At 59.2% G+C, this 57,671-nt stretch carries 46 protein-coding genes and 1 pseudogene (1 of these 47 running past the window's edge); 14 read left to right on the top strand and 33 right to left on the bottom strand.

What is annotated here, in order from left to right:
* A protein-coding gene (locus tag ASB65_RS03745; RefSeq protein WP_060723064.1) for a bile acid:sodium symporter family protein crosses the window boundary here: on the bottom strand, positions 1-1,009 show its 5' portion. 11 nt of this gene lie to the left of the window's left edge; only the first 1,009 of its 1,020 coding nucleotides appear in the window; the start codon lies at positions 1,007-1,009; its stop codon lies off the left edge, out of view.
* 98 nt (positions 1,010-1,107) lie between these two features.
* Here ASB65_RS03745 and ASB65_RS03740 point away from each other — a divergent pair, with 98 nt between their 5' ends.
* Positions 1,108-1,968 (top strand): LysR family transcriptional regulator, encoded by an 861-nt coding sequence (locus ASB65_RS03740; RefSeq protein WP_060723063.1) that lies wholly within the window; start codon positions 1,108-1,110, stop codon positions 1,966-1,968.
* A gap of 55 nt (positions 1,969-2,023) precedes the next feature.
* Here ASB65_RS03740 and glpK read toward each other — a convergent pair whose 3' ends face one another.
* From glpK to ASB65_RS03640, 19 genes are all read right to left on the bottom strand, one after another.
* Positions 2,024-3,523, bottom strand: coding sequence for a glycerol kinase GlpK (gene glpK, locus ASB65_RS03735; RefSeq protein WP_020810335.1), 1,500 nt, complete (start codon positions 3,521-3,523; stop codon positions 2,024-2,026).
* A gap of 69 nt (positions 3,524-3,592) precedes the next feature.
* Positions 3,593-5,314 carry an extracellular solute-binding protein gene (locus ASB65_RS03730; RefSeq protein WP_003505894.1) on the bottom strand — a complete coding sequence of 574 codons (1,722 nt, stop codon included), beginning with the start codon at positions 5,312-5,314 and terminating at the stop codon, positions 3,593-3,595.
* A gap of 75 nt (positions 5,315-5,389) precedes the next feature.
* A complete protein-coding gene (locus tag ASB65_RS03725; protein ID WP_003505892.1) occupies positions 5,390-5,683 on the bottom strand; it encodes a DUF2160 domain-containing protein in 294 nt (97 codons plus the stop codon).
* Between the two features lie 2 nt (positions 5,684-5,685).
* Positions 5,686-6,609, bottom strand: coding sequence for a carbohydrate ABC transporter permease (locus tag ASB65_RS03720; RefSeq protein ID WP_003505890.1), 924 nt, complete (start codon positions 6,607-6,609; stop codon positions 5,686-5,688).
* A 3-nt stretch (positions 6,610-6,612) separates the two neighbouring features.
* Positions 6,613-7,479 carry a carbohydrate ABC transporter permease gene (locus ASB65_RS03715; protein ID WP_060723062.1) on the bottom strand — a complete coding sequence of 289 codons (867 nt, stop codon included), beginning with the start codon at positions 7,477-7,479 and terminating at the stop codon, positions 6,613-6,615.
* Between the two features lie 2 nt (positions 7,480-7,481).
* Positions 7,482-8,552 carry an ABC transporter ATP-binding protein gene (locus tag ASB65_RS03710; RefSeq protein ID WP_003505886.1) on the bottom strand — a complete coding sequence of 357 codons (1,071 nt, stop codon included), beginning with the start codon at positions 8,550-8,552 and terminating at the stop codon, positions 7,482-7,484.
* Between the two features lie 12 nt (positions 8,553-8,564).
* Positions 8,565-9,635 carry an ABC transporter ATP-binding protein gene (locus ASB65_RS03705; protein WP_060723061.1) on the bottom strand — a complete coding sequence of 357 codons (1,071 nt, stop codon included), beginning with the start codon at positions 9,633-9,635 and terminating at the stop codon, positions 8,565-8,567.
* Positions 9,636-9,672: 37 nt separating this feature from the next.
* The gene (locus ASB65_RS03700) at positions 9,673-11,196 is read right to left on the bottom strand and encodes a glycerol-3-phosphate dehydrogenase (RefSeq protein WP_003505883.1); all 1,524 of its coding nucleotides are present in this window, start codon (positions 11,194-11,196) and stop codon (positions 9,673-9,675) included.
* Positions 11,197-11,304: 108 nt separating this feature from the next.
* Positions 11,305-12,078 carry a DeoR/GlpR family DNA-binding transcription regulator gene (locus ASB65_RS03695; RefSeq protein WP_003505873.1) on the bottom strand — a complete coding sequence of 258 codons (774 nt, stop codon included), beginning with the start codon at positions 12,076-12,078 and terminating at the stop codon, positions 11,305-11,307.
* 119 nt (positions 12,079-12,197) lie between these two features.
* Positions 12,198-13,676 carry a siroheme synthase CysG gene (gene cysG, locus ASB65_RS03690; protein ID WP_060723060.1) on the bottom strand — a complete coding sequence of 493 codons (1,479 nt, stop codon included), beginning with the start codon at positions 13,674-13,676 and terminating at the stop codon, positions 12,198-12,200.
* Positions 13,648-16,296, bottom strand: a complete 2,649-nt coding sequence (locus tag ASB65_RS03685; protein ID WP_060723059.1) for a nitrate reductase — start codon at positions 16,294-16,296, stop codon at positions 13,648-13,650. The genes cysG and ASB65_RS03685 overlap by 29 nt, the downstream gene beginning before the upstream one ends.
* Positions 16,297-16,510: 214 nt before the next feature.
* Positions 16,511-16,846, bottom strand: a complete 336-nt coding sequence (gene nirD / locus ASB65_RS03675) for a nitrite reductase small subunit NirD (RefSeq protein WP_003505867.1) — start codon at positions 16,844-16,846, stop codon at positions 16,511-16,513.
* Positions 16,847-16,851: 5 nt separating this feature from the next.
* Entirely contained in the window at positions 16,852-19,299 is a 2,448-nt protein-coding gene (nirB, locus tag ASB65_RS03670; RefSeq protein WP_003505866.1) for a nitrite reductase large subunit NirB, read from the bottom strand.
* 5 nt (positions 19,300-19,304) lie between these two features.
* Positions 19,305-20,102 (bottom strand): ABC transporter ATP-binding protein, encoded by a 798-nt coding sequence (locus ASB65_RS03665; protein WP_035225183.1) that lies wholly within the window; start codon positions 20,100-20,102, stop codon positions 19,305-19,307.
* Between the two features lie 13 nt (positions 20,103-20,115).
* A complete protein-coding gene (ntrB, locus tag ASB65_RS03660) occupies positions 20,116-21,009 on the bottom strand; it encodes a nitrate ABC transporter permease (RefSeq protein WP_060723058.1) in 894 nt (297 codons plus the stop codon).
* Positions 21,010-21,122: 113 nt separating this feature from the next.
* The gene (locus ASB65_RS03655) at positions 21,123-22,415 is read right to left on the bottom strand and encodes a CmpA/NrtA family ABC transporter substrate-binding protein (RefSeq protein WP_060723057.1); all 1,293 of its coding nucleotides are present in this window, start codon (positions 22,413-22,415) and stop codon (positions 21,123-21,125) included.
* Positions 22,416-22,794: 379 nt separating this feature from the next.
* The gene (locus ASB65_RS03650) at positions 22,795-24,090 is read right to left on the bottom strand and encodes a CmpA/NrtA family ABC transporter substrate-binding protein (RefSeq protein ID WP_060723056.1); all 1,296 of its coding nucleotides are present in this window, start codon (positions 24,088-24,090) and stop codon (positions 22,795-22,797) included.
* 35 nt (positions 24,091-24,125) lie between these two features.
* Positions 24,126-24,713, bottom strand: coding sequence for an ANTAR domain-containing response regulator (locus ASB65_RS03645; RefSeq protein ID WP_034500932.1), 588 nt, complete (start codon positions 24,711-24,713; stop codon positions 24,126-24,128).
* Between the two features lie 101 nt (positions 24,714-24,814).
* Entirely contained in the window at positions 24,815-25,480 is a 666-nt protein-coding gene (locus tag ASB65_RS03640; RefSeq protein WP_020009214.1) for a GntR family transcriptional regulator, read from the bottom strand.
* A 266-nt stretch (positions 25,481-25,746) separates the two neighbouring features.
* On the opposite strand from ASB65_RS03640, the gene ASB65_RS03635 reads away from it, so the two are divergent.
* The 6 genes from ASB65_RS03635 (at position 25,747) to amyA (ending at position 33,547) form a co-directional block, all read left to right on the top strand.
* Positions 25,747-26,988, top strand: a complete 1,242-nt coding sequence (locus ASB65_RS03635; protein ID WP_060723055.1) for an NRAMP family divalent metal transporter — start codon at positions 25,747-25,749, stop codon at positions 26,986-26,988.
* Positions 26,989-27,007: 19 nt separating this feature from the next.
* Complete coding sequence (locus ASB65_RS03630; RefSeq protein ID WP_060723054.1) at positions 27,008-27,775, top strand: LamB/YcsF family protein; 768 nt, start codon at positions 27,008-27,010, stop codon at positions 27,773-27,775.
* 11 nt (positions 27,776-27,786) lie between these two features.
* The gene (locus ASB65_RS03625) at positions 27,787-28,596 is read left to right on the top strand and encodes a putative hydro-lyase (protein WP_020009217.1); all 810 of its coding nucleotides are present in this window, start codon (positions 27,787-27,789) and stop codon (positions 28,594-28,596) included.
* Positions 28,597-28,603: 7 nt separating this feature from the next.
* Entirely contained in the window at positions 28,604-30,217 is a 1,614-nt protein-coding gene (locus ASB65_RS03620) for a 5-oxoprolinase/urea amidolyase family protein (protein WP_060723053.1), read from the top strand.
* A complete protein-coding gene (locus tag ASB65_RS03615; RefSeq protein ID WP_003505838.1) occupies positions 30,214-31,947 on the top strand; it encodes an acetyl/propionyl/methylcrotonyl-CoA carboxylase subunit alpha in 1,734 nt (577 codons plus the stop codon). The genes ASB65_RS03620 and ASB65_RS03615 overlap by 4 nt, the downstream gene beginning before the upstream one ends.
* A 112-nt stretch (positions 31,948-32,059) precedes the next feature.
* Positions 32,060-33,547, top strand: coding sequence for an alpha-amylase (amyA, locus tag ASB65_RS03610; protein ID WP_060723052.1), 1,488 nt, complete (start codon positions 32,060-32,062; stop codon positions 33,545-33,547).
* A 30-nt stretch (positions 33,548-33,577) separates the two neighbouring features.
* Here the strand turns inward: amyA and soxR are convergent, their stop codons facing one another.
* Both soxR and ASB65_RS03600 read right to left on the bottom strand, forming a co-directional pair.
* Positions 33,578-34,033: a redox-sensitive transcriptional activator SoxR gene (gene soxR, locus ASB65_RS03605; protein ID WP_020009221.1), complete on the bottom strand. Its 456-nt coding sequence runs from the start codon at positions 34,031-34,033 to the stop codon at positions 33,578-33,580.
* A 158-nt stretch (positions 34,034-34,191) separates the two neighbouring features.
* On the bottom strand, positions 34,192-36,300 hold the full coding sequence (locus ASB65_RS03600) for a TonB-dependent receptor plug domain-containing protein (protein ID WP_060723051.1): 2,109 nt from the start codon (positions 36,298-36,300) through the stop codon (positions 34,192-34,194).
* A 147-nt stretch (positions 36,301-36,447) separates the two neighbouring features.
* Here ASB65_RS03600 and ASB65_RS03595 point away from each other — a divergent pair, with 147 nt between their 5' ends.
* Positions 36,448-37,917, top strand: coding sequence for a glycosyl transferase family protein (locus ASB65_RS03595; RefSeq protein ID WP_060723050.1), 1,470 nt, complete (start codon positions 36,448-36,450; stop codon positions 37,915-37,917).
* A 7-nt stretch (positions 37,918-37,924) separates the two neighbouring features.
* On the opposite strand, the gene ASB65_RS03590 is transcribed toward ASB65_RS03595, so the two are convergent.
* The 6 genes from ASB65_RS03590 to repA all read right to left on the bottom strand — a co-directional run bounded on the left by ASB65_RS03590 (position 37,925) and on the right by repA (position 43,879).
* The gene (locus ASB65_RS03590; protein WP_060723049.1) at positions 37,925-39,124 is read right to left on the bottom strand and encodes a low temperature requirement protein A; all 1,200 of its coding nucleotides are present in this window, start codon (positions 39,122-39,124) and stop codon (positions 37,925-37,927) included.
* A 51-nt stretch (positions 39,125-39,175) separates the two neighbouring features.
* Entirely contained in the window at positions 39,176-39,460 is a 285-nt protein-coding gene (locus tag ASB65_RS03585; RefSeq protein ID WP_060723048.1) for a hypothetical protein, read from the bottom strand.
* A gap of 65 nt (positions 39,461-39,525) precedes the next feature.
* Positions 39,526-39,738 (bottom strand): hypothetical protein, encoded by a 213-nt coding sequence (locus tag ASB65_RS03580; protein ID WP_026363407.1) that lies wholly within the window; start codon positions 39,736-39,738, stop codon positions 39,526-39,528.
* 453 nt (positions 39,739-40,191) lie between these two features.
* Positions 40,192-41,469, bottom strand: coding sequence for a plasmid replication protein RepC (gene repC / locus ASB65_RS03575; protein ID WP_080868610.1), 1,278 nt, complete (start codon positions 41,467-41,469; stop codon positions 40,192-40,194).
* A gap of 185 nt (positions 41,470-41,654) precedes the next feature.
* A complete protein-coding gene (repB, locus tag ASB65_RS03570; protein ID WP_003505821.1) occupies positions 41,655-42,668 on the bottom strand; it encodes a plasmid partitioning protein RepB in 1,014 nt (337 codons plus the stop codon).
* Positions 42,665-43,879 carry a plasmid partitioning protein RepA gene (repA, locus tag ASB65_RS03565; protein ID WP_026363408.1) on the bottom strand — a complete coding sequence of 405 codons (1,215 nt, stop codon included), beginning with the start codon at positions 43,877-43,879 and terminating at the stop codon, positions 42,665-42,667. Before repA ends, repB begins: the two co-directional genes overlap by 4 nt.
* 434 nt (positions 43,880-44,313) lie before the next feature.
* Here repA and ASB65_RS03560 point away from each other — a divergent pair, with 434 nt between their 5' ends.
* From ASB65_RS03560 to ASB65_RS03545, 4 genes are all read left to right on the top strand, one after another.
* Positions 44,314-45,699 (top strand): FAD/NAD(P)-binding protein, encoded by a 1,386-nt coding sequence (locus ASB65_RS03560; protein ID WP_035212939.1) that lies wholly within the window; start codon positions 44,314-44,316, stop codon positions 45,697-45,699.
* Positions 45,700-46,084: 385 nt separating this feature from the next.
* Positions 46,085-46,480 carry a RidA family protein gene (locus tag ASB65_RS03555; protein WP_020009231.1) on the top strand — a complete coding sequence of 132 codons (396 nt, stop codon included), beginning with the start codon at positions 46,085-46,087 and terminating at the stop codon, positions 46,478-46,480.
* Positions 46,481-46,511: 31 nt separating this feature from the next.
* Positions 46,512-47,600, top strand: coding sequence for a D-TA family PLP-dependent enzyme (locus ASB65_RS03550; protein WP_080868682.1), 1,089 nt, complete (start codon positions 46,512-46,514; stop codon positions 47,598-47,600).
* 71 nt (positions 47,601-47,671) lie between these two features.
* A complete protein-coding gene (locus ASB65_RS03545) occupies positions 47,672-49,150 on the top strand; it encodes a M81 family metallopeptidase (RefSeq protein WP_060723045.1) in 1,479 nt (492 codons plus the stop codon).
* Positions 49,151-49,208: 58 nt separating this feature from the next.
* Here the strand turns inward: ASB65_RS03545 and ASB65_RS03540 are convergent, their stop codons facing one another.
* From ASB65_RS03540 to hutI, 5 genes and pseudogenes are all read right to left on the bottom strand, one after another.
* A complete protein-coding gene (locus ASB65_RS03540; protein ID WP_060723044.1) occupies positions 49,209-49,778 on the bottom strand; it encodes a HutD family protein in 570 nt (189 codons plus the stop codon).
* A gap of 61 nt (positions 49,779-49,839) precedes the next feature.
* Positions 49,840-51,513: pseudogene (gene hutU, locus ASB65_RS03535) on the bottom strand (urocanate hydratase).
* An 11-nt stretch (positions 51,514-51,524) separates the two neighbouring features.
* Positions 51,525-52,325: an N-formylglutamate deformylase gene (gene hutG / locus ASB65_RS03530; RefSeq protein WP_060723043.1), complete on the bottom strand. Its 801-nt coding sequence runs from the start codon at positions 52,323-52,325 to the stop codon at positions 51,525-51,527.
* Position 52,326: 1 nt separating this feature from the next.
* On the bottom strand, positions 52,327-53,871 hold the full coding sequence (hutH, locus tag ASB65_RS03525; RefSeq protein WP_060723042.1) for a histidine ammonia-lyase: 1,545 nt from the start codon (positions 53,869-53,871) through the stop codon (positions 52,327-52,329).
* Positions 53,868-55,127 (bottom strand): imidazolonepropionase, encoded by a 1,260-nt coding sequence (gene hutI / locus ASB65_RS03520; protein WP_060723041.1) that lies wholly within the window; start codon positions 55,125-55,127, stop codon positions 53,868-53,870. Before hutI ends, hutH begins: the two co-directional genes overlap by 4 nt.
* A 114-nt stretch (positions 55,128-55,241) precedes the next feature.
* On the opposite strand from hutI, the gene ASB65_RS03515 reads away from it, so the two are divergent.
* Positions 55,242-56,588 (top strand): formimidoylglutamate deiminase, encoded by a 1,347-nt coding sequence (locus ASB65_RS03515; protein ID WP_060723040.1) that lies wholly within the window; start codon positions 55,242-55,244, stop codon positions 56,586-56,588.
* Positions 56,589-56,639: 51 nt separating this feature from the next.
* Positions 56,640-57,365 carry a histidine utilization repressor gene (gene hutC, locus ASB65_RS03510; RefSeq protein ID WP_035212964.1) on the top strand — a complete coding sequence of 242 codons (726 nt, stop codon included), beginning with the start codon at positions 56,640-56,642 and terminating at the stop codon, positions 57,363-57,365.
* Positions 57,366-57,671: the final 306 nt, after the last annotated feature.

Here is a 57,671-nt window from a genome sequence, read left to right as displayed (position 1 = left end):
ACGCCGCCGCACCCTCTGCGGCAGCCGTTTCCGCGATCGCTGCCTTTTCATGCGCCTTGCGGGCATAACGCTGAGCAAGAACCGCGCAGACCATCAGCTGTATCTGATGGAAGAGCATGATCGGCAGAACGATCGCGCCAATGCTCTGGCCGGCGAAAATCGCGCCCGCCATGGGAACACCGCTTGCGAGGCTCTTCTTCGATCCGCAGAAGGTGATGGTGATTTCATCGGCCTTTTCGAAACCGAGCAGACGGCTGCCGAACATGGTTACGCACAGAACAAACGCCAGAAGCACGATGTTGATAAGGATGACAACGCCGATATCCCTGAGCGAAAACGTGTGCCAGATGCCCTCGATGACAGCGTCAGAGAATGCGAGATAGACCACCATCAGGATCGAGCCGCGGTCGACCGGGGACAGCAGCTTCTTGCGCGCCCGGATCCAGTCGCCGATCCAGGGCTGCAGAGCCTGCCCGACGATGAACGGCAACAGAAGCTGCAGGAAGATTTGCAGGAACGCGTCCAGCGAAAAGCCGCCGCCATGGCCGCCCACCGTAAACAGCAGGCCAACCAGCAATGGCGTGAGGAACATGCCGAAGATATTCGAGGCCGAGGCCGAACAGATCGCCGCTGGCACGTTTCCGCCCGCCATGGAGGTGAAGGCGATGGAAGACTGCACGGTGGATGGCAGCACGCAGAGAAACAGCACACCCATATAAAGCGGTGCCGGCAGGATGCTTTCGGGAATGAAACCGATTGCCACGCCGAGAAGCGGGAAAAGGCCGAAGGTGACGAGCAGGATCGCCAGATGCAGGCGCCAGTGCAGGATGCCCGCAATCACCACATCCCGCGAAAGCCGCGCACCATGCAGAAAGAAGAGAAGCGCGATCGCCAGTTTCGTCGCAAGGCCGAAATACTCCGCCGGCTCGCCGCTAATCGGCAAGATGGAGGCCAAAATCACGGTGGCCACCAGCATCATGGTGAAACGATCGGGCAGGAAGCGGGTCATGGGAGGTCTTTCCGGCATCGGTTTTGCTTGAAACGGGCGTCACTATCGCTCATCATGATTTCGGATGCAAAGATTAACAGTTATCACGATTTGAGATAATGCTGAACCTTCAACATCTTGCCAGCTTCGTCATGCTTCAGCAAACCGGCAGTTTCACGCTTGCTGCCGAGCGGCTGGGTATTGGCCAATCCACCGTCAGCCAGCATATTCAAAGGCTTGAGGCAGCCCTTGGCCGCCGGCTGATCGCCCGTAGCACCCATCAGGTGAAACTGACTGGCGAGGGCGAGGCGCTGCTTGGTTATGCCCGCAACATGCTGGAGATCGACAGCAAGGTCTCATCGCTCTTCAGCGAAAACCGTCTGCGCGGGCGGCTGCGGCTCGGCGTCTCGGAGGATTTCGTCGCCAGCCGGCTGACGGCCATTCTGGAGGAATTCATCCGCCTTTATCCGTTGGTGGATCTCGAATTGACGGTCTCGCTGAGCGGCGTGCTTTACCAGATGCAGGATAATGGTGAGCTGGATGTGGTGCTCGCCAAACGCCGCCTCGGCGACAAACTGGGTCACTTCCTTTACCGCGAACCGCTGGTCTGGCTGGCGCGCGACCCGGAACGCATGCTGAACCAGCCGGACGCCCTGCCGCTGATCGCCTTCCCGCCGCCCAGCATCACCCGAAAGGCGGCGCAGGAAGCATTGGACCGGGCCGGCCTCTCCTGGCGGATCGTCTGCACCTGTGGCAGCCTTAGCGGACTTACCGCTGCTGCAAGAGCGGGCATGGGCATTCTGGTGCAGCCGCGCAGCATGGCGCCGGCAGGCCTCAAGGAGATTGCGGCGGGTGTGCTGCCGGCTCTGGAGGATGTGGAATTCGTGCTTCAGCCCAGCAAGGGCGCGGATACGAAGCTGGTGCGCGCCCTTTCCGATCTCGTGTCGAGCAAGAGCATCGCACCCGGCAGCTTCGTATAGATTTCCTGACGCATTTCCGAAAGCAAAGCCGCTTCACACCTTTGCTGGAAATACTCTAGTTTTCCCGTTTCGAGAGGCAGCGGCCGACGCTGTCGCGCCAGCCGGCAATGGCGTTTTTCCGCTCGCCCTCTTCCATATCCGGGCTGAAGCGGCGGTCACGCCGCCAATGGTCGGCAAAGGCCTTGCGGTCCGGCCAGATGCCAGCGCGTGATGCTGCGAGCCATGCGGCACCGAGAATGGTCGTTTCCAGGAAGACAGGACGATCGACAGGTGCTGCGAGAATATCCGCCAGTCGCTGCATCGTCCAATCGGAGGCGACCATGCCGCCATCGACCCTCAGCACCGTCTTGCCATTATCACCCGCCCAGTCCTTGCGCATGGCGTCCAGCAGATCGAAGGTCTGGTAGGCCACGCTTTCCAGCGCCGCGCGCGCAAATTCCGCCGGGCCGGTGCCGCGTGTCAGGCCAAAGATCGCACCCCGCGCCTCGGCGTCCCAGTAAGGCGCGCCAAGACCGGTAAAGGCCGGTACGAGATAAACACGCTGCCTGGGATCGGCCTTTTCGGCGAGCGCACTGACTTCTGATGCAACCGAGATGAAGCCAAGCTCGTCACGCAGCCATTGCACGGCAGCACCGGCGATGAAGATCGAGCCTTCGAGCGCATAGGTCGTGACGCCATCGAGACGGTAAGCGATCGTCGTCAGCAGGCGATTGGTGGAGGCGACGCGATCAGTGCCGGTGTTGAGAAGCGCAAAGCAGCCGGTGCCATAGGTGGATTTCATCATGCCCGGCTCGAAGCAGGCGTTGCCGATCACGGCCGCCTGCTGATCGCCGGCGACGCCAAGGATCGGGATTTCCGCACCCAGCAGCGACCTGTCCGTCACGCCGAAATCGGCGGCGCAATCCAGCACTTCCGGCAGCATGGCGCGCGGAATATCGAGGATCGACAGGAGTTCATCATCCCAGGCGTTGTCTTCGATATTGTAGATCAGCGTTCGCGAGGCATTGGTGGCGTCGGTCACATGGCGGCGGCCACCGGTGAGACGGTAGATCAGGAAACTGTCGACCGTGCCGAAGCAGATTTCCCCCTTCACGGCTTTTTCGCGAAGGCCGCTGACGCTGTCGAGAAGCCATTTCAACTTCGTGCCGGAAAAATAGGGATCGAGCAGCAGCCCGGTCTTTTTCGAAAAAAGCGGCTCGAGTCCCCGGCGTTTCAGATCCTCGCAGACAGGCGCGGCGCGCCGATCCTGCCAGACGACGGCGCGATGCACGGCCTCACCGGTATTACGGTCCCAAAGCACGGTCGTTTCGCGCTGGTTGGTGATGCCGATCGCCGCGATATCGGATGCGGCGATGCCGGCATCGGCAAGCGCCAACCGGATGGTTTCCAGCACACTTTTCCAGATATCCTCTGCATCGTGTTCGACCCAGCCGGAGGCCGGGAAATGTTGCGGAAATTCTCGCTGCCCGACACCGATGACCCGCATGTCGCGATCAAAGACCATCGACCTTGTCGATGTCGTTCCCTGATCGATCGCCAGAATATAACCGCCCATTATGCTACTCCCTTTCAGACGCAATGACGGGGCGGCAAAGCCGCCCCGGTTTAAGATTTCATGCAGAAATTACTTCTGCCAGCTTTTGACCAGTTCGTCGTAATTGACGGTGACCGGCTTTTCCTTTTCGTTGGCGATCTTCAACTGCGGCGCCAGATTGCCCTTCGAAACGGCATCCTTGTTCCAGTATTCGATATCGTGCTCTTCCGCCAGTTTCGGACCGATATCGCCCTGCACGCCGGCACGTTCCAGACGGCTCATGACTTTTTCCTGCTCGGCGCAGAGAGAGTCCATTGCCGCCTGAGCCGTCTTTGCGCCCGAAGACGCATCGCCGATCGCCTGCCACCACAGCTGTGCCAGCTTCGGATAGTCAGGAACGTTGGTGCCGGTTGGCGACCACTGCACGCGGGCCGGTGAACGATAGAACTCGATGAGACCACCGAGCTTGGTGGCCCGGTCCGTGAAGCTCTTGTGGTGGATGGTGGTGTCGCGAATGAAGGTCAGACCCACATGGCTCTTTTTCACATCCACGGTCTTGGAGGTCACGAACTGCGCGTAAAGCCAGGCGGCCTTGGCGCGGTCGTCGGGGGTGGATTTCATCAGCGTCCACGAACCCACATCCTGATAACCGAGTTTCATGCCGTCCTTCCAGTAGACGCCATGCGGCGAAGGTGCGACGCGCCATTTCGGCGAACCGTCCTCGTTCACCACAGGCAGGCCGGGCTTGGCCATATCTGCCGTGAAGGCCGTGTACCAGAAGATCTGCTGGGCGATGTTGCCCTGCGCCGGCACCGGGCCGGATTCGGAGAAGGTCATGCCCTGCGCTTCGGGCGGCGCATATTTCTTCAGCCATTCGAGATATTTCTCGATGGAATAGACGGAAGCCGGACCATTGGTATCGCCGCCGCGCGCCACGCAGGAACCGACCGGCTGCGACTTGTCATTGACCTTGATGCCCCATTCATCGACCGGCAGACCGTTTGGCAGGCCCTTGTCGCCGTTGCCGGCCATGGAAAGCCAGGCATCGGTGAAGCGCCAGCCGAGCGACGGGTCCTTCTTGCCATAGTCCATATGGCCAAAGACCTTCTTGCCATCGACATCGCGGCCGGTGAAGAATTCGGCAATATCCTCATAGGCCGACCAGTTGACGGGCACGCCGAGGTCATAACCATATTTGGCCTTGAAATCGGCCTTGTTCTTTTCGTTGTTGAACCAGTCATAACGGAACCAGTAGAGGTTCGCGAATTGCTGGTCGGGAAGCTGGTAGAGCTTCTTGTCCGGCGCCGTCGTAAAGGCGCTGCCGATGAAATCCTTGAGGTCGAGACCGGGATTGGTGACGTCCTTGCCTTCATTGGCCATGAAGTCGGTCAGGTTGCGCACCTGCTGGTAACGCCAATGGGTGCCGATGAGGTCACTGTCATTGACCCAGCCGTCATAGAGGTTCTGACCGGTCTGCATCTGGGTCTGGATCTTTTCGACCACATCACCTTCCTGGATCAGGTCGTGCGTGACCTTGATACCGGTAATGGCGGTGAAGGCCGGAGCCAGAACCTTGGATTCATACTCATGGGTCGTGAGCGATTCGGAAACGACCTTGATCTCCATGCCCGCGAAAGGTTTCGCGGCATCGACAAACCATTGCAGCTCCTTTTCCTGATCGCCACGCGAAAGCGACGAGAGATCGCCGATTTCCTTGTCCAGAAACTGCTTTGCTTCCTCCATTCCGGCGAAAGCGGAACCCGTCATTGCCAGCAGCATGGCCGCCGTCGTCGTCATCAGATGCCGTCGCATATCAGTCCTCCCAAGGGTTTGCGATTGCATGAAGTCTGCTGGTGCGGTTTTCCTCCGCCGCACCTTTTTCCTGCTCTAGACAAAACGGAAAACGCCGATGGCGTAGACCGCAGACAGAGCGAGAGCCCACCACAGGTTCGGGCCGACCAGCCCGAGCCATGCGAGATGAATGAAGGCGCTGCCGAGCAGCGAGATGAACAACCGGTCGCCGCGCGTGGTCTCGAAGCGCAAGATGCCGAAGCGGGGATTGCCGCCGGGCGAGAGATATTCCCAGAACCACATGCCGACGAGCAGCACGGCAATGGCGCCGAAAAACGCAGCCGTCTGCCAGGTCCAGGCCATCCAAGTAAAATCGGGCATCTTCGTCATGGTCAAACCCTCCCCAGCGCAAAGCCCTTGGCGATGTAATTACGCACGAACCAGATCACCAGCGCGCCGGGGATCAGTGTCAACACGCCGGCGGCGGCAAGCAGGCCCCAGTCCATGCCGGCGGCGGAAACGGTTCGCGTCATGGTCGCGGCAATCGGCTTGGCGTCCGTCGTCGTCAGCGTGCGGGCGATCAGAAGCTCGACCCACGAGAACATGAAGCTGAAGAAGCAGGCGACACCGATGCCGGAAGCGATGAGCGGCATGAAGATCTTCACGAAGAATTTCGGGAAGGAATAGCCGTCAATATAGGCGGTCTCGTCGATTTCCTTCGGCACACCGGACATGAAACCTTCGAGAATCCACACCGCCAGCGGCACGTTGAACAGGCAGTGCGCCAGCGCCACCGCGATATGTGTGTCGATCAGACCGAATGCCGAATAAAGCTGGAAGAAAGGCAGCGCGAAGACGGCGGGCGGCGCCATACGGTTTGTCAGCAGCCAGAAGAACAGGTGCTTGTCGCCCAGAAAACGGTAACGTGAGAAGGCATAAGCCGCTGGAAGCGCCGCCGCGACCGAAATCACCATATTCATCACGACGTAAGTAATCGAATTGATGTAACCCGAATACCAGGATGAATCCGTGAAGATCGTCCTGTAGTTCTGCAACGTTGGCTGGTGCGGATAAAGCGTCATGGACGACACGATTTCCGAATTCGTCTTGAAGCTCATATTGATGAGCCAGTAGATTGGCACGAGCAACAGCACGATATAGATCGTCGGCACCAGCCAGGAAAACCTGGACGGCCCATGGTGACGGCGTGACCTTGCCGTTGCGGCAAAACCAGGCCGTACCGAGGCAGCAACTGCCGCAGAACCAGTACCCATGCCATTACGTTCCACACCGGTCGTGACGTTCGAAGCACTCATGTCTCAAGTCTCCGCGTCGTGGCTGGTCATGACGGTGTAGAACACCCAGGACAGCAGCAGGATGATGAGGAAGTAGATCAGCGACATGGCTGCCGCAGGCCCGAGGTCAAACTGGCCGAGCGCGACCTTCACGAGATCGATGGACAGGAAGGTCGTGGAATTGCCGGGGCCGCCGCCGGTGACGACGAAAGGCTCGGTATACATCATGAAACTGTCCATGAAGCGTAGCAGGAAGGCGATCAGCAGCACCCGCTTCATCTTCGGCAGCTGGATGTACCGGAACACCGCAAAACGTGACGCGCCATCGATCCTTGCCGCCTGATAATAGGCGTCCGGAATGGAGACAAGGCTGGCGTAGCACAACAGCACGACAAGGCTTGTCCAGTGCCACACATCCATGATGATGACCGTAATCCATGCGTCAACCGGATCGTTGACGTAGTTATAGTCAAGACCAAGCTGATTGGCGTAATAACCGAGCAGTCCGATATCGCTGCGGCCGAACACCTGCCAGATCGTGCCGACAACATTCCAAGGCACCAGCAGCGGCAGCGCCATCGTCACGAGGCAGACCGGCACGCCGATGCCGGATTTGGGCATCTTGAGCGCGATGAATATGCCGAGCGGAATTTCGATCGCCAATATGATGCCGGAAAACACCAGGTTGCGTCCGAGAGCGTTCCAGAAGCGATCGGAACTGAGGATTTCCTCGAACCATTGCGTTCCCGCCCAGAAGAACTGGTTATTGCCGAACGTATCCTGCACCGAATAGTTCACGACGGTCATCAGCGGAATGACGGCAGAAAAGGCGACCAGCACCAGCACCGGCAGCACCATGAACCACGCCTTGTTGTTCCAGCTCTTTTCCATGGTCAGGCTCCCATCTTCACGCGCCAGGAATCGGCAAAGACACCGATCGCGGCCGGATCGAAGCGAACACCCGCTTCCGCCGGAATTTCCTCGTCTTCCGCAACGACGATCGCGAGCTTCTGGCCGGCAAACCGGGCGCGCACGATCTTCTGCCGGCCGATATCCTCGACCTTGTCAACAGTGATGGGCATACCGCCCCGTTCCAGCCGGACGAATTCCGGGCGGATGCCGATCTCGATCCGCTGCTTTCCATCAACCTTCGGCGCACCTGCCAGCGGCACGCCGAGGCCGCCGACAACCGCCGTCGCCCCTTCGATGCTGGCGGGCAGCACGTTCATGCCCGGTGAGCCGATGAAATAACCGACGAAAGTGTGTCCCGGCCGTTCGAAAAGCTCGGCGGGCGTGCCGATCTGGACGATCTGCCCGTCATACATGACGACCACCTTGTCCGCGAAGGTCAAAGCCTCGGTCTGGTCATGGGTCACATAGACCATGGTGAAACCGGACTGGCGATGCAGGCGCTTCAGCTGCGAGCGCAGCACCCACTTCATATGCGGATCGATCACCGTCAGCGGTTCGTCGAAAAGAATGGCATTGACGTCGGAACGTACCAGGCCGCGCGCCAGCGAAATCTTCTGCTTCTGGTCTGCCGTCAATCCGCGCGCATGGCGTTTGGCCATGCCGGAAAGATCGGTCATTTCGAGAATTTCCCGCACCCGGCGGTCCACCTCGGCCTCCGGCACATGCCGGTTGCGCAGCGGAAAGGCGAGATTGTCGTAGACCGTCATCGTGTCGTAGACGACCGGGAACTGAAACACCTGCGCAATATTGCGGTCTTCGGTGGCAAAATCGGTCACGTCAGTTCCGTCAAAGGCGATGCGGCCTTCCGACGGACGCAGCAGGCCGGAAATGATGTTGAGCAGCGTGGTCTTGCCGCAGCCGGAAGGCCCAAGCAGCGCATAGGCGCCGCCGTCCTCCCATTCGTGATGAACTTCCTTCAGGGCATATTCGCCGGCAGCCTGCGCCTTGGCATTATAGGCGTGGCGGATATGATCGAGCGTGATGCGTGCCATGACCGATCTCCCTTACGCCGCTTCGCCGATGGCGCGGCCATTCGCGTCAAAGGCCATCAGGTGTTTTGTATCGAGAAAGAGCTCGATATCTCTGTCCGGTTCGATGTCGTGGATGCCATGCGCCAGCATGACCCAGCGCCTGCCGGAAAATTCCACATGCACGAAGCTCTCCGATCCGGCGATTTCCGAAATCAGCGTCCGCGCCCGGATGGATTGCCGCGCCTCACCCTTCGCATGCGGGAAAAGATGATGCGGCTGGAAAGCAATGGTCAAAGGTCCGTCCGGCACGGCCGCAAGATGCGCCGGCACCGTGACAACGGCCTGATTGGCACGGGTGAAAGCCCCACCCGTCTTGATGACCTCGATGGTGTTGAGCGGCGGGTCGGCGAAGATTTCCGCGGTCACGATATCCACCGGACGCCGGTAGACCTCGATCGTGCGGCTAAACTGCGTCACCCGCCCTTCGTTAAGCGTCGCGGTATTGCCGCCCAGCAGCAGCGCTTCTGACGGTTCGGTCGTGGCATAAACGAAGATCGCACCGGATTCCGCAAAAATGCGCGGCAGTTCCTCGCGCAATTCTTCGCGCAGCTTGTAATCGAGATTGGCCAGCGGCTCGTCGAGCAGCACCAGATTGGCGTTCTTGACGATGGCTCTTGCAAGCGCGGTGCGCTGCTGCTGGCCGCCGGAAAGATTGAGGGGCGTGCGGTCGAGATAGGGCGTCAGCTTCAGAAGCTCAGCGGCCTTCCTGACTTCCCTGTCGATGGTCGCCTGATCCTTGCCGGCAACCCGCATCGGCGAAGCGATATTTTCATAAACCGAGAGCGCCGGATAGTTGATGAACTGCTGATAGACCATGGCGACGTTACGCTTCTGCACCGGAAAGCCCGTCACATCCTCGCCATTAAAAAAGATCGAGCCGGCGCTCGGCTTGTCCAGCCCGGCCATCAGCCGCATCAGCGTCGTTTTGCCCGAAAGTGTCGGTCCAAGCAGGACGTTCAGGCTTCCGCGCTGCAACGTCAGATCGATCGGGTGAATATGATACTCACCGCCAACCATCTTCGAGACGTTTCGCAATTCAAGCATGGTGATCCAAAGCCTCCTCCGCTTTTCGATCGGATCGTCAGATTGCCTTCAAGCGTTCACCCGCAATGTCTTCGATATAATCCTCCAGCCCACGCACCTCTTCGGGGGTTAAAAACAGCCCCTGCTTGGTGCGGCGCCACAGAATATCCTCCGCCGTCAGCGCCCATTCCCTCGCCATCAGCCAGCGAACCTCAGCCTCGTAGAGCGTGCCGCCGAAAAACCGCCCCATCGCCGCCGTCTCAGTCGCATTGCCGATCAGCGCCGTCGCATCCGTTCCGTAGCAGCGCACAAGCCGCTTTGCATGACGCTCTTCGAGAAAGGGGTAACGTGAACGCAGCGCCGAAACTTCCGCGACGTAGGCTTCGGCACCGAAATCTCCACCCGGCAAATGCGAGCCCGCGGTCCATGGCGCACCCTTTTCACCCAGCGCATCGCCGATTTTTTCAAGAGCATGTTCGGCAAGCCGCCGATAGGTGGTGAGCTTGCCGCCGAAAATATTGAGAAGCGGCGCTTCGCCTTCCGCCCCTTCGGTTTTCAGCACATAATCGCGGGTCGCTTCCTGCGCTTTTGACGCGCCGTCATCGAACAAGGGCCGCACGCCGGAATAGGTCCAGACGATATCCGCCGGCCCCACCGGTTCAGCGAAATATTCGCTCGCCGCATTGCAAAGATAGCTGATCTCCTCGTCGCTGATCTTAACAGCACGGGGGTCGGCGGTATAGTCGCGATCCGTCGTGCCGATCAGCGTAAAGTCCTGTTCGTAAGGGATGGCGAAGATAATGCGGCCATCAGGATTCTGGAAAAAATAGGCGCGCGGATCGGAAAACTTCTTGCGCACGATGATGTGGCTGCCCTGCACGAGGCGGACATTGTGGACATTGTTTTTACCGAATGTCGAAGACAGCACCTTGTCCACCCAGGGGCCGGCGGCATTCACCAGCATGCGCGCCCGGTGGGTCTTGGCTTCTCCGGCGACATTTTTCGTTTCAATCCGCCAGAAGGCGCCTTCGCGCCGGGCCGAAACCACCTGCGTACGATTGAGGATCAAAGCACCGCGATTAGCGGCATCGCGGGCATTCAGCACCACAAGACGGGCATCGTCCACCCAGCCATCCGAATATTCAAAGGCGCGGGCGAAAATCGGCTTCAGCGGCTTTCCGGCGGGATCACGGCGCAGATCAAGCGAGCGTGTGGCGGGCAAAAGCTTGCGGCCGCCGAGATGGTCGTAAAGAAATAACCCGAGACGCACGAGCCAGGCCGGGCGCACGCCACCCTTCTGGAACGGTAGTACGAAGCGCATCGGCCAGATGATGTGCGGCGCCATGGCCCACAGCACCTCACGCTCCATAAGCGCTTCGCGCACCAGACGAAATTCGTAATGTTCGAGATAACGCAAACCGCCATGGATGAGTTTGGTCGCGGCGGACGAGGTGCCGGAGGCAAAATCGTTCATTTCCGCAAGCGCCACGGAATAGCCCCTGCCAACGGCGTCACGCGCGATGCCGCAGCCATTGATACCGCCGCCGATCACGAAAATATCGTGAATTGCCTCGTCAGACATGGACCCTCCCGTGCTTTCATCGACGCTCTCCTCATCGATATATTGAAAGCACAGCCATCTAATTCGAAGACAAAACGAATGTCAAACGAAATCAAAAAGCCCCTTGAATCAGGCGTCGCGACCCTCGGTTTCGATCAGCCGGACATCGTGATCGGCACAGATGGTACGGATGGAATCAACAGGACAATGATCGGTAATGAAGGTGTGCACCTGGGAAAGATGACCGATACGCACGGGGGCCGTGCGCTCGAATTTAAGCGAATCCGACACCAGAATGACATGGCGCGCATTGGAGATGATCGCCTGCGCCACCTTGACCTCACGGAAGTCAAAGTCGAGCAAAGCGCCATCCTCATCGATGGCCGACACGCCGATGACGGCAAAATCGACCTTGAATTGGCGGATGAAATCCACCGCCGCCTCGCCGACGATACCGCCATCGGAACCGCGCACGACACCCCCGGCAATCACCACTTCGATGCCGGGGAAAACCCTCAACCTGTTGGCAACATTGATGTTGTTGGTAATAACCATCAACTCGTGATGATCCGCGAGCGCTTCACCAACTGCCTCGGTCGTGGTGCCTATATTGATGAAAAGCGACGAGTTATTGGGGATGAGGGCCGCGGCAGCGGCGCCGATCGCCTGTTTTTCGGACGATGCGATGGCGCGGCGCGCCTCGTATTTGACGTTTTCATTGCCGCTTGGAAAGAGCGCGCCGCCGTGGATGCGGGTCAGCACCCGCGTATCGCAGAGATCGTTCAGATCCTTGCGGATCGTCTGGGGGGTCACCGAAAACCGCGCCGCCAGTTCATCGACCAGCACCCGGCCGTTCGCTTTCGCCAGCGCAACGATTTCATCCTGACGCGGTGTGAGCAGCATTTCACCCTCCCTCCTCTTTCAATTTTTTCGTTTTATTGAAGAGCGAACGAAAAACCAATGTCAAGGGAGGGTTTACGGTGAGAAGGATTGCCGGTTAGCGGAAACCATCAAAAATCTTGTTAGCCGGCTTTTTGAACAGGCCCAGCATCGGCTTCCTCGTTGCGGGTAACGGAAAATGCCGCGGAGGCGTTATGGAACGTATCACCGATGCCAATCAGCACAGGTTCGTTCACGCCCAGTCTCTCGACCGCGGCAGCCAGTTGCGCAAGCGAACCGCACCATCGTCGCTCATTGGCGCGGCTGACGGAAATCATCACCACCACGGGTGTCGATGCGGGCATTCCCTGGGCAAGCAGGCAGGACTGAATATCGCCGGCGGTTCGTCCGCCCATATAAAAGACAGTAGTGACGGAGGGGTTCGACAGGGACTGCCAGTCGATATTCTCCGGCAGCTTCCCCTGCCGGGAATGACCAGTGATGAAGCGTACCGACTGGGCATGGTCGCGATGGGTCAAGGACACGCCCAGGCGCGAGGCCATGGCGCTTGCGGCAGTGATGCCGGGCACGACTTCGACCGGGATATTTTCGGCCTCCAGCGCGGCGATCTCCTCGCCGGCGCGCCCGAAAATCATCGGATCGCCGGATTTCAGCCGCACCACCCGTTTTCCGGCCTTGGCGAGGCGGATCATCATCTCGTTGATGTCTTCCTGCCTGCAGCTTTCCCGGCCACCACGTTTGCCAACCAGCATGCGCTTCGCCTCCCGCCGCGCCAGTTCCAGCACTTCGGCTGAAACAAGATCGTCGCACAGGATGACATCGGCCGCCTGCAAAGCGCGCACCGCTTTCAGAGTCAGCAGTTCGGCATCGCCCGGTCCGGCGCCTACAAGCGTCACCAGCCCGGCGCGCGAACCCACCCGACCGGCCTGCGTTCCGATATCCGCAAGCAGCCGTTCTTCGCTGCCTTCATCCAGCCTTTCGGTGAACGCCCGATCGACGAATTTTTCCCAGAAAGAGCGTCGCGCCGGACCCGGCACGAGTCGCAGATTGACGCGCTCGCGAATTGTCTGGGCAAGCGCGCCCCAGTCCTTGAGGGCCAGCGGCAGCAAGGTTTCGATGCGCCGGCGGATGGCCTGCGCCAGGATGGGTGCGGCGCCATCGGGGGAAATCGACACCACCACCGGCGGGCGATTGACGATGGAGCCGAACTGGAACTGGCAGAACTCCGGCTTGTCGATGACATTGACGGGAATGCCAGCCGCTCGTGCGGCATGGTAAAATCTTTCCGCCTCTTCATCGGTCTCGCAATCCGCCAGCGCTAGTTCCGCGCCCTTGAAAATATCCGCACCCCATGAACGGTCATGCCATATCAGCATCGGGCTTTTTGCGACGAGCGTCGCGAAGCTTTCCGAAAGCTCGCTTTCCTCACAATAAAGATGAAGTTCCGCCCCGCAGGCCAGCAGCAGTTCCGCCTTCCAGGCCGCCCCATCCGATCCGCCCGCCAAAACCACGCGCTTGCCCTCAAGTCCCCAGAAGACAGGCAACTTAGCGAGCTTCTCCATACGAGCCGGTTCATTCCGCTGCGGTTTTAAGGCATCCATCGATGATCCCCCTGATTTCAGCGCGGCAGGAGCCGCAATTGGTTCCGGCATTCAACGCCTTGCCGATGGCTTCGACACTGTGGCAGCCATCACGGATAGCGGCCGTGATCTGGTTCACCCCGACATTGAAGCAGGAGCAGACCGTCGCACCCGGATCAGCCCGGCCCGCACCGGGACGCCCGGCGACCAGCGCAAAGCGCATGCGCAAATCCTCGTGGCGCTCAGTAAGTTGCGAGATCGCCCAGTTGCGGGCAACGGCCACCGGTTCATTGGCAATGAACAGTGCCGCAAGCAGTGTTTCGCCGTCGAAAAAGGCGAGACGCAGATCGCCCGTCTGCCGGTCGCTGTAACCCAGCGGCTCGATCCTGGCATCGATGCCGAAAACCTGTCGCGCCCAGAGCGTCCAGTCCTGCGGCTCTTCGGCAAAGGCAAGCTCCATGCGATAGCCGCCATCGGCTTTGGCGATGGCCCAGTAGGCGCAATCCGGCGCATCGGGCCGGGTGCGGGAAATGGCAAAACCATAGGCCTTCGCCGCAAAACGCCTTGCCTTCACCGCCACGTTTTTCGAAGCGGGCTGGCCGGAATGCGGATCCGTAACAGGTGCCACAACCATATCGATGCGCGCCCGCGAGGCAAACTGATCGTTCCAGTGCATCGGTACGAAGACCGAACCGCGCGCCTGCCTTTCGCTGATCAGCGCCCGCAGCAGAACCTTGCCATGAGGACTTTCCAGCTCCACTAGATCGGCGCTTTCAATTCCCAGCGCCTGCGCATCGCGCGGGTGAAGCTCGGCGAAGGGTTCGGCGATATGGGCGGTAAGCCGCGCGCTTTTGCCGGTGCGGGTCATGGTATGCCATTGATCGCGGATGCGGCCGGTATTCAGTGTCAGCGGATAATCGGGCGATGTCCTGCCGGTTTTCGGCAAGGCGGTGGCGATGAATCGCGCCTTTCCATCGGCATGGTAAAAACGGCCGTCTGCGAAAAAGCGGGTAACGGCAGCCTCGCCAGGTCGGGCTTTCGGCCATTGAAAGGGCGGCATCGTTTCGTAGGAGAGCCGTTCGATCCCGCTAATATCAAAATCGCGGCTTCCGGCATTCTCGAAGCCGGAAAGCGCTGCATGTTCGGCGAAAATCTCCGATGCCTGGCCATAATCGAAGGCGGCGTCGAAACCCATGCGCCTGCCCACCTCCGCCATCTGCCACCAGTCGGCCCTTGCTTCGCCGGGCGCATCGAGGAAACCACGCTGGCGGGAAATGCGCCGCTCTGAGTTGGTTACCGTGCCGTCCTTTTCTCCCCAGCCGAGCGATGGCAGAAGGATATCGGCGTGGCGGGCCGTATCGGTACTGGCCATGACCTCGGAGACCACAACGAAAGGACAGGCCTTGATGGCCGCCTCGACGGCACCGGCATCCGGCATGGAAACCACCGGATTGGTCGCCATGATCCACAGCGCCTTGATGCGGCCGTCGGCCACCGCCCTGAACATATCCACCGCTTTGAGGCCGGGCTTTTGCGCAATGGCGGGTGAGGTCCAGAAGCGCTGCACGCGATCACGGTCGTCAGCATTTTCGATAACCATATGGGCGGCCAGCATATTGGCCAGTCCGCCGACCTCGCGTCCGCCCATGGCGTTCGGCTGCCCGGTCAGCGAAAACGGGCCCATACCCGGCCGGCCGATGCGGCCGGTGGCAAGGGGGCAATTGATGATGGCGTTGACCTTGTCCGTGCCGCTCTGCGACTGGTTGACGCCCTGGCTGTAACAGGTGACGGTTTTTTCCGTGCGTTCGAACAATTCGTAAAAGGAAATCAGTTCGGCGATTGTCAGGCCGGTGGTCTCGGCGATATCGGGCAGGCTGTATTCGGTTGCTGCCTGCATCGCAGCGCCAAAGCTGACCGTATGGTTTTCCACATAGCCGTGATCGATTGCAGAACTATCGGCAAGATGCGCCAGCAAGCCGACAAACAGCGCCACATCTCCATCCGGGCGGATGGCGAGATGCATATCGGCAATATCGGCACTCATCGTCCGGCGCGGATCGATGACGACGACCTTCATCTCCGGCCGCGCCGATTTTGCGGCGGCAAGGCGCTGATAGAGAACCGGGTGGCACCAGGCGAGATTGGAACCGGTGAGAATCACCAGATCGGCGAGCTCCATATCCTCATAGGTGCCGGGCACCGTGTCAGCCCCGAAAGCGCGGCGATGGCCGGCGACCGAAGACGACATGCAAAGTCTTGAATTCGTATCGATATTGGCCGAGCCGATAAAACCTTTCATCAGCTTGTTAGCGAGGTAATAATCCTCCGTCAGCAATTGGCCGGAGACGTAAAAGGCCACCGAATCCGGGCCATGCTCGGCTATGGCTTCAGAAAAGCGGGTGGCGACGAGATCAAGGGCTTCGTCCCACGTCGCCCGTCTGCCGTCAATTTCGGGATGGAGAAGGCGGCCATCGAGATCGATGGTTTCGGCCAGAGCCGAACCCTTGGAACACAGCCGGCCGAAATTGGCGGGGTGGTCCTGATCGCCTTTGACGGAAACGGCGCCATTGTCGTTGACGGTGGCGATGACACCGCAGCCGACGCCGCAATAGGGACAGGTGGTTTTTGTTTCAACGGGCATGGGTTTGCCCTCTCAGTGCGTGGCGCTTCCCCCCCTCTGTCCTGCCGGACATCTCCCCCTCAAGGGGGGAGGTCGACAAGCGTAAGGCTCCCCGCTCTATATCGACGGGCGGCGCGGCCAGCTGGGAACGGAAGCGCGTGCCGCAATTGATCTCCCCCCTTGAGAGGGAGATGTCCGGCAGGACAGAGGGGGGTAAAATCGCCGCCATCGCAATTCACTCCGCCGCAATCATCAGAGTTTCAAGCGCGATGGAAAGCCGGCCGTCGAGATTGCGGACGGGGATAGTCTTCACCTCCCCCTCATCCGCCCCCAAAGCCTTGCCGGTTTCCAGCGAAATGACCCAATTGTGCAGGGGACACGTCACCGAAGCCCCATGCACGATGCCCTGAGACAACGGGCCGCCCTTATGCGGGCAATGATCCTCAATCGCGAAGACCTGATTTTCCGCCGTGCGGAATACGGCGATCTTGCCCATCGGCGTTTTCACGCAACGCGCACCACGCAGCGGGATGTCGGAAATATCGCCAATATCGATCCAGTTGCTGTCCATCGTTCTCACTCCGCCGCTTCACTGAAACCGATTGCCGCCATGGGCCTGAACTCATGCTTGTCGTGTCCGGATACACGTTCGGACCATGGATCAACCTGCGCGAATTTCTGGCTGAAGACGAAGCGGTCGAAATAGCCCTTGCGCTTTTCAGCATCGTCCATGATCTGGCGACGGACTTCGTCGTAGCCGATACGCTTGGCCCATTTGTAAATACGCTCGAGGTAACGCGCCTGTTCGCGGTACATCTGGGTCAGCGCCACGATATGCTCCAGCGCCTCATCCTCGGTCCTCACGAGACCGAGCACTTCCGTGCCCTTGATATCGAGACCGGCGGCACCGGCGAAATGGATTTCGAAACCGGAATCGACGCAGATGACGCCGATATCCTTGCAGGTCGCCTCCGCGCAGTTTCGCGGACAGCCGGAGACCGCAAGCTTCAGCTTGGCGGGCGTCCACGAGCCCCACATGAATTTTTCGATGCGGATGCCGAGACCGGTGGAATCCTGCGTGCCGAAACGGCACCATTGCTGGCCCACGCAGGTCTTTACGGTACGCAGCCCCTTGGCATAGGCCTGACCGGAGATAAAACCGGCCTTGCCGAGATCGGCCCAGACCGCCGGCAAATCCTCCTTCTCGATACCGAGAAGATCGATGCGCTGGCCGCCGGTCACCTTCACCATCGGGATTTCGAACTTGTCGACCACATCCGCAATTGCCCGGAGCTCAGAGGAAGAGGTGACGCCGCCCCACATGCGCGGGACGACGGAATAGGTGCCGTCCTTCTGGATATTGGCGTGAACGCGCTCATTGATATAACGCGACTGATAATCGTCGGCATATTCATCCGGAAAGTCGCAGACGAGGTAATAATTGAGCGCCGGCCGGCACTTGGCGCAGCCGCAGGAGGTTTTCCATTCCAGCTCCTGCATCACGGCGGGAATGGTCTTCAGGCCCTTGGCCTTGATGAGACGGCGCACATCGTCATGGCCGAGATCGGTGCATTTGCACATGGGCTGCACGGCGGCGGGATTGTAGCTGTCGCCCAGCGTTATCGTCATCAGCTGCTCGACAAGACCGGTGCAATTACCGCAGGAGGCGGACGCCTTGGTGTGGGCGCGCACATCGTCCAGCGAGGTCAGCCCTTTGGAAGTTATAACCGAAGTGATCTTGCCCTTGCAGACGCCGTTGCAGCCGCAGATTTCCGCATCATCCGGCAAGGCTGCAACGGCCGCCATAGGGTCCAGCGGAGACCCTCCCTGATAGGCCTGGCCGAAGATAAGGGTTTCGCGCATGGTCGAGATATCGGTCGATTTCTTCATCAGGTCGAAGAACCACGACCCATCCGCCGTCTCGCCATAAAGAACCGCGCCAATGATGCGGTTTTCCTTGAGAATGAGACGCTTGTAGACGCCGGCGGTGGCATCGCGCAGCACGATTTCCTCGCGGTCATCGCCTTCGGCGAAATCGCCGGCGGAAAACAGGTTGATGCCTGTCACCTTCAGCTTCGTATTGGTGACTGAGCCGTGATATTCGGCCGAACCGCCGCAAAGCCGGTCAGCCAGCACGCGGGCCGATTCATAAAGCGGCGCAACGAGGCCATAGCACATGCCGCGATGCTCGGCGCATTCGCCGAGCGCGTAGATCGAGGCGTCCGACGTCATCATGCCGTCATCCACCACGATGCCGCGATTGACGGCGATGCCGGCTTCCTTGGCGAGACCCGAGGCAGGGCGGATACCGACCGCCATCACCACCATGTCGCCCTTAATGATCCGGCCGTCTTCGAGCTCGATGCCCTCGACCTTCTCTTCACCGAGAATGCATTTGGTGTTGGCCTTGGTGATGATGTCGATGCCGCGCTCGTTCAGCGCCTTTTCTAAGAGATAGGCCGCTGCCGGATCGAGCTGACGCTCCATGATGGTCGGCATCAGATGGATGACGGTGACATCCATGCCCTGACGCTTCAGCCCGTAAGCCGCCTCCAGTCCGAGAAGACCCGCACCGATGACGATGGCGCGGCCTTTGCCTTCAGCGATTTCCAGCATCTTCGTCACGTCGTCGAGATCGCGATAGGCGAGCACGCCGGGTAATTGATGACCGGGAACGGGAATGATGAAGGGCAGGGAACCGGTGGCGATCACCAGCCTGTCGTAAGAGGCCGTGATACCGTTTTCGCTGGTCACGGTTTTCTTGTCACGGTCGATGCCGGTGACTTTCGCGCCCTTGTGCAGCGTCACATTATTAGCCGCATACCATTCGTCATTATGAATGACGATGTCCTCATAGCTCTTTTCGCCTGAGAGTACCGGCGAGAGCATGATGCGGTCGTAATTGACGCGCGGTTCGGCGTTGAAAATCGTGACGTCGTAAAGGCCGGGGGCGGTTTCGAACAGGTTCTCCAGCATGCGCCCCGGCGCCATGCCATTGCCGATGATGACGAGTTTTTGCGCCATAGTCGTTACTCCGCGGCTTCGACGAAGCGGTGACGTTCGTAAAGGAACTTCAGCACGGCTTCGCGGCATTTGAGGTAGGTCTTGTCGGAGGCAAGCTCGATGCGGTTGCGCGGGCGTGCCAGCGGCACGTCAAGCACCTCGCCGATATGGGCGGCGGGCCCGTTGGTCATCATCACGATGCGGTCGGAAAGCAGCACCGCCTCGTCCACATCATGGGTGATCATGACCATGGTGTTGCCGAGACGGGCGTGAATTTCCATCACCGCGTCCTGAAGATGAGCGCGGGTCAGCGCGTCCAGCGCGCCGAAGGGCTCATCCAGCAGCAGGATTTTCGGCTCCATGGCGAGCGCGCGGGCAATGCCGACGCGCTGTTTCATGCCGCCGGAAATTTCCGAAGGTTTCTTGTCCTTGGCATGGGCCATCTGCACGAGATCGAGATTGCGCATGACCCAGTCATGCCGCTCGGCGCGGGTCTTGGTGTTGCGGAAGACCTTTTCCACGGCAAGATTGACGTTTTCATAGACCGAAAGCCAGGGCAGCAGGCTGTGGTTCTGGAACACGACGGCGCGTTCAGGCCCGGGTTCATTGACCTCCCGGTTTTCGAGAAGCACCGCTCCGGCGGAGACTTTCGTCAGCCCGGCGATGAGGTTGAGCATGGTGGACTTGCCGCAGCCGGAATGGCCGATGACCGAGACGAATTCACCTTTTTCGATGGTGAGGTTGATGCCTTTCAGCACCTCGGCGCGCGAGCCGCCCTTGTCGAAATATTTGTCGATATGATCGAGCTTCAGATAAGCGTTCATAATATTGGCCCTCTCAATTCGCCGCAGCGCCGCGGGTGATGACCTTGCCAAGCGCCGCCACGAGCTTGTCGAGCATGAAGCCGATAACGCCGATGTAGGCGAGCGCCACGATAATGTCGGGCAGGCGCGAGGAATTCCACGCATCCCAGATGAAGAAGCCGATGCCGACGCCGCCGGTCAGCATTTCCGCAGCCACGATGGCGAGCCACGAAAGACCGATGCCGATGCGCAGGCCGGTGAAGATGTAAGGAGCGGCCGACGGCAGCATGATTTTGAAGAAGAATTCGAGCTGGTTGAGCCGCAGCACCTGCGCGACATTGCGGTAATCCTGCGGAATATTGCGTACGCCAACCGCCGTATTGATGATGACCGGCCAGATGGAGGTGATGAAAATCACGAAAATGGCCGATGGATTGCTGTCCTGAAAGGCAGCCAGCGAAAGCGGCAGCCAGGCGAGCGGCGGCACGGTGCGCAGCACCTGAAAGATCGGATCAAGGCCGCGCATGGCCCAGACCGACTGGCCGATCACCGCACCGAGGATGATGCCGGCAATGGCGGCGAGGCCGAAACCATAGGCCACACGCTCAAGCGAGACCAGAACGCGCAGCCCAAGGCCGATATCCTGCGAACCATTCTGGAAAAACGGCGATACGATGAGATCGTAGCTTTCCTCGAAGACCTGGCTCGGCGGCGGCAGCGAGGAGCCGGGGGCGGAACAGAGCAGCTGCCAGACGCCGAGCAGCATGGCGAGAACGACAAGCGGCGGTATGATGTTACGAGCCGCCGCAGCACCCCATTTGCGCAGATCGATCCGCGACGACTGTTTCGGTGCAAGCGCCACGACGTTTGCCTTCTGCGCCACCGACTGCTGCGGCTCTTCGTTGAATTTTCGGGCCAATGCGGACATGGGCATTTCCTCTTGATTTCGGTTGCGGTCTGGGCTCGCCCCTCATCCGGTCTTCAGCAGCGCCGGTTGGGCAGAGCTGCTGGCGGATGAGGAGCGACGCCCGGGTCTCCTCCTCAGGAGGCCGCCTTGATGGACAGACTTTCGAGATAGGCGGATGGATTTTCAGGATCGAACACCTTGCCATCGAAGAAGGTTTCCTTACCGCGCGAAGTGGAAGCGGGAAGATCCGCAACGCCGAGATCCTTGGCCGCCGCGCGCCAGATATCCTCGCGGTTTACCTTCTCCACCAGCGCTTTCACGTCCGTATCGGGCGCGAATTTGCCCCAGCGGATGTTTTCCGCGATGAACCAGCTGTCATGGCTGCGGAAGGGATAGGACGCATGGTCCTGCCAGAACTTCATCTGCAGACCGGTATTTTCGAGCACGCGACCGTTGCCGTAATTGATATTGCCCTTGAGGCGTCCAAGAACGTCCTTCGGCGGCACGTTGAACCATTGACGCTTGCCGAGGATGGTGGACATTTCCTCCTTGTTCGCCATCTCATCGCACCATTGCTGCGCCTCCATCACGGCCATCAGCAGCGCCTTGGTGGCGTTGGGGTTCTTTTCCACCCAGTCGGCGCGCATTCCGAGCGCCTTTTCCGGATGGCCCTTCCAGAGCTCTCCGGTGGTACAGGCAGTAAAGCCGATGCCCTGATTGACGAGCTGTTCATTCCACGGCTCGCCCACACAGAAGACGTCCATATTGCCGACCTTCATGTTGGCAACCATCTGCGGCGGCGGAACGACGATGGTGGAGACGTCCTTGTCCGGATCGATGCCGCCAGCGGCGAGCCAGTAGCGGATCCAGAGATCATGGGTGCCGCCGGGAAAGGTCATCGCGGCCTTGATTTCCTTGCCTTCAGCCTTCTTCTTCTCGAAAGCAGCCTTCAATTTGGAAGCATCGAGCTGAACGCCGGTTTCGGCATATTCCTTGGCGACGGAAATGCCCTGGCTGTCGAGGTTGAGGCGGGCGAGGATGGTCATCGGCACCGGCACATTATTCTGGGTCACCTTGCCGGTGTGCATGAGATAGGGCATCGGCGTCAGAATATGCGCGCCATCAATGCCGTTGGATGCGCCACCAAGCACGAGATTGTCGCGCGTCGCGCCCCAGGAGGCCTGCTTCAGAACCTCGACATCAGGCATGCCATGCTTGGCGAACAGCCCCTTTTCCGCCGCGATGATGAGCGGCGCGGCATCGGTCAGCGCGATAAAGCCGATTTTCGCGCCCTTCACTTCCGGCTCAGCGGTGGCTGCAAAAGCGCCTGACGGAAAGGCGGTGCGCACGGCGGTGACGAGGGCTGCGGTGGCTGTCGTCTTCAGTATCGTGCGGCGGCTGACATCGCCCGAGAATATCTTTTTCATTCGCATCTTCCCCTTATTGGGTCACCTTTTGAGGTGACGCTTTCGCTTGCGAAAAAACCTGAAAATAAAAAAACGCCGCTCGGTATTTGCGCCTTCGGAACGGGAGGTGTTCCGGGCAGCAAAACCTTGCGACGTCTATGTCTTTGAAAGCGCCTATGCCGCGCCCTGCTTGCCCCGATCGCCGTTGACCGGTGCAAACAGGAAGAAGCAAGAGGCGTGCCAGTTTGCTATACGGAAGCTATACTATTGGAAATAAAATTGAATTTCAGAAATTCCGTCAGACGATTAAATTTTAACCAGCCGCAATTTTGTCTATCGTTTGCGCAACTGGAAAAATTCCGCGCTCGAAATTTGCGCAGCTGGCCCGGCTGAACTGCTCTCAGGCCTCGCCTTGGGAGGTGGAAACAGGGGCAGAACTGCGCACGGCAAAGCCATTCACATACCCTGTAATGTCAGCGGGATCGAAGACGAAGCCGTCCACAAAACGGTCGCCAGCCTCCTGCCCTTCGATGCGAATATCGGCATCATCAGGCGCATCGGCATCGCCCAGCGCCGCCCGATAAATATCCGGCCGGTAAGCGGACAGGGCGGCTTCCACGCCACTTTGCGAAAACTCCGCCTGCCCCCAGCGGATCATCTGGCTGTAAACCCACAATGCCTGGCTCTGGCGCGGATAATTGGCGTGACCGCCGTGGAAGAGGAAATATTTATCGATCACCCGGCGGTTGCCCTGGCTGTCGATGTTGAATTCACCAGCAAGCACATGACGGATGATGCTTTTCGGCGCGCCGATATAACGGGCATCGGCAAGCGCCCTGCTCAGATCATCGTGATTTTCCGCAAGGTCGCACCAGCGCGCAGCTGCATCGAGCGCCGTCAGAAGCCGACCGACCGTTTCCTGCTGGCTTTGCGCCCATTCAGGCCGCATGCCGATTACCTTTTCGGGCGCGGAAGGCCACAAATCCTGCTTGGCCGCGACGATCCTGCCGACGCCACGCTCGGCGGCAACAATGTTCCATGGCGCACCGACGCAAAAACCGTCGATGGCGCCCGCCGCCAATGCATCCGACGTCAATGGCGGCGGCACGACCACCAGCTTGACGTCGTGATCGGGGTGAATGCCGCCGACGGCGAGCCAATAGCGAAATTCGTAATGATGCGATGAAAACGGATAGGTCATGCCGAGTGTCGGCGGCGGTTCGCCGCGCGCCCGCATATCATCGAGTACCCGCTTCAACGCCTCGGCATTTTCGAGTGCGCCCGCCGTTTCGGAAAGCCCTGTCAAAGCCTTCATCCGGGCAAACAGGCGGGTCGAAAGCGTGATCGCATTGCCGCCGCGTCCGAGCGAAAAAGGCGTGATTGTCGGCGACGGGTTGGAACCGAGCCCGAGCATGGAGGCGACGGGCATCGGCGACAGCATATGGGCGATATCGAATTGCCGGAACGCCAGTCGGTCGCGCACATTCGCCCAGGAGACATCTTTGACGAGATCGAGCGAAAGGCCTTCGCGTTCGGCAAAACCGAATTCGGCAGCGGCGATCAGGACGGATGCATCGACAAGCGGGATAAAGCCGGCACGCAGGATTTTCTGCCGGTCGCTGCCGACGATTGCCGGCGCGCCCGGGGCTTTCGTTACTCCGCTGTCTAATCCGGCCGTTTTTTCCGGTGCCGCCATATCATGCACTCCTTGACTGTCCGACCGGCGGTTCGTCACATCAACAAACCAGCCGCGGTGACCACGCTTTGCGCGATCTCGGAAATCTTCTTTTTCTCATTCATCGCCGTCTGGCGCAGAAGCGCAAAGGCCTCCTCTTCGGAAAGGCCGCGCATCTTCATCAGGATGCCCTTGGCGCGCTCGATGACCTTGCGTTCCTCAAGCGCCGACTTGGCGTCGGCAAGTTCCCGTTGCAGGCGGCTGAAAGCATTAAAGCGGCTGACCGCCATATCGAGAATGGGCTTGACCCGCTCTTTCTTCAACCCGTCGACGACATAGGCGGAAACACCTGCCTCGACGGCGGCCTCAATGGAGGCGGTGTCCGAACGATCGACAAACATGGCGATGGGGCGGCCGACCGTGCGGGTGAGCTGGAACAGATGCTCCATCATGTCACGATTGGGATTTTCCAGATCGATGAAGATGACATCGGGCTGCAGCGTCTCGATGGTGCGCGCCACCCCGTTCACCTCGTGGATGACCGTGACGCGGTGATATCCGGCCTCGCGCAGCCCCTCCTCGATGATGGAGGCGCGGATCGCGTTTTCGTCTATAACGAGAATGGTCAGGTCGCGAAGCGTCATGTCAGCATTGATGACGCAGCGCAGCAAACTTGGCAATCGGCTGCGGATGCAAAAAATGGATGGAGCGGCAAGGGCCGTTTTTTCCCCTGCCGCCCATCATGTCACGATGCGTGTTCTACGGCGCGTTCAAGCGCCTTCAAAACCGTTCGTTCGGAAAGATTGAGATAAATTTCCATCTCGTCGCCAGCCTCTCCAGCTTTTCCCTCCTCCATCAGCGACAGTATCTTGCTGTTCATGTCCACAAAGGGGGAATGAAGCTGTTCGGGATCTTTCAAAAGCCCGAAACAAAGCCTGAGTTCAGCGGCGATGCGCTCGTAAAAATCGCTGAGACGTGCGCTGTCGAGGAGATCGACGACGGCGGCATGAAACTTCATGTTGGCGCTGCCCACGCCCAGCCAGTCGGCATCGTCACGCTTGACCTTGGCATCCTCGACCGCCGCGCGCATGGTCCGGATAGCCGGATGCTTGTGCCAGGCCTGACGCAGCGCGCCGCATTCCACCATGCGTCGCACCCGATAAATATCGATCACCGAGGACATGGTGGGAACGGCGACGAACACGCCGCGATTTGCCTCATGGCGCAGAAGCCCGTCCTTGGTCAGAAGCCGGAAGGCTTCGCGCAGCGAATTGCGAGAGACGTCGAAACGTTCACTGAAAGCTGCCTCTGAAAGGCGCTGCCCCGGCATCAACTCGCCAGAGATCAGCAGGGTGCGAATACCCTTGGCCAATCGATCCGCAAGCGGCAGACCCTCTATCGTTTCCGTCATGACGCTCCTTTCCTTAAGAGCAATGCAGCATCGGGAATTCCGTGACAGGCATCTTCGGACACGGCATGATTGCCCATAGCACAAAGCATTAGCAAAGCACGAAAAAAACGTGATGAATTCATGCGCATAACGTCCAACAAATAGACAGAATAAGAGAACGATTATTATTTATTGTTGAACAATATTGACAATTTCGCGGAACAGGACAAGATCGGCCGCATAAAGCATCCGCGAGGGGCGGATTGCGACAGGAGCGGAGAAAATCCATGGAGCAAAAAAAGCTCACCCCGACTGCCGATATGAAAATGTCTAAACGCGCGTCCCTGATGGGAGCGATCTTCCTGATGGCGACATCCGCCATCGGTCCCGGCTTCATCACCCAGACGGCGACATTCACCACTCAACTCGGTGCAGCCTTCGCCTTCGGCATTCTTGCCTCCATCCTCATCGACTTCGTTGTCCAGCTCAATATCTGGCGTATCGTGACGCTGACGCGCATGCGCGCATCCGATATTGCGAATGCCGCCATTCCCGGCGCCGGCTATCTGCTCGCCATTCTCGTCATCATCGGCGGCCTGTTCTTCAATATCGGTAATATCGGCGGCACCGGCCTTGGCCTGAACGCCATTTTCGGGCTGGATCCGAAAATCGGCGGCGCCATCAGCGCGATATTTTCCATCGCCATCTTCGTTTCCAAGCGGGCAGGTCTCGCTGTCGACCGGTTCATCATTTTCGCCGGCATTCTGATGATTGTGCTTACGCTGTATGTGGCCTTCGTCTCCGCTCCGCCGGTGGGCGACGCCTTCCGCCAGACCTTCCTGCCGGATACGATCAATTTCGCAACCATCACCACCATCGTCGGCGGCACCGTTGGCGGCTACATCACCTATTCCGGCGCACACCGCCTGCTGGACCGGGGCATGGTCGGCATTGAAAACCTGCCTGCCGTCAACCGCGCCGCTTTGACCGGCATCGCCGTCACCGGCATCATGCGTTACGTGCTGTTTCTCGCCATTCTCGGCGTTGGCGCCAGCGGCGTCATCATCGATCCGTCGGGCCGGGCCCCCACCCCCGCCGCACAGGCCTTCCGTTCGGCTGCCGGCGATCTCGGCTTCCGCCTCTTCGGCATCATCTTCTGGGCGGCGGCCATTACCAGCGTCATCGGCGCAGCCTATACCTCCGTTTCATTCCTGCCCGTCTTCAAGCAGGATATGAGCGAGCGTGCCCGCAATATGGCGACGGTCGTTTTCATCGCAGTCTCGCTCGTCTGCTACCTGCTGATCACCCCCCCGCCCGCCGCGATGCTGGTCTTCGTCGGCGGCCTCAACGGCCTCATCCTGCCGATCGGCCTCAGCATCTTCCTGTTTGCGGCATGGAAACGCGAAGACCTGATGGGTGGCTACCGCTATCCGCGCATCCTGCTGTTGCTCGGCGTTCTGACTTGCGCATTGACCTGGTACATGGGCTACAAGTCCGCTGGCACCATCTTCGGCCTGCTCGGCCTGTAATAAACAAAGGGAGGCAAACATGGCCGCTATCGATCTCAACAGCGATCTTGGCGAAAGTTACGGTGCGTGGAGCATGGGGGACGATGAGGCGATGCTCGCCATCGTTTCCAGCGCCAACATCGCCTGCGGATTTCACGCCGGCGACCCGGCCGGCATTTACCGCACCGTCAAGGCCGCCGCCGAAAAGGGCGTGATCGTCGGCGCCCATGTCTCCTATCCTGATCGCGTCGGCTTCGGCCGCCGCGATCTTGACGTGACCTCGGAAGAGCTGATTGCCGATGTCATCTACCAGATCGGCGCGCTGAAGGGCATTGCCGCCGCTGCCGCAACCACGGTGCGATACGTCAAGCCACATGGCGCGCTTTACAACCGCATCGCCAACGACGCGAAACAGGGGCAGGCGGTTATCGACGGCATCAAGGCGGTCGATGCCTCGCTGGTGCTGATGGGCCTTGCCAACGCGCCCATCCTCGATCTCGCGCGCAAAGCCGGCCTTGCCACCGTTGCCGAAGCCTTCGCCGACCGCGCTTATACGCCTGAAGGTCAGCTCGTCTCCCGCCGGCAAGCCGGTGCCGTATTGCATGACGCGGCAAAGATCGCAGACCGTATGGTGCAGCTCGCCCGTGAGGGCACGCTGGAGGCCATCGATGGCAGCATCATAAAAATCGAGGCGCAATCCATCTGCGTGCATGGCGACAGCCCCGGCGCAGTCGCCATCGCCCAGGAAATCCGCCGCCGTTTCGAGGCTGATGGCATCGACATCCGCTCCTTCGCATCCAATCGCTGAAAGGGTAGCCGATGACGATACCGACATCCTATCTCAACCACACGGACGCGGAGACCGCGCGAAAGGCCCGCGCCACCTATCGCGACGGCCTCGTCGCCCCAACCTCCGGCATCGCACCCGGCTTCACGCAGGCGAACATGATCGTGCTGCCGCGCGACTGGGCCTTCGATTTCCTGCTTTATGCGCAGCGCAATCCCAAACCCTGCCCGGTGCTTGATGTCTCCGATCCCGGCTCGCCCACCACGCTTCTGGCTCCCGGCGCCGATCTCAGGACAGACCTGCCGCTCTACCGCATCTGGCGGGACGGCAAGCTTGCCGAGGAAACGGCTGATGCCACTGCCGCCTGGGCGGAGCGCGATGATCTCGTCGCCTTCCTGATCGGCTGCAGCTTCACCTTCGAAACGCCGATGGTCGAAGCGGGTATCGAAATCCGCCACATGACCGACAAGAGCAACGTTCCGATGTATCTCACCAACCGGCCCTGCCGTCCGGCCGGTCGGCTGAAGGGCAACATGGTCGTTTCCATGCGGCCGATCCCGGCGTCGCGTGTCGCCGATGCGGCAACCATTTCGGGACGTTTTCCGGCGGTGCATGGCGCGCCCGTGCATGTCGGCGCGCCGGAAGAGATCGGCATCATCGATCTTGCGAAACCTGACTTCGGGGACGCGGTGCGTATCGAGCCCGGCGAGGTTCCGGTGTTCTGGGCCTGCGGCGTCACTCCACAGGCCGCCGTCATGGCCTCCGGTGTGCCTTTTGCGATTACCCATGCGCCGGGACACATGTTCATCACCGATATTCCCGACACCGCCTATCACGCGTGAGGATATGATGCGTTTTCTCCCCGTCAGCCTCACCACCATTCTTGTCGAACTTGCCGATCTCGATGAAACGCTGGCGCTTTTCGCCTCGCTTCAGAGTGATCGGGTCGAGGGCATCGAAGAGACGGTGCCTGCGGCCCGCACGTTGATGATCCGTTTCCGCCCCGAAAAGATCGGCGCGGAGATGCTGGCTGCGCAGCTCGCAAGCCGCGATCTCTCGGCGAAAATTGCACCTTCGGACAATCTCGTCGAAATCCCCGTCCATTATAATGGCGAAGACCTCGCCGATGTTGCCGAACTGACGGGCATGAGCGTCGAGGAGGTCATCCACCGCCACACCGAAAGCGAATTCACCGTGGCCTTCTGCGGCTTCGCTCCCGGCTTCGGTTATCTGGTCGGCGGCGATCCGGCCCTGCATGTGCCGCGCCGGCAAAGCCCGCGCACCCGCATTCCGGCCGGTTCAGTGGCCTTGGCCGGAGCCTTCAGCGGCGTCTATCCGCAAAACAGCCCCGGCGGCTGGCAGATCATCGGCACGACGCCGGTGAAAATGTGGGATATTGACCGCGATCCCGGCGCACTTTTCCAGCCGGGTTATCGGGTGCGTTTCTTCGACGTGAACAAGGCCGGCAAGACGGTCGATATTTCCGTCTCGGCACCGCGTAGTTCCCAAAAAGAACCGACAAGGGACGACCCACATTTCGAGGTACTCGCCGCACCCATGCCAGCCATTTTCCAGGATCTCGGCCGCTTCGGCCAGACCGGGCAGGGTGTATCGGCTTCCGGCGCGCTGGATCGCGGAGCGTTCAACGCCGCAAACCGCATCGTCGGCAATCCGGTTAATACGCCGTGCCTTGAACTGACGCTCGGCGGTTTTTCCTTCAGGAGTTCGAGCCGCACTGTCATCGGCATTGCCGGTGCGCCCTGCCCCGTCACCATTACCACGGCGGATGGCAGCTTCGCGGCAAAGACCGATGGCCCGGTATCCCTCGAACCCGGCGATGTCGTTACTTTCGGCCAGCCGCCGAAGGGCATGCGCTGTTATCTTGCGGTACGCGGCGGCTTTGATGTTGAGCCGGTACTTGGCAGTTTCGCGACGGACACGCTGGCTGTCGTCGGTCCCGAACCGGTGGGCGCTGGCGCCGTCCTTTCGCTCAAGGGTGAGTCCGGCCTCTCCAGTGTATCGATCAACGAGGTTCCGGCCTTCGAACCGCCGGCAACCGGTGAAGTCGTGACACTGGACGTCGTTCTCGGCCCCCGCACCGACTGGTTCACGCAGAAGGGTATCGAAACGCTGACCGGCCAGCTCTGGCAGGTCACACCGCAGTCGAACCGCGTCGGCATCCGCCTTGCCGGCGAAGTGCCGGTGGAACGCAAGGACAGCGCCGAACTGCCGAGCGAAGGCACGGCGACGGGGGCGATCCAGATACCGCATAGCGGCCAGCCGGTTCTCTTCCTTGCCGATCACCCGCTGACCGGCGGTTATCCCGTCATCGGCGCGGTGGCGGAATATCATCTCGATCTTGCCGGGCAGATCCCCGTCAACGCCAAAATTAAATTCCGCCCGATCGGCCCATTCGCCGAAATCGCGGCCAAGAACATAGAATTCCGAGGAGAAGAGCGATGAAAAAAGTGCTGATTGCCAATCGCGGCGAGATCGCGGTGCGCATCATCCGCGCATGTCGCGATTATGGCCTGCAATCGGTCGCCGTTTATGCCGATCCCGATCAGGATGCGCTTTTCGTCCGGCTGGCGGATGAAGCCTATGCGCTGGAAGGCGTGCGCCCGGCCGAGACCTATCTCGATATCACCAAGCTGATCGCGATTGCCAAACGTGCCGGCGCGGATGCCGTGCATCCCGGCTACGGCTTCCTGTCCGAGCGTGCTGAATTCGCGCAGGCCGTGCTTGATGCCGGCTTGATCTGGATCGGCCCTGACCCGCAGGTTATCGAAGCATTGGGCGACAAGGTCGAGGCGCGGCGCATCGCCACCGGCGTCGGCGCACCGCTGGTCGCCGGCAGCGACGGCCCGGTCTCTTCCGCCGCCGAAGTCACCGCCTTTGCCGAAGAACACGGCCTGCCCGTCGCCATCAAGGCAGCGCATGGCGGCGGTGGTCGCGGCCTGAAGGTTGCGTGGAAGATGGAAGAGATCGCCGATCTCTACGAATCCGCCGTGCGCGAGGCGACGGCCGCCTTCGGCCGCGGCGAGTGCTTCCTCGAACGTTTCCTTGACCGGCCGCGCCATATCGAGGCGCAGGTTCTCGCCGACAAGCACGGCAATGTGCTGGTACTCGGCACCCGCGACTGCTCGCTGCAGCGCCGGAACCAGAAACTGATCGAAGAAGCCCCTGCCCCCTTCCTGTCCGCCGAACAGCGTCAGAAAATCCACGCGGCCGCCAAGGCGATCTGCGCTGCCGCCGGTTATTCCGGCGCCGGCACCGTCGAATTCCTGCTCGGCGTCGACGGCACGATTTCTTTCCTCGAGGTCAATACGCGCCTGCAGGTGGAACATCCGGTTACCGAGGAAACCACAGGCATCGATCTCGTCATCGAACAGTTCCGCATTGCCGAAGGCCACAAGCTACGGGTGCTTGAAACGCCGGAGCCGCGTGGCCACTCCATGGAGTTCCGCATCAATGCCGAAGATCCCGGCCGGGGTTTCCTGCCCACACCCGGCTCGATCTCGGTTTTCGACGCACCTTCAGGTCCCGGGATTCGCGTGGATAGCGGTGTCGTCAGCGGCTCCAGCGTGCCTGGCGTATTCGACTCGCTGATGGCAAAGCTGATCGTCACCGGTGCCGACCGCGATCAGGTCCTGCGTCGCGCCCGCCGCGCGCTGAAGGAGTTCCGCATCGAAGGCATCGCCACGGTGCTGCCATTTCATCGCGCCGCGATCGAAACCGAAGACTTCATCGGCACTGACGGTTTCAAGGTTCATACCCGCTGGATCGAGACCGATTTTGCCGCCATGCCGGATGCGATGGAACGACCGGCACCGGCCGACGACCCTTCCGTTACTCGCACTTTTCTGGAAATCGACGGCAAGCGCGTATCGGTTGGCCTGCCCAGCCTGCTGCTTTCCAGTCTCGGTGCGGTTAGCGGCAGCAGCGCGGCTGTTCCGGGCGCCGCCGCCACCAAGGAAAAGGAAGGTGAAATCCTCGCCCCGGTTTCCGGCACCTTGCAGTCCTTCAAGGTAGAAGACGGCGACACGGTTTCACAAGGCGATCTTTTGGCCGTCATGGAAGCCATGAAGATGGAGACGCAGATTGTCGCCCCCAAGGCCGGCAAAGTCCGTCTGATCGTCAAGGAAGGCGACTATCTGCAGGCGGGCGCTGCTCTTCTCGACATAGCCGGCTAATATACGGACGGGCCATCGGGCCTCACAATTGCAGATCGCGCATCCCCGGCGGCGGAACCCTTTCGCCGCCGGGCCGTTTATGGCGCGACCTGCTAACTACTGTGAGGGAAATATGGCCGGACGCACCTTGCTTCAGTTCTTCCATTGGTATTATCCGGACGGAGGGAAATTATGGAGCGAGGTGGCGGAAAAGGCCGAAAGCCTTGCGAAAATGGGTATCACCGACGTTTGGCTGCCGCCCGCCTACAAGGGCGCCGCCGGCGGTTATTCGGTGGGTTATGACACCTACGATCTCTTCGACCTCGGCGAATTTGACCAGAAGGGCACCGTCGCCACCAAATATGGTGATCGCGCCGCCCTTGAACATGCGGGCAAGACGCTGAAGGAGAATGGCATCCGTGTCATTCACGATGTCGTTCTCAATCACAAGATGGGTGCCGACGAGAAGGAAAAGGTACGGGTTCGCCGCGTCAATCCCGAAGACCGCACCGAAATAGACGATGAAGACTTTCAGGCGCTTGCCTATACACGCTTCACCTTTCCCGGCCGCAACGGCAAACATTCCAAATTCATCTGGGACCTGAAGTGCTTCAGCGGTGTCGACCATATCGAGGAGCCGACCGAAGACGGCATTTTCCGCCTCGTCAACGAATATGGCGATGGGGAATGGAATGAGGAAGTCGATCAGGAAAACGGCAATTTCGACTATCTGATGGGCGCGGATGTCGAGTTCAGAAACCGGGCGGTTTACGAGGAACTCAAATATTGGGGCCGCTGGCTCTCCGAGCAAGTACAGGTTGATGGCTTTCGTCTGGACGCCGCAAAACACATCCCGGCCTGGTTCTTCCGCGACTGGGTCGGCAATATGCGCGAAACGGTCGATCCGGATCTGTTCGTCGTGGCGGAATATTGGCACCCCGATCTCGAGGCGCTGAAAAGCTATCTTGAGCTGGTCGACAAGCAGCTCATGCTTTTCGACGTCGCCCTTCATCACCGCTTTCACGACGCCTCGAAACAGGGTGGTGATTTCGACATGCGCAGCATCTTCGACGGCTCGCTTGTCTCCGCCGTTCCCGACCATGCCGTCACGCTCGTCGATAATCACGACACGCAGCCGCTGCAATCGCTGGAAGCGCCGGTGGAACCCTGGTTCAAGCCGCTGGCTTACGCTATCATTCTGCTGCGCGAAGAGGGCGTGCCCTGCGTCTTTTATCCGGATCTGTTCGGCACTGGTTATACCGACACCGGCAATGACGGCAACGAACACGAGATCATCATTCCCGCCATCGAATGCCTGCCGGCGCTTATCGAGGCCCGCAGCCGTTTCGCCAACGGAGCCCAGACGGATATTTTCGACGACCCAAGCTGCATTGCCTTTATTCGCAACGGCACCGCCGATGCGCCGGGCTGCGTGGTGGTGATGTCGAATGGCGAGCCGGCGGAAAAGCAGATCGATCTCGGTCCCGATCACGCCGGGGCGGTCTGGCGCGACTTTCTGGGGCACCGGGAAGAACATATTACCCTTGATGAGAGCGGCAAGGGCGTCTTTCCCACCAATGGCGGCAGCGTCAGCGTTTGGGTTCCAGCCGAATCCGAGTGAGGGACAATCGTCCCGTGCCGAAACTTCTGCTCACTCGGCGGATACGAGACGGCGCGGACCCGCGCCGTCATCGGCCAGAACATCATTCGGATTGCGTAACGGACAATCATCCAGCGAAAGGCATCCGCAACCGATACAGCCGGTCAGCTGATCGCGCAGCATGATCAGGTTGTTGATGCGAAGCTGGAGCATTTCCCGCCAGGATTGGGAGAACCTGCGCCAATCGGCCGTCGTCGCCACCCGATCCTGCGGCAGATCGGCCATCGCGTCCCTGATAATGCTGAGCTGTATCCCGGCGCGCTGCGCGATGCGGATGATGGCGATGCGTCTCAGAACAGCACGATGATAACGACGCTGGTTACCGGCGGTGCGCCAGCCCTCGATCAATCCTTTCGTCTCATAAAAATGGATTGTGGAGACGGCGATGCCGCTGCGACGGGCAACCTCCCCGACCGTCAGACTGTGTTTGAATACGGTATTTTCCATTCTGGCTCCTGCTTCCGGCACGATTTCCGCTCGGAAAACGCGGAAACACAGTGAAGAGCAGCCGGTATAATTCCTCAACCATAGTTGAGGTCAATAGACGAACGTTCAAAAAAAGAGGCGCCCTTGGGCGCCTCTGAATCTCTGTGACTGTGTCCAGATCAGAACTTGGCTGTCATGCTGATCCAGAAACGGCGGCCTTCCATGACGGTGTTGAAATCATCGGTGCCGACATCCTTGTCGAAGACATTGTAGATGGCGGCATTGAGGTCAACATTTTCGGCGACCGCATATTTCGCCCCGATGTCCAGCGTGGTGTAGGCGTCATATTTGCGACCGGCCTTGCCATTGATCGTCACCGGCGTGCCATTCGTGCCGATGCGCGGGCCGGCATTGATTTCCGATCCGTGGTAATTCAGCGAGGCCCAGGCTTCCAGACCATCGATCGGGGTCACCCAGTCGCCGCGCAGATTGGCCATATGCTCAGGTGTGCGCGCCAGGGGGAAACCTTCGTAGTCACCGGTTTTCTGTTCGGAATGCGTATAGGTATAGTTGCCGCGCAGCGTCAGTTCTGGCGTCGCATACCAGGTCGCCGTCAGTTCCACACCCTGAATGACCGCATCGTCGATGTTGTAGTTATACCAGAGACGATAGTTGCGGTCTTCGCTCCAGCGGGCCGGTGTTCCATCCGGATTGAGCACCAGCGCGTTGGAGATCTTGTCCTTGAAATCGGTATAGAAATAGGTAGCGCCGAGAGCGACGTCGCCATTGTCCCAGAGGGCGGCGACTTCGTAGCTCGTGCTCTTTTCCGCTTCGAGGTTGGGATCACCGATGATCACGCCGCAGGTGCCGCTTGGGCCATAGCTGCAGCCGCCGCCACCCGTCGTATAGGCGTAACCCGGCGCGATCTGGCGGATTTCCGGGGCGCGGAAACCGGTGGAAATGCCGCCCTTGATGGTCAGCTCTTCGGTCGCACTCCAGACGCCATAAAGGCGCGGGCTGAAGTGATTGCCATACTTCTCGTGATTATCGAGACGAAGACCGCCCGTCAGCGCGAAATTATCGACAATGCGCCATTCATCCTCAAGGAAGAGCGCCCATTGCGTCGCCGAAAATGTCTCATCGCGACCGGTGCGGCGTCCCGGATTCTGGTCCGTCAGCCGCGCCTCGAAATATTGTCCGCCTGTGACCAGCGTGTGGTTGCCGAACAATTCGAAGGGCGTGGTGAACTTGCCGTCGAGAACGGTATTGCGCACTTCCGGCGAGCGCGGGTTTTCGGTCACGCGGCCCGTGCGGATATTTCTGGTGAAGTTGGTGCGCTCCGCCCATTCCTGCTGGAACGAGAATTCGGATGTGGTCGGCCCCCAGCGGCCGGTATGCGACAGGGACCAATGGTCACGCGTATTGGTGTTGTAGGTGCCGTTGGCATCCGTCGCTGCCAGCGTCTCGCCGGGTTCGGCGTCGCGACGCAGCCGCGTCTTGCCGCCTTCGAGATAGATGTCATGATCTTCATTCGGCGTGAATGTCAGGCGACCGTTGAAATCATATTCCCTGGCGCCCGTGGTGCCGTTCAGAATACCGTCTTCGCCGCGCGTGAAGCCCCTGCCCCAGACCTGCAGGCCGAGCTGGTCCTTCAGGATCGGTCCGTTGGCATACCAGGAGACCTGACCGCTATTGCCGAATTTGGAATGTTGCTGAACCGTGCCTTCGGTGGTGACCGAGCCGGACCAGACATCGCCGACCTTGCGGGTGATGATGTTGATGACGCCGCCCATGGCATCCGAACCATAAAGCGAAGACATCGGCCCACGCACTACCTCGATGCGTTCGATCGCCGATACCGGCGGCACGAAACTCTGTTCGAAGCCGGAATTGCCGTTGGTGCGGGCATCGCGTGTGCTCTGCCGCTTGCCGTCAACCAGAACCAGCGTGTAGGCGCCGGGCAATCCGCGAATGAAAATATCCTTTTCATTGGCAATGCCGGTGACGGACACGCCCTGAACTTCGCGCAGGACATCGGTCAGATCGCGGTAGGAGCCCTTTTCCAGATCTTCCCGCGTGACAACTGTGATGCTGGCCGGAGCGTCTTTCACATTCTGCTCGAAGCCGGATGCGGTGACCACAATCTGCTGAAGAACCGTGGTTCCCTCGGACGCCTGCTGCGCAAATGCCGGCAGAGCAAGGCTCAAAGCCGTGCCAGCCATTGCTGCAGAAACACCGGTCTTTATTATTGTCGCAGCCCTGTTCTGACCGCGGTACTTCAATTCCATGTTACGCCCCCGCATTTAACTTGAGAATTTAACCCCACTTATTTAGGAGGGGATGCGGGCGCAACGCGTTTGTTTTCGAACAGTTCTAAATTCCAGAAATTGCAAAAAGGGCTCCCCGAATAAGCGGCGGAGTAAAAAAATCGCAAGATGACAACCGGCAAGAGAAAAGAAGAACCAGCCTCCACGACAAAACCCGACAGGCTCGGACAACTGAAATTACTTGTCGCTTTTGATGCGTTGTTGCGGGAAGGCAGTGTAAGCCGCGCTGCTGCGGGCATGGGACTGCCGACATCTTCGATGAGCCGCATCCTGCAGCAGCTCCGGGAGAGATACGGAGACCCGCTTTTTTTGCGTACTGGCCAGGGCCTGCGCCCTACCCCCTTTGCGGAGAATATGCGGCTGCGCATTCGTTCGCTGGCGGCGGAGGCCGAAAACCTGATCGACTATTCGCAGGACAGACCGGAGGCGCCGGCTGCCCTCGATAAAAGCGGTTGGGAACAGCCGGTATTGATGAAGGCGCCGCCGCTCTCGCTTCGCCCCAGCGTTCTTCTCGAAGGCCAGCCGACACCGGAAAATATTGCCGACCGTCTCGCCCGCATCGGACACAATTCCGATCCGCAGCACCGGCTTGCCAAATATATCGCGACCTCGGCAATGGGCATCGGCAACAGCCGGCCACTCGCCCAAGACGAGGCGATGGATGCGCTGTCGATCATTCTCGAGGGCGATGCCGATCCCATACAGATCGGCGCGCTGCTCGCCACCATGCATTATCGCGGTGTGACCGCGGCCGAACTTGCCGGTTTCATCGAGGCCATGTGGCAACATATCGAAAGAGATCGGCAGCAGCCGGCAGCGGCGGATCTCGACTGGCCGGCCTACATGTCGCCGAAACATCGCGATGCGCCGTGGTTCCTGCATTCCGCCCGTCTGGTTTCCATGGCGGGATACAGCGTTCTGTTGCACGGCCATGTGGGCCAGGGCGAAAATGGCGGCAAGCTTGAACTTGCCGCACAGGCCTGCGGCATTCCCCTTTGCCACTCGCTTTCGCAGGCGGCGAAAGCCACATCCTCGGAACGGATCGCCTATCTGCCGATCGGCGGTCTGTCTTTACAGTTTCAAAGCCTGCTCGGCCTGCATGGCATTCTGGAGATGCGCCTGCCGCTCAACACGGTCGTCCATCTTCTCAACCCGCTTCGCGCCCGAAGCACTATCATCGGCGTCGCCCGGCCATCCTATCAGGAACTTCACCGGGACACGGCGCGGCTGCTTTCGGTGGAAAACCTCACCATTCTCGGCAATACGCGGGATTTTGCGCAATTTACCCCTTTTCGCACCACCAGGATTTTTGGCCTTGCAAAGGGCAGGGATGTGGCATTCCTCATTCCCCCCCGCGAGGCGCCGCCCGCCGAATTGCCGACCATGTCCACCCCCTTCGAATATGGGCGGGCGGTCTGGACGGGGGCGGCAAGGGACGAAAGGGCCGAAACCATCATCATTCCCCCCGCCGCTATCGCGCTGATGCTGGTCAATGATATGACCCTGCCCTTTGAGGAAGCCTATGCGCGCAGCCTTCGGCTCTGGAACGACAGGGTGCGTAATCTTGCCTATGGATGATTAGCCGTCAGGCATTGCTGCCTGCTTTTTTCAGCGCCAGATATTCCCAGAGGGCGACGAGCAGGAGAATCCCCGTGCTTGCCAGCTGCAGCACAAAAAGCGGAATACCCGGCACCGGCAAAACCAGGCAGAGCGCCGCCACGCCGGCAAAATGCGAAACCGGCCGCTGATAGGCGGCGGCAATCTTGACGCCGATATTGCCGGACAGAAACAGGACGGGACCGCCGAGAATGGCGATCGCCTCCCGCATCGTTGCGCCCTCTCGCGCATGGGAAAGGCTGAAATCCTCACCTACTGCCGTCAGGATAATGCCGGCTACAATGGGCAAATGCCCGTAGTTAAAAAGATTATGGGCAATCTTCGCTTTTTCTTCGGCGTTCTCGGCTTTTCGCGAAGCCTCTTCCTGCCCATGATGGAAATAAATCCACCACATCGCCACGGTGCTGACGAAGGCCGAGCAGAAGACGATGAATGTCAGGCCCGAATTCATATATTCCGTGGCCGTGCGCCCGGTGGTGAGGATCGTTTCCCCAAGACAGATGATGACGAAGAGCGCACATCGCTCCGCCAGATGCTCGCCGGAAAGATGTAGCCTGTCCTCGTCGCTTGAGGCCAAGCCCGGTACGACATAACGGCAGGCGGGGCCGGCATATTCGATTGCAAGCGCGATGCCCCACAGGAGAATGCGATCCGCCAGATCGACAAGCCCGCCGGCCAGCCAGAACAGGCTTGATACCGCGAGCCAGATTGTCACGCGCACAAAGACCAGAAAGGACTGCCGGTCTTCGTCCTTGAAAGCATATAGCGCAAAGAGGCTCCGCCCCACCTGCATCACGCTGTAGATCAGGGCGAAGACAAGGCCCTGCTCCGCAAAAGCCTCCGGCAGCGCGATGGCGAGCAAAACACCACCGAACATCAGGATAAACAGCAGAATTCTGACCGGCTCCTTTTCTGTGTTCAGCAGGTTTGTAATCCAGGTGGTGTGTATCCATAACCACCAAAGCGATAATATCAGGATGCCCGCTTCAAGCGCGGCCGTCGGCCCAAAATCCTTGGCGAGGGCGTGGGAGAGCTGGATCAGCGCGAAAACGAAGACCATATCGAAGAACAGTTCGGGGAAACTGGCCTTTCCAGCATCCTGGCCCTCCTGCCTTATCCAGCTTTCCCCATCCGCCTTGCGTGAATAAGTCTCGCCCTTGGCTCTCATGCCACCCCCGTCAAATGTTGGTCGTCGCGATACGTCCGCTCACCAATGGCCTCACCGTTGGGAGAAAATCTCTTCGCCGCCCGCTTCGACCGGATTCAATTTTCGACCGGGAAACTCCAGCGCCCGCGCACTGTCGGGATAAAAACGCGGCCCGACCAGACGAACCTTTTTTCCCGAAACATCGGTGATGTAGTTCGGGGCCAAGACCTTTGGCGGAAGCGTGGTGCTATCCGCCCTGGAAACCTCGAGCGTACTGACCTCAAGGGGTTGGGCAATTACTGGCAGGCCGGTCATGGTGGCGAACGCGGCTGCGAGAAAAAATGATCTTGGAAACATGGGACGCATCCTGGCACAATTGTTTGCGCCATAAACAGCCCTCGCCCGCTTTGGTTCCGCCCCTTTCAGGTGTCCTCATCAAGGTAGGAGCTATATTGGACATAATCCGCGCTCGGTTGCCCGTCGATGATTTCGGGCGGTCGACCTTGGCCGCCGGGAAGATGGCCAGCATTTTCGAGCTCCGCCCTCAGAAGCTTTTCAATGGCCCTGTCCCGGGGCAAAGCGTTGTCCGCCATATAGAGAGCGACGGCCAGTTCCATATCGTCCGGAAAATTCATCGGCTCAGCCATCCGTTTAAGCAATGAAGCGCAAACGCGGGACCTTGCGGAAAGTTCAACGTCTCCCGCCTCCACCCAAGTCCCATTGCCGCCGTGTGTGCATTCCCGTAGATTTCATCCGCGGTTTTCCAGCAGCCGGACATGCTTTTTATCCGGTGCCACATGCCCACTTTGACGGGTGATCCGTGCATATAGATTGCACTTTCTGCCCTTGTCGGCGCAATTCCGACGAAAAATATCCCTGACTCAAGCGATTGAAACCAATCATGGAAAAACGCAAACGAAAGCTAATTCGAAGTTAGTTTTCATTACCATGCATTAACCATAGAAACCCTTGGCTGCACTGTTGATATCAGCAGCCTCATGCGAATCTCTTTTTCTTGCGGAAACGGCGTTAATGTAACTTCGGTCTGCTTTTTCCGCAAGCCGAGACCGTTTCCACGCTCCGTTAACTCAGCAGGGCATGCTGGCCTCCATAGTGTCCTTACGCCCTCTCAACTGCGCCAGAAGCATTGTCTGCATGTCGAAGCCGCCTTCCTCCGCCTTACGGGTCAGATTGCGCAGATACCCGCCAAGCGAACTTATCTGATCTGCTTTCTGCAGAAGGCAGGCGAGAATGGCTGCGGTTCCCTGTCGGCCAAATGTGGCAAGCGCATCCTGATAGGCGGACTGGCTGATGTTGAACATGGTTTTGATCACCGATGTCGCCACTTCCAGATCACGCCAGCCTGTAACCGCTCCGCCTGGGGCATAGAGTGAGATGTCAGGGCAAGCCTTCAAAACCAAAACAATATCAGGAACAAAAAATTGCTTTTGAAGAACAGGCTTTGGCGATGGCGGTGAAGGTTTTGCACTGATGGGTGCCGCATATGCCGGCTGGGCGCTTACCGTGCTGGCAGGTGCAGTGGTTACCGGCTCGTGCAAATCCTGCCGTTTAGATATGGATTCGGATTCTGAATTCTTTATGAGGCGCTCATTTTGGCAGTCATTGCCGCCCAAATTTTCCGATTTTTCAATATTTTCCAGATAGTTGGTTACTTCCGCACGCAAAGAGGCCAAAAAACCGCCGATTTCTTTGAGTTCCGCGGGCTTGGAATTGCGACCGAGAGAGCGGGCAATGGCGTTGTAACGTGTCTGAAACCCTTCGAAGGCTTCGACCTGACCGCTCGCAGCAATCATGTCGCAGAGTTTCTGGATATCGCGGCGGCAAAGGCTGATACTTTCACGAAGCCGCTGAAGATCGAGCCGCTCGCTGACGATGCGTTCGGCGAGTTCCTCAATTTCCGCTTTGCGGGCAAGAAGCGGTGCCAGCGAAAAACCGTAAGCCTCGCTGATTTCCCCTCCCCGGTGTTTGCGGGCGTATCGTTTTCCGTTCGGGCTGTCCTTGCGAATGATGAGGCCGGCTTCGACAAGAGCCGAAAGATGCCGGCGCAATGTCTGTTCGGCCATGCCGTGGGCACGGAGTGACAATTGCGCATTCGACGGGAAGACGACCAAACCGGCTTCGCTGGAAAGTTCGTTCTTGGGATAAAAACTCAAAAGCGCGTTCAGGACCGCAAGCGAGCGATCGGTCACGCCAAGCAAAGGCCTGGCTTCACAGACCGAACGATAGAGTTTCCATTTATCGACCGCTTCGATCTTCTTGTTTTTCTGCGTGGCAAATTGAGTCGCGAGGACGCCAAACGACATCGCTCGCCGCCCAAAGGGCGTCGTTACACATGTGCTGTCCATGTCTTTCACCTTTCACAAGGCAAAAGAAAATCGCTCACCGAAAAATTCGATGCCAAGACTCTTGACTATGATTCGCGGAAATGAGATTCTTCGGGTGCTTAAATCAAAGAAAGGCTTCCGCGCGGCAACGTTCGGGGGCTTTTTTCTTTTGTGATGCGTCTCCTGTTAGTCGTTCGAGTTAAAACTCACTGCTTGGACCGGTATTCGGCAAACAGCGTTTGAAGATGTTCCAGAACGAACTCGGCAAATTCCGGCGCTTCGTTCTTGTCGATAGAGATATCCAGCTTGCGGTCGCTTTCGACGACCTTTGCCAGCCGGCCGCCGGTTTCGGATGACCAGACACCGGTTTTTTTTGCCTGCGCCTTGGGCTTCAGAAAATCCAGAAGCGACTTGAAACGGTCTTCCGATGGCAGGGCAGCAACCGAGGCATCCCTCACATAGGCACGGGCCGCTTCCTTGACCTGAGAAGAGGAAAGCTGATCGGCAAGGTCCATCCAGTTACGACGGCCGACAGTTGGGGCGGGGCCAATAAGATCGACCAGATCCTCCGGAATGCGGCCGACAACCGACAGCATGTTGGAGAGATCGCCCTTGTGCAGCGACATGGCGGCCATGATCGTATCTCGCGGAAACCGTATCTGCAGTTTCTGGGCAAAGCGTGCCTTTTCGATATAGGTGAGATCGCGACGTTCGTTGTTTTCCTGTCCCTGGGCAACGACGAGCTGCTCATCGCTGAGATCACGTACGACCGCCTTGACCGGAATACCGAGGCTGGAGACTGCACGCAGGCGACGATGACCAAAGGCGACCTGATAACGGCCGGGGAACTCGGGATGCGGGCGCACCAGAATGGGAACCTGCTGGCCCTGTTCACGAATGGCTTCAACCAGACCTGCATCCGCCTCTTCGGAGGCTGGCATGCGATCAGGTATGAAAGAGGGATCTATATCGGCAGGATTGAGCGAAACGATCGTGAGACCTTCTGCGAGCTGCCTTTCGATTTCTTCCGCACGCTTGGCGCGTTCCGATACCTCGCTGAGCGACTGGCCGATCATTCCCACCGGGGAATTCAGAACATCGGTCACGAGTTCCGGAGAGCCAAGGATGGGCCTGATACGCGGACGCGACCGCTCGGATGCGGTCTCATTGCTGTCGGCGGCCGGAGTACCAAGATTGGCGAATATCTGTTTTCTGCTCATGCTGCCCTACCCCACGCTTTTTTAATCAGTCCTTCGATTTCAGCGTTTACGTTGTTCATGGCTTCCAGCGCACGGTCATAGGTGGACCGGGTGAACTGGGTTCTTTCCACTTCGAAAAGTGTCTGGTTGGTCAGTCCGGCATCCGAGACGGCCGTGCTCTTCAGCATCGGGTGGATGAGGACGTTTTCACCGAAAATCGAGCGCAGGAAGGCGACCATCTGGTTCTGCGGTCCGTCGCTCGGTTCAAAACGGGTGATCAGATAACGCATCCAGTTATAGTCGGAACGTGCGCCCGCCCTGCCGATTTCGGCGAGAAGGTCGCCGGTCATGGCAAGGAACTGGTTCATCGACATCACATCCAGCATTTGCGGATGAACGGTGACGAGGACGGATGTGGCGGCTGTCAGCGCCGAAAGCGTCAGATAACCAAGCTGCGGCGGGCAATCGATGACCACGACATCATAGAAGTTCTGCGCCTGGGCAATTGCCTGACCAATGCGGGCGAAAAACAGTGTATCGCCGGGTGCGCGGCGCATCAGAGCGCGGGGCGTGTCGTGTTCGAATTCCATGAGTTCCAGATTGCCCGGAACGATATGGAGATTAGGAATATAGGTGCCGCGAACGATTTCAGCGATCGGCCGGCGTTCGTCATCGTAACGAATGGCGCCATAAAGCGTTTCGTTCGGACCGACATCAATCTCTGGCTGATGACCGAAGAGCGCTGACAGGCTGGCCTGCGGATCGAGATCGATGGCGAGCACCCGGTAACCGCGCAGCGCCAGATATTGCGCCAGATGTGCAGACGTCGTGGTTTTTCCAGAACCGCCCTTGAAGTTCATGACGGCGATGACCTGCAACTCTTCGCCATCACGGCGGTGTGGCAGATAACGGCGGGTGCCGCGCGCGCCCTGATCAAGGAATTTTCTGATCTCGTCCATATCCTCAACCGAATAGGAACGGCGGCCGGAGGCTTGGGCCGCATCGAGTTCCGGGCGTTCGGCGGCGATCTGACGAAGATAGGCCTCGCCGATACCGATCAGCCGCGCGGTTTCTGCCGGTGAGAAATGGCGCATGCTCTTTTCGGTGTGTGGTGAAAATGTATTTGCATTATGAGCCTGCAATTGGGCTGACAACGCAGCCGAATGCTGTTGTATAAGACTCGTCAGGTCGGGTGCTCCTGCGGCACGTCTTAAATCGGCACTCTGTGTCATCGGTCTTCTTTCGCTCGAAATTGCAGTAGCGGTTTTTTTCGAAAAAGGCGGTTTTTTCCGCAACTGAGATATAAGCGCCGATTCTCTTTTTGGCGCAATAGGCTTTTTTCTCAGGTGCGAAAGTGCCGCTAAGGCATTGTGGAAGAATCACTTTTGTTTTTTGTGACAGTTTGACGGTTAGCCGCGGCTAACTTCGCCCTGACGATCAGACAGACGGGCGCGGATCGCGTCTTTTCACACAAGGAATGTATGCCCGCGCAGAAGTTTGCCGCGGCTAACTTTTTGGTTTTGACCCACTGCACATCCGATCATCCCGCGGCAAAAAGTGAAGGGTGGACATTCGCGGATGTTTAATCTCTACTCATTGACTAGAGTATCGTTGGGTTCGACGCCCGTCGTCTGGCTGTTCAAGCTGTCGCAGGTTGGAGGAATGAATGTCCTATGATGTCGCTCTCGTCGGGTCGGGTTTCTCGGCCATTTGTACCGCCGCTCATCTTTTATCGTCCCTGCCGGCGGAAGCCTCGATCGCTATCGTGGGCGATGAATCGGATTTCGGGCGCGGCACCGCCTATCGTACCGAACTTCCCTATCATCGGCTGAATGTGCCAGCCGGTCGAATGAGTGTCTTCCCTGACCGCCCCGGTGATTTTGTCGACTGGTTGGCGGAAAATGGGATAGCGGAGGATCCTCTGCTGTTCGCCTCGCGTGGAGACTATGGTCTTTATCTTCGCGACAGGCTGGCGGGTTTGCTTAGAAGCAGGGAGCAACGGGCGCGGGTGGATTTCGTTCGGGCCAAGGCTTCGGCCTGTCGCCCGGATGGCAAGGGTGGATTTTCTTTCGCTCTGGAGAATGGCGAGCAGCTGCGCGCGCAGAATGTCGTTTTGTGTCTCGGTGTCGGCGCGGCGAGTTTGCCGGTGCAAACTGTCGCGAGGGAAGAAGAGGGGCCACAACGTATCATCGGTCACTGCTGGCAGCCGGGATGGCTGTCCAAAGTCAAGGCCGGAGATCGCATCTGTATTCTGGGTTCGGGTCTGACGATGATCGATCAGGTTCTGACCCTGCGGGGAAAAGGGCATCAAGGCCCGATCCATGTTCTCTCCCGACGCGGCCTGGTGCCGCATCCGCATGTCAGCCCGCCTGCTCCCCCCACGGAGCCTGAGCTGCCTGATGGCTCGACGGAGATCAGCCTGTTGCTGCAGTCTTTACGCAAACAGGTCAGCGATGGCGCACCGTGGCGCACCGTTATGGATGGTTTGCGGCCGAAAACACAATTGCTGTGGCAACGCCTTACACCTGCGCAGCGCAGCCGGTTTCTTCGGCATGCCTTGCCTTGGTGGAATATCCATCGGCACCGCATCGCGCCTGAGGTCTCTGGTGCTTTCGAGAAGTTGCTCTCGGACGGCATTCTGGAAATTCATGCGGGTTACCTCCGGTCCATAGACGAAGGGGAGGAGGGGATTGCCGTGCGCTACCGCCGCAGACATACACAAGTGGTGAGGGAACTTCAGGTCGATTGGGTCGTCAATTGCACGGGCATGGAGCGGGCCGGCATCGGTCATTCGCGGCTTCTTGAAGCCATGTGCGGCGAGGGTGTTATTTCACTGGACCCTTTCGGGCTCGGGGTCGAGGTTGACGACCACTCCCATTTGCTGCGGACGGACGGACGAAGCTGGCCCGGTCTTTTCGCCGCGGGTGCGCTGACGGCAGGCCGGTTCTGGGAGATAACCGCTGTTCCGGATATTCGTGTGCAGGCACAGAAGATCGCGCGGGAGATTACGCGGAGAGTGACCGCGAATGATCGGGTTGCTGCACAGGGCTGATCCGGCCGAAGAATCGACCATAGCGAGAGGTGCCGTCATAACAGACATTCTCGGCGCCTCTTGATTTTGATGTTAGCCGCGGCAAACTTTTTCTTTGAATGAATGTGCTGACTATTCATTGGAGGCCGAATTCGCGGATTCGAGGCGGCTGATGAATGTCGCGTGGGCTTTCCGCACGATAGCAACGAACGTTCTTTGGTGAAGTACCGCTTTTTGCCTTCAAAGTGCGTATTCCCGCAATCAACTGGGGTAAAAGACCGAGACCGTCTTTGCGGGGTAATGTCCGCGATTGCTAAATAATTTACATAGCTTATGGAAGTTCGTCATAAAAGAGGCTATAAACCCTGTAAATTTCTGAAATTATGAAAATAATTTGCGAGGACCAATGCAGAAACAGAAACTGGTAAGATACGAGACGGCGGACAGTCAGGCCGGCGGACAGCGTCGGCCATTTGCCAAGGCCGTTCGCGCCGGTGATTTCGTTTATGTTTCGGGGCAGGTGCCGACTGTTGATGGCGAGGTCGTGACCGGCGGCATCGTGGCGCAGACCGAGCAGGTGGTCGCGAATATCAGGGATGTTCTGGCGCTGGCGGATTGTACGCTTGCCGATGTGGTCAAGGTCAATGTCTGGCTGGATGATGCGCGGGATTTTTCGAGCTTCAACGCCGTTTTCCAGAAATATTTCATCGATCATCCACCCGCGCGCTCGACCGTGCAATCACCGCTGATGGTCGATGCCAAGGTGGAAATGGACGTTATCGCTTATAAGCCGCTGGCTTGAAGCCCAATTTGCCTATTTTTGAGAGTAGATGATGACCTATCCCTGGCCTGATGTGGGCACACCCCTCAATGCGATTTCAACGCCAATGCCCGTCATTGACGAGGATAGGCTCAGTGCCAATATCCTCAGGGCGCAATCCTATCTGGATGAACACGGTAAGGCTTTCCGGCCGCATATCAAGACGCACAAGATACCGGCTATCGCAAAACAGCAGCTGCAGGCTGGTGCGATCGGCATTAATTGCCAGAAAGTCAGTGAGGCGGAAGTTTTCGCGGATGCCGGTTTCGATGACATCCTGATCACCTACAATATTCTCGGTGCAGCAAAGCTTTCGCAGCTGAAGGCGTTGAATGCGCGCATCGGCGGGCTGAGCGTGGTTGCCGATAGCGCGGTCACGATTGCCGGTCTTGCCGATACATTCGAGGCAGTAATGCCGCTTGCCGTGCTTGTCGAATGCGATACGGGCGGCAAGCGCTGCGGCGTGCAGACGCCGGAAGCGGCATTGGCGCTTGCGGAAAAGATTGTTGCGGCCCCGGGCCTCAGATTCAAGGGCATTTTGACCTATCCGGCACCGGATGGGGCCGAGACGGTGGAAAACTTCCTTCGCAAAACCATGGCGTTGCTTGCGGCAAGGGGCATTGACTGCCCGGTCCGTTCCAGCGGCGGTTCGCCCGATTTTTATTCCGCCCATCTCGTTCCTTCCGCGACCGAACATCGGGCAGGCACCTATGTCTATAATGATCGCGCCATGCTGCGCGCGGGACATTGCACGACCGGCGATCTCGCCATGCATGTTCTCGCCACCGTCGTTTCGAGGCCTACGGCCGATCGGGCGGTGCTGGACAGCGGATCCAAGGCCTTGACCTCGGATCTCCTGGGTTTCAGCGATTATGGGCTGATCGAAGGTTGTGAGGGCGCAAAAATCGTCTCGCTTTCGGAAGAACACGCCGTCGTTGATCTGTCCGGCTGCGCTTCCGGGCGGCCTGAAATCGGTGATGTGGTAAAGGTCGTGCCGAACCACACCTGCGTCGTCAGCAATCTTTTCGACAGGATGGTTTTCCATCGAAACGGTGTCGTAACACGCGTTGAGAAGGTCACAGCGCGCGGTACCGTCTGGTAAAGTTACCCGGCTAATTAAATTGGAATCGGAAGCTGCGAAAATGCAGATACCGGCAACGAGAATCTGGAAATATGCGCTTCTTCACGGCGTCGCTCGCCACTGAAACCAACACGTTTTCACCCGTACCGACGGATATGGACGCTTTCCGTGCGGCTTTTTATGCCGGGCCGGGCGAGCATCCCGAAACGCCGACGCTCTGCTCGTCGCCCGTGCCGATTCTGCGTCGTCGCGGCAAGGCGGAAGGGTTCACGGTGATTGAGGGAACCTCATGCTGGGCGGAACCGGCGGGACTTATCCAGCGCCAGACTTATGAAACGCTGCGGGACACGATTCTTGCCGAACTCGCCGCCGCCATGCCCGTAGATGCCGTGGTCCTTGGCCTGCATGGAGCCATGGTGGCGCAGGGTTATGACGATCCGGAAGGCGATTTCCTCTCCCACATCCGCGCGATGGTTGGACCGGAAGTGCTGATCGCAGCGGAATTCGATCCCCACAGCCACCTGACGGCGCTTCGGGTCAAAAATCTCGACATCATGGCGACGTTTCTGGAGTTTCCGCACACGGATTTCGAAGAGCGCGGCGAACATGTGGTGGAGATGGCGCTGCGCACGCTTCGGGGAGAGATCAAACCGGTCATCTCGACTTTCGATTGCCGCATGATCACTATTTATCCCACCAGCCGCGAGCCGATGCGTTCTTATGTCGACCGGCTGAAGGCAATGGAGGGCAGGGACGGCATCCTATCGATTTCGGTCATTCATGGTTTCATGGCCGGCGACGTACCGGATATGGGAACGCGCATCGTTGTCGTCACCGATAATAACAGGGCGAAGGGTGAGGCGCTGGCTGAAAAGCTCGGCCGCGAGCTCTATGCCATGCGCAAGCTGACAGCCATGCCAATGCTGGATACGGAAACGGGTCTCGACCGGGTTCTCGCCATTCGCAGCGGCAATCAGGAGAAGCCGGTCGTGGTATCGGACATCTGGGACAATCCGGGTGGCGGTGTTGCCGGTGATGCCACCCATATTCTGCGGCGCATGGTGGACCGCGGCATGGACAATTTCGCTGTCGCGACGATCTGGGACCCGATCGCCGTGTCTTTCTGTCACGCGGCGGGGGAGGGTGCCGAGATTGACCTGCGCATCGGCGGCAAATCCAGCCCGCAAGGCGGCGAACCGCTCGATTTCCGTATAAAGGTGATGCGCACGGCCGAGGCCGGCTGGCAGAGTTTCCGCAACAGCCGCGTAACACTCGGCCGCGCCGCTGTCGTGCGGCCGCTCGGCACGGAGATCGATATCATCCTCATCACCAGCCGGACGCAGACTTATGAGCCGGATATCTTTTCCAATCTCGGCATCGATTTCGCGAAAAAAGACGTGCTGCTGGTCAAGTCGACCAACCATTTTCATGCGGGGTTTGCGCCCGTCGCCTCCGAGATCGTTTATATAGCGGCCCCGACGTCCTATCCGACCGATCCGGCAAAAACGCCCTATCGCAAGGCGAGCCTCGAGCTTTGGCCACGGGTGGCTGATCCGCTGGGCCTGGATTGAGCGGCAGCCGTTCGAGCATTATCGGGACGGAACTCTGAAGCCTTTTTCTGGAAAGGCTTCAGAGGCGCTCAAGCGTGATCAGGAAAAACGCGCTTTCGTTTTGACCTGCTTCGACTGTGAACGGTAAGCCGCCTTCGATCAGCAGACCATCCAGCTTCCCCAGCTGCTCCTTGCCGTCACCGGTGGAAACCGTCAGTGGATCGAGTGCCAGGATAAGTGTCGCGTTTCCGCCTGCTTTCCCCGCAAACAGACCGAAGTGCCTCCTGACGACATGGCGAAAGGTCGAACGGCGGGTCATGACGTTCAGATCGGTGATCGCGCCGTCGGATAAGATCGCATTGACGGGAACATCGGCCGGAAAGCGCAGGGGCTGGCTTTCCACGGTCAGCATCAGTGGATCGGCGGCCGCAATTGCCAGCGCCATGCCGTTTCCCTCAAGAATGGACAGGGTGCGGTCTATTCCGGGAAAGATCGAAAACGGCCCGTCGCTTGCGACCGTCGCCATGCTGATACGCCAGTCGAAATCATGGACGGAAGAGCCTGGCGGAAAGATGGCGATTTCCACGGTCTCGCCGCCGCCGTTTTTCCAGGGCATTCGCTTATAGTCGCTTGCGCGCAGCAGGGTCATGGTTGTCCACTTTTGAAAGATCGGCCGGAAACGGTGTTCCCCATTTCCGGCCGTGGCAGGATCAATTGCCGAGGATGCCGGGCAGGCGCAGGCCCTGTTCCTTGGCGCATTCCACGGCGATGTCGTAACCGGCATCGGCATGGCGCATCACGCCGGTTGCCGGGTCGTTCCAGAGCACGCGCTCCAGCCGGCGAGCCGCATCGTCGGTGCCATCGGCGCAGATGACCATGCCGGAATGCTGCGAGAAGCCCATGCCGACACCGCCGCCGTGATGCAGCGAAACCCAGGTCGCGCCGGATGCCGTGTTGAGCAGCGCATTGAGGAGCGGCCAGTCCGAAACGGCGTCCGAGCCGTCCTTCATGGCTTCGGTCTCGCGGTTGGGCGAGGCGACGGAGCCACTGTCGAGATGGTCACGGCCGATGACAACAGGCGCCTTCAGCTCGCCGTTCTTGACCATTTCATTGAAGGCAAGCCCAAGACGATGGCGGTCGCCAAGGCCGACCCAGCAAATACGTGCCGGCAGGCCCTGGAATGCGATGCGCTCGCGCGCCATGTCGAGCCAATTGTGCAGATGCTTGTTGTCAGGCAGCAGTTCCTTCACCTTGGCGTCGGTCTTGTAGATGTCTTCCGGATCACCTGACAGGGCTGCCCAGCGGAACGGGCCGATGCCACGGCAAAACAGCGGGCGGATATAGGCCGGCACGAAGCCCGGGAAGGCAAAGGCGTTCTCCAGCCCCTCATCCTTGGCGACCTGGCGGATATTGTTGCCGTAATCAAGCGTCGGAACGCCGGCGTTCCAGAAATCGACCATGGCCTGCACATGCACCTTCATCGAGGCGCGCGCTGCGGCGGCAACGGCCTTCGGGTCGCTTTCCTGCTTGGCACGCCATTCGGCAACGGTCCATCCGGCCGGAAGATACCCATGGACGGGATCATGCGCCGAGGTCTGGTCGGTGACGATATCGGGACGAACGCCGCGACGGACGAGTTCCGGGAAGATTTCCGCCGCATTGCCGATCAGGCCGACGGATTTCGCCTCGCCCGCCTTGGTCCATTGGTCGATCAGCGCCAGCGCCTCATCGAGTGTATGCGCCTTCGCATCGACATAACGGGTACGCAGGCGGAAATCGACGCGGGTTTCATCACATTCGACGGCAAGGCAGCAGGCGCCGGCCATGACGGCGGCCAGCGGCTGTGCGCCGCCCATGCCGCCGAGACCGCCGGTCAGGATCCACTTGCCCTTCAGGTTGCCGTCCTAATGCTGGCGGCCGGCCTCGATGAAGGTTTCATAGGTGCCCTGCACGATGCCCTGCGTACCGATGTAGATCCACGAACCGGCCGTCATCTGGCCGTACATGGCAAGACCCTTCTTATCCAGCTCGTTGAAGTGATCCCAGTTCGCCCAGTGTGGCACGAGGTTGGAGTTGGCGATCAGGACGCGCGGCGCATCCTTGTGGGTGCGGAATACACCGACCGGCTTGCCGGACTGGACGATGAGGGTTTCATCCTCGTTCAGATCTTTCAGCGTCGCGACGATGCGGTCGAAATCGTCCCGGGTGGGGGCGGCGGGGCCGATACCGCCATAAACCACCAGCTCATGCGGGCGCTCGGCGACATCGGGATCGAGATTGTTCATCAGCATGCGCAGCGGGGCTTCCGTCATCCAGCTCTTGGCATTGAGTTCAGTGCCCTGCGGCGCGCGGACATCGCGAATATTATGGCGTGGATTGTTCATGTGTTTTCCCCTTATCGTTTTGTGTCGAGCGCAAATTTTTCCATGCGCGTGAGAATGGTTTTGAGACGGGAGCGAAGCCGGTCGGCCTTGCCCGCGTCATAGGCGAAAGGCGGCGTCTCGCTTTGAAGATGGGTGGACTGCGCCAGCTCCATCTGGATGGCGTGCACGCTGCTCTGCGGTTTTCCGTAATGGCGCGTCGTCCAACCGCCTTTGAAGCGACCGTTCAGGATGCTGTCGTAACCCTCTGCAGCGGCGGTCGCTTCGACAGCGATTTTTTCGATCGTCGGGTCGCAAGTTGCGCCCATATCCGTGCCGATGTTGAAATCCGGCAGCTTGCCTTCGAACAGGAAGGGAATATGCGAACGGATCGAATGGCAATCATAGAGAATGGCAATGCCATGAATGGATTTGACCCGTTCGATTTCCGCCGCAAGCGCTGCGTGATAGGGCGCGTGAAAGGTTTCCAGACGGTATGCGATGTCGTCCTGAGTGGGCTCCTGCCCTTCATTCCAGATCGGCTTGCCGTCGAAATCGGTCTCCGGAACAAGCCCTGTTGTGTTCTGGCCGGGATAAAGGCTCACCCCGGCGGGGTCGCGGTTGGCGTCGATCACGTACCGATGAAAGGTGGCACGCACCGTCGTCGCTTCTGGGATCAGATCCGCATAGAGCTCGTGAATATGCCAGTCGGTATCGGCCAGCAATTTTCCGTTTTCGTTCAGGCGTTGCCAGATATCCGCCGGCACATCCGTGCCGGTGTGGGGTAGCCCGAGAATGATCGGCGATGAACCTTCCTTGATGTCAAAGACACGCATCTCAAACCTCCAGCTTCGGCAGAATGCCGCCTGAAATCGTCGAGACCAGAGCGCCGGAAGCGATCAGCTCTGCCGCCGCCTTCAGGTCCGGCGCCATATAACGGTCTTCTTCCAGCGACGGGATCGTGGCGCGTAGCGCGGCAATCACCTTCTGCAATTCGGGGCTGGTTTTCAGCGGCCCACGCAACTCCACACCCTGAATGGCCGAAAGCGCCTCGATGCCAAGGATGGCGAAGAGATTGTCCGTCATCGGCAGCAGACGTCGTGCACCGTGGCAGGCCATGGACACATGGTCTTCCTGATTGGCGGAGGTCGGCGTCGAATCGACCGAGGCCGGATGCGCCATCTGCTTGTTCTCGCTCATCAGCGCGGCGGAGGTGACTTCGGCGATCATCAGGCCCGAATTCAGCCCTGGCTTCTTGGAAAGAAAGGCCGGCAGCCCATAGGAAAGGGCCGGATCGACCAGAAGCGCCACACGACGCTGGGCGATCGCGCCGATTTCGCAAATGGCAAGCGCCGTCTGATCGGCGGCAAAGGCGACCGGTTCGGCGTGGAAATTGCCGCCGGAGACGACGGAATTGTCTGAAAGCACCAGCGGATTGTCGGTTACGGCGTTGGCTTCGATTTCCAGTGTGCGGGCCACCTGCCGCAGAAGATCGAGGCAGGCGCCATCCACCTGCGGCTGGCAACGGATGCAATAAGGGTCCTGCACCCGCTCGTCGCCCTCGATGTGGCTAACGCGGATTTCCGAACCATCCAGCAGATTACGAAGCGCCGCTCCCGCGTCGATCTGGCCCTTATGGCCGCGCAGGCTGTGAATATCGGGATGAAAAGGGGCAGACGACCCCATCGCGGCATCGGTGGAAAGCGCGCCGGTGATAAGCGCCGCCTGTGCCGCGCGATGGGCGCGGAAAAGACCGGCGAGCGCCAGCGCCGTCGAGGTCTGCGTGCCGTTGATAAGTGCAAGCCCTTCCTTGGCTGCCAGAACCACCGGGGTCAATCCGGCTTTCGCAAGTGCTTGGCCGGCGGGCAGAAGCGCTCCCTCATAAAAGGCCTCGCCTTCGCCCATCATCACCGCGGCCATATGGGCCAGCGGCGCGAGATCGCCGGAAGCGCCGACCGAACCCTTTTCGGGAATGACGGGAATGACACCTTTCTCAAGCATGGCTTCGATCAGCCGCACCAGTTCCAGCCGCACGCCGGAAGCGCCGCGGCCGAGCGAAACCAGCTTCAGCGCCATGATCAGCCGCACGATATTTTCAGGAAGCGGTGCGCCGACCCCGCAGCAATGCGACAGGATGAGATTGCGCTGCAGCGTCGCCACATCGGCCGCGTCGATCTTGATGGAGGCAAGTTTGCCGAAACCGGTATTGATGCCGTAGACCGGCGCATTGCCGGCAGCAATCTCCGCGATGCGGGCTGCTGCCTTTTCAATGCCGGCATCGAAGCTGCGGTCGAGCTTTGCCGTACCGTTTTCCCAGTATATGGTGGAAAGCTCGGCAAGCGTCACGGCGCCTGGATGAAGGGTGATGGCTTTTATGGTCATGGGGAAACCTTCCGTCCCTTGAAAATACGGGCATGGAGCGGATTAAAACCGATGCGATAGACAAGCTCGGCCGGACGCTCGATATCCCAGATGGCAAAATCAGCCGATTTTCCGGCCTCCAGCGTGCCGGTTTCCGCAAGCAGGCCGAGCGCCTTTGCCGCATTGCGTGTCGTCGCCGTCAGACACTCTTCCACGGTCATGCGGAAAAGCGTGGCGCCCATATTCATGGTCAGCAGCAGGGAGGTGAGCGGCGAAGTGCCGGGATTGCAGTCCGTTGCGAGCGCAATGTCGGCTCCGGCATCGCGCAGTGCCTGTACCGGCGGCAGCTGCTTTTCGCGCAGCGCATAAAAGGCACCGGGAAGAAGCACGGCCACGGTTCCTGCTTTCGCCAGTGCCTTCGCACCGGCCTCATCAAGATATTCCAGGTGATCGGCCGACAGCGCATTATAGGATGCCGCAAGCTCGGAACCGCCAAGGTTGGAAAGCTGCTCCGCATGCAGCTTGACCGGAAGGCCACGCTGTTTTGCGGCCTTGAAAACCCGGTCGATCTCCGCAACGGAAAAGGCGATGCCTTCGCAAAAGCCGTCAACCGCATCCGCCAGTCCTTCCGTATGCGCCTTTTCCAGCCCCGGCAGAACAACGTCGCCAATATAATCGGCGTTACGGCCCTTATAGTCTGCAGGTGTCGCGTGTGCGGCGAGATAGCTGGTGACGATGCGCACCGGCCGTAATGTCTCAAGCCTGCGCGCAACGCGCAGCATCTTCAGTTCGGTTTCGATGTCGAGACCGTAACCGGATTTGATTTCGACCGTGGAAATGCCTTCGGAAAGAAGGGTGTCGAGACGCGGAAGCGCCTGCGCCACCAGAACCTCTTCCGAAAGCGCGCGCGTATCGCGCACCGAAGAAACAATGCCGCCGCCGGCCTTGGCGATCTCTTCATAGGTCGCACCGTTCAACCGCATCTCGAATTCCATGGCGCGATTGCCGCCGAAGACAAGATGGGTGTGGCAGTCGATCAGGGCAGGGGTGATCCAGCGGCCGCCGCAATCGGTGGTGTCATCGGCTGTCGCCAGATCGGCGGGCAGATCGCTTTCAGGACCAGCAAAGGCGATGCGGCCGTTACGTACGGCAATCACGGCATTTTCGACGGCGCCGATGCCATCCATGTCGGGGTTGAAGGTTGCCAGCCGGGCGTTGCGCCACAAAGCCGTGGCGTTCCCCGTCGCCGTTCCGTTTGCAGATTTGTTCCCTGGCATTTGCTTTTCGCCTTTCCTTTGTGAGTTAAATGTATATACATAATAATCGGCTTGGCAAGCTGCAATTTCGCGTTTGAAATAGCCTTGCCGGACAGAACCAAAGGAGAGGGTGGCATGACGGCAATTCACGCGGGCGCAGCGCTTCTGGCGGGTGGATGGGCGAAGGATGTTCGCATCATCTGCGATGACGGCGTTATTTCATCCGTCGAAACCGGTGTTTCCCCGCAGCCGCAGGATGAGCGTCACGCCGTCATCGTTCCAGCCATGCCCAATCTCCACAGCCATGCCTTTCAGCGGGCCATGGCCGGGCTTGCCGAAATCCGCGGCCCGGGTGACGACAGTTTCTGGAGCTGGCGCACCGTCATGTACAAATTCGCGCTCTCCATGACGCCTGACCATGTCGAGGCCGTTGCCGCCCAGCTTTATATGGAAATGCTGGAGGCCGGTTTCGGAAGGGTCGGCGAATTTCACTATCTGCATAATGACAGGGACGGTTCGCATTACGGCAATATCGCCGAAATGGCCGAACGCATCGGCGCGGCCGCGTCGCAGACGGGCATCGGTCTCACCTTGCTGCCGGTCTTTTACGCCCATTCCGGTTTCGGCGGCCAGGCTCCGATCGATGGGCAGAAACGCTTCATCCATTCGCTCGACAGTTATGGAAAGCTGATGCAGGGCGCACAGGCAGTGGCGGACAAATTGCCGGGTGCGGTCCTCGGCATTGCGCCACACAGCCTGCGTGCCGTAACCGGCGACGAGCTGGCAGCCATCGAGCCGCTGGCAAAGGGTGGGCCGATCCATATTCATGTGGCGGAACAAACGAAGGAAGTGGACGATTCACTCGCCTTTTCCGGTGCGAGACCGGTGGAATGGCTGCTTGAAAACGCGCCGGTCGATGGTCGCTGGTGCCTTATCCATGCGACACACATGACGGAAACCGAAACGCGGCGTATGGCGAAAAGCGGTGCCGTGGCCGGTCTCTGCCCGATCACCGAGGCCAATCTCGGCGACGGTATCTTCCCGGCTCCGGCTTTCCTTGGCGAAAACGGCCATTACGGTGTCGGATCCGATTCCAACATCCTGATTTCCGTGCCGGAAGAATTGCGAACCCTCGAATATTCACAACGCCTCTCGCATCGGGCACGTAATGTCATCGCCGATGCTGGCCATTCCACGGGAGAAAAACTCTTCCGGCAGGCGCTCGAAGGCGGCGGCAGGGCTCTGGCGTCGCCAAATGGTCTGGAAAGCGGGAAAAGTGCGGATTTTGTCGCTCTTGATGTTTCCGCCGTTTCTTATCTTCCGATATCCCAGATTCTCGATCAGTGGATATTTGCGGGTGGTGTTGGCGTCGATTCCGTTTGGGTGCGCGGCAAAAAGCGCGTGCAAGCCGGCCGGCATATCCACCGTCGTGAAATATCCGATCGTTTCAACAAGGTCATGGCCGAACTTCTCGATAGCTGATATGGGCTCGGCAGAAACGGGAAAAAGCCAGTGGGGAAAGGCATTGCGGACGTGACGAAAGCATCGGCCGGGCAAACCCTGCACCAGCGTATCCTCAGCGACATCGAGGGCCGGATCGTTTCGGGAGAATGGCCGCCGGGCCACCGGCTGCCTTTCGAGGTAGACCTCGCCGATCAGTATCACTGTTCGCGCATGACGGTGAACAAGGTCATGGGCCAACTCGCCAAGGCCGGCTTGATCGAACGCCGCAAGAAATCCGGCAGTTTCGTTCGCCAGCCGCAGATCCAGTCTGCCGTTCTGCAAATTCATGACATCGGGGCGGAAGTCGAATCCCTTGGCCTCGAATATGGCTTCAAGATCCTGGAGCGCGAGAGGCGCAGCGCCAAAAGCGGGGATCGTGAGCGGCTCGACGTTTCCGTCGGCACATCGTTGCTCGAGATTCTCTGCATCCATTTCGCCGGTGCGCGCGAATTTTGTGTCGAGCAGCGTCTCATCAGTCTGACGGCCGTGCCGGAAGCGGCTGAAACCGATTTTACCGAAATTGCGCCAGGCCCCTGGCTGCTTGGCCATGTTCCGTGGAGCACTGCCGAACATCGGATCAGTGCCGAGGCGCCGTCGAAGGAGATCGCGCGCCTGCTCGGCATCTCCGACAGGCAGGCCTGTCTTGTGGTCGAGCGTCGTACCTGGAGCAATTCCGGTGCCGTGACCTATGTGCGCTTCACCTATCCTGGCAATGCCCATGCCCTGGTCGCCCGTTTCAGCCCGTCTTCCGACTGATATCCGTAAGGTCGCTCGCGTCCTTTAATTGCGAAATGGAAACCCTATATAGGGGAAGGCTAACCCCACTTATCGTTTGCACGGCGAAAGTCGTTAAAATCCGTTAATCTGTACGATTAATCTCAAATTCCCTTTTAAAATCAGTAATCTGTCACATTTCTTGATTTTTTTGATATTGCTGTGTTGACTTGTTTGGTGGGGTGGATTTATAAGTCCGCTCACTGAACGAGGGCGGCGGCGCTGCTGGCGACGACGACTTTCGTTCTAAAGAAATCAAGCGGATGGGCTGATAGCTTGTTTGTTTCC

This window comes from Agrobacterium tumefaciens str. B6 (genome assembly GCF_001541315.1).
GTDB classification, from domain to species: Bacteria; Pseudomonadota; Alphaproteobacteria; order Rhizobiales; family Rhizobiaceae; genus Agrobacterium; species Agrobacterium radiobacter.
This window is presented reverse-complemented; position numbering and strand designations above follow the sequence as displayed.

Bases quoted from the DNA above. Each gene is read 5' to 3' on its own strand.
- ASB65_RS03740 (WP_060723063.1), top strand. From the start codon at position 1,108: ATGCTGAACCTTCAACATCTTGCCAGCTTCGTCATGCTTCAGCAAACC.
- glpK (WP_020810335.1), bottom strand. From the start codon at position 3,523: ATGGGCGGTTATATTCTGGCGATCGATCAGGGAACGACATCGACAAGG.
- ASB65_RS03730 (WP_003505894.1), bottom strand. From the start codon at position 5,314: ATGCGACGGCATCTGATGACGACGACGGCGGCCATGCTGCTGGCAATG.
- ASB65_RS03725 (WP_003505892.1), bottom strand. From the start codon at position 5,683: ATGACGAAGATGCCCGATTTTACTTGGATGGCCTGGACCTGGCAGACG.
- ASB65_RS03720 (WP_003505890.1), bottom strand. From the start codon at position 6,609: ATGAGTGCTTCGAACGTCACGACCGGTGTGGAACGTAATGGCATGGGT.
- ASB65_RS03715 (WP_060723062.1), bottom strand. From the start codon at position 7,479: ATGGAAAAGAGCTGGAACAACAAGGCGTGGTTCATGGTGCTGCCGGTG.
- ASB65_RS03710 (WP_003505886.1), bottom strand. From the start codon at position 8,552: ATGGCACGCATCACGCTCGATCATATCCGCCACGCCTATAATGCCAAG.
- ASB65_RS03705 (WP_060723061.1), bottom strand. From the start codon at position 9,635: ATGCTTGAATTGCGAAACGTCTCGAAGATGGTTGGCGGTGAGTATCAT.
- ASB65_RS03700 (WP_003505883.1), bottom strand. From the start codon at position 11,196: ATGTCTGACGAGGCAATTCACGATATTTTCGTGATCGGCGGCGGTATC.
- ASB65_RS03695 (WP_003505873.1), bottom strand. From the start codon at position 12,078: ATGCTGCTCACACCGCGTCAGGATGAAATCGTTGCGCTGGCGAAAGCG.
- cysG (WP_060723060.1), bottom strand. From the start codon at position 13,676: ATGGATGCCTTAAAACCGCAGCGGAATGAACCGGCTCGTATGGAGAAG.
- ASB65_RS03685 (WP_060723059.1), bottom strand. From the start codon at position 16,296: ATGCCCGTTGAAACAAAAACCACCTGTCCCTATTGCGGCGTCGGCTGC.
- nirD (WP_003505867.1), bottom strand. From the start codon at position 16,846: ATGGACAGCAACTGGATCGATATTGGCGATATTTCCGACATCCCGCTG.
- nirB (WP_003505866.1), bottom strand. From the start codon at position 19,299: ATGGCGCAAAAACTCGTCATCATCGGCAATGGCATGGCGCCGGGGCGC.
- ASB65_RS03665 (WP_035225183.1), bottom strand. From the start codon at position 20,102: ATGAACGCTTATCTGAAGCTCGATCATATCGACAAATATTTCGACAAG.
- ntrB (WP_060723058.1), bottom strand. From the start codon at position 21,009: ATGTCCGCATTGGCCCGAAAATTCAACGAAGAGCCGCAGCAGTCGGTG.
- ASB65_RS03655 (WP_060723057.1), bottom strand. From the start codon at position 22,415: ATGAAAAAGATATTCTCGGGCGATGTCAGCCGCCGCACGATACTGAAG.
- ASB65_RS03650 (WP_060723056.1), bottom strand. From the start codon at position 24,090: ATGGCGGCACCGGAAAAAACGGCCGGATTAGACAGCGGAGTAACGAAA.
- ASB65_RS03645 (WP_034500932.1), bottom strand. From the start codon at position 24,713: ATGACGCTTCGCGACCTGACCATTCTCGTTATAGACGAAAACGCGATC.
- ASB65_RS03640 (WP_020009214.1), bottom strand. From the start codon at position 25,480: ATGACGGAAACGATAGAGGGTCTGCCGCTTGCGGATCGATTGGCCAAG.
- ASB65_RS03635 (WP_060723055.1), top strand. From the start codon at position 25,747: ATGGAGCAAAAAAAGCTCACCCCGACTGCCGATATGAAAATGTCTAAA.
- ASB65_RS03630 (WP_060723054.1), top strand. From the start codon at position 27,008: ATGGCCGCTATCGATCTCAACAGCGATCTTGGCGAAAGTTACGGTGCG.
- ASB65_RS03625 (WP_020009217.1), top strand. From the start codon at position 27,787: ATGACGATACCGACATCCTATCTCAACCACACGGACGCGGAGACCGCG.
- ASB65_RS03620 (WP_060723053.1), top strand. From the start codon at position 28,604: ATGCGTTTTCTCCCCGTCAGCCTCACCACCATTCTTGTCGAACTTGCC.
- ASB65_RS03615 (WP_003505838.1), top strand. From the start codon at position 30,214: ATGAAAAAAGTGCTGATTGCCAATCGCGGCGAGATCGCGGTGCGCATC.
- amyA (WP_060723052.1), top strand. From the start codon at position 32,060: ATGGCCGGACGCACCTTGCTTCAGTTCTTCCATTGGTATTATCCGGAC.
- soxR (WP_020009221.1), bottom strand. From the start codon at position 34,033: ATGGAAAATACCGTATTCAAACACAGTCTGACGGTCGGGGAGGTTGCC.
- ASB65_RS03600 (WP_060723051.1), bottom strand. From the start codon at position 36,300: ATGGAATTGAAGTACCGCGGTCAGAACAGGGCTGCGACAATAATAAAG.
- ASB65_RS03595 (WP_060723050.1), top strand. From the start codon at position 36,448: ATGACAACCGGCAAGAGAAAAGAAGAACCAGCCTCCACGACAAAACCC.
- ASB65_RS03590 (WP_060723049.1), bottom strand. From the start codon at position 39,124: ATGAGAGCCAAGGGCGAGACTTATTCACGCAAGGCGGATGGGGAAAGC.
- ASB65_RS03585 (WP_060723048.1), bottom strand. From the start codon at position 39,460: ATGTTTCCAAGATCATTTTTTCTCGCAGCCGCGTTCGCCACCATGACC.
- ASB65_RS03580 (WP_026363407.1), bottom strand. From the start codon at position 39,738: ATGAATTTTCCGGACGATATGGAACTGGCCGTCGCTCTCTATATGGCG.
- repC (WP_080868610.1), bottom strand. From the start codon at position 41,469: ATGGACAGCACATGTGTAACGACGCCCTTTGGGCGGCGAGCGATGTCG.
- repB (WP_003505821.1), bottom strand. From the start codon at position 42,668: ATGAGCAGAAAACAGATATTCGCCAATCTTGGTACTCCGGCCGCCGAC.
- repA (WP_026363408.1), bottom strand. From the start codon at position 43,879: ATGACACAGAGTGCCGATTTAAGACGTGCCGCAGGAGCACCCGACCTG.
- ASB65_RS03560 (WP_035212939.1), top strand. From the start codon at position 44,314: ATGTCCTATGATGTCGCTCTCGTCGGGTCGGGTTTCTCGGCCATTTGT.
- ASB65_RS03555 (WP_020009231.1), top strand. From the start codon at position 46,085: ATGCAGAAACAGAAACTGGTAAGATACGAGACGGCGGACAGTCAGGCC.
- ASB65_RS03550 (WP_080868682.1), top strand. From the start codon at position 46,512: ATGACCTATCCCTGGCCTGATGTGGGCACACCCCTCAATGCGATTTCA.
- ASB65_RS03545 (WP_060723045.1), top strand. From the start codon at position 47,672: ATGCGCTTCTTCACGGCGTCGCTCGCCACTGAAACCAACACGTTTTCA.
- ASB65_RS03540 (WP_060723044.1), bottom strand. From the start codon at position 49,778: ATGACCCTGCTGCGCGCAAGCGACTATAAGCGAATGCCCTGGAAAAAC.
- hutG (WP_060723043.1), bottom strand. From the start codon at position 52,325: ATGCGTGTCTTTGACATCAAGGAAGGTTCATCGCCGATCATTCTCGGG.
- hutH (WP_060723042.1), bottom strand. From the start codon at position 53,871: ATGACCATAAAAGCCATCACCCTTCATCCAGGCGCCGTGACGCTTGCC.
- hutI (WP_060723041.1), bottom strand. From the start codon at position 55,127: ATGCCAGGGAACAAATCTGCAAACGGAACGGCGACGGGGAACGCCACG.
- ASB65_RS03515 (WP_060723040.1), top strand. From the start codon at position 55,242: ATGACGGCAATTCACGCGGGCGCAGCGCTTCTGGCGGGTGGATGGGCG.